Source organism: Paenibacillus sp. FSL H3-0286 (assembly GCF_045040705.1).
In the GTDB taxonomy this organism is placed as follows: Bacteria; Bacillota; Bacilli; order Paenibacillales; family Paenibacillaceae; genus Paenibacillus_AQ; species Paenibacillus_AQ odorifer.
The window spans coordinates 6564071-6621741 of record NZ_CP150285.1 but is presented as its reverse complement, the minus strand read 5'-3'; the positions used below and the strand labels follow the sequence as shown (position 1 = coordinate 6621741).

The window sequence follows — 57671 nt, the reverse complement described above, 5'->3', positions numbered from 1 at the left end:
TGCTGGTACTTATGTAAATATTAGTACTCTTGATGAGAAGGGTAATGTAACAACTAGCTCTTCCAGTCCGAAATATGCTCGTGCAACAATCAATATCCCTAGCTCTTCAATCACTGAAACTAAATCTGACTACAAATTTGTAGTTAACGGTGTTACTGATGTATCTGGTAACACTATCGAAGCAGTTTCCAAGACAGGTAAACTTACTAGCAGAACTAGCCCAGTGTTCGAATCTGCAGTGGTTTCCAGCGGCAACTCTTATGAATTGATTCTTGGATTCTCTAAAGAAATAACAAATCTAGACGAACAACATCTGGCAATCTACATCAACAATGATACCGTTGGAACTCGTCTTGATCAAAAGTATTACAAAGTAACTAAGATTGCTAATGGATCGGATAAAGGCAAATGGTCTGTTACTTTCTCGAAGCAAATCATTGATTCCAAAGCAAATATCAATGACGAATTGGATCTGAACTCCAATGAAGTTAACAGAATCATCGTTAAGATCGTTAAAGATGCAGACGCTCACGATGAAGTTGGTAACAAAATTACTGGCGAAACAGAAATCTCCGCTAAGTAATCTCCGATTACCGAAGCACAGAATAGCCTCTTCGGAGGCTATTCTTTTTTTATAGGTTTTTATCCCCAATAATGAGGAGGAACTTCTTTGAAACCGGTATGGAAAGTAACAACCGCAGCCGTATTGCTGGCTGGTGGTGTATGGGCTGGATCTCTGCTAAATATTACTGCTGAAGGTGCAGGTGTTGGTTCTCAGCCTGGCACAACGGATGATCCTGTAGTTACGAAAAGCTACGTAGATCAGCAAATTCAGAAAGCACTTTCAGGTGGTACAGTGACGACTCCGGTAGCGACTGCTACACCTGCGCCTAGTGCAACCACAGCACCAGTAGCTACACCTGGTCAAAATAGCAGTAATGAATCTGTGATTGTTGATGTGAAGCCTGGCCAAACTTTAATTGCTTCTGCAGGTGCTGAGTTTATCGTTCGCGCGGGTAAAGCAGTAATCGTTTCGCAGGATGCGAATGGTGTGGCGGATTTAACAGACGGTAAAGATCTTACAAACGGACTAGCTGCACCATCTAACCACTTATTGTCCTTCCCTCGTGATGGTCGTGGAATAACTGTTCAAGAGGGTCAAACACTTGGTCTTGTTGTGATGGTTCGTGGTGGATATACCTTGAAATAATGTGTAATGATATATATTCATAATGCCCGTAAACAGACGTAATCATACCTTCAAACTGTTTTCCAAAGTTACAAATCATTGGCGTGATTGAAGATTAAGTGATGGACGCACAATATTCCTGTAATCTTACAAATTCACAGGAGGTGCTGTAACATGGCACGTAATAATCGTACAGTCGTACCTGAAAGTCGGACAATGCTGAAACAAATGCAATATGAAATTGCAGCTGAATTTGGTTTATATGGGGCTCATTATGGAGGCGGGGCAGACACGGAGTTTGCTTCTGAGTTAGGAGCAGTCGGAGGTAGTAGTTCTGGCCGTAGTCAGTACCTTGGGCATCTAAGTTCAAGGGATAATGGGTCTGTTGGAGGAGAAATTACGAAGAGACTCATTAAGCAAGCTGAACAGTCTCTTTTTCAATAATATCAGGGGTTAGGATGCCCTTATTCCTTATCTGATATTGCTTTTTTATAGCGTGAAATCAATATTCATACTCTCACGGGGGGTTCTGTGTTTAATTGACACCACCCCCTAAATAAGATAATATGACTTTTGAGGAAAGCCTTAAACCTTTTCCATATGGAAAAGGTTCATTTTTTGAAGAGTTTAGTGAATGTAGGCATCAAATTTTGCGAAAATCCTTCATAAAAAGAAATCAGGCAAACCTGAATTATTTATATTATTTAGTTTTATTATTTGGCCTGTTATCATTAAGGAATCCCTTATACAGTGTCAGACTAACCATATGGGAGGTTGTTATACTTGTCTATTAAAGGGCGTCATTTGTTTACTTCTGAGTCCGTTACGGAAGGGCATCCGGATAAAATCTGTGACCAGATTTCCGACGCGGTATTGGATGCATTTTTAGTTAATGATCCTAATGCACGTGTAGCCTGCGAAGTAGCAGTAGCAACAGGTCTTGTACTGGTGATCGGGGAAATCAGTACCAAATCAGAGTATGTTGATATTCCTGCCATCGTACGCAATACCATCAAAGAAATTGGATACACACGTGCAAAATATGGTTTCGACTATAATACATGTGCTGTGTTGAGTTCTCTTAACGAGCAGTCCGCTGATATTGCCCAAGGTGTTAACTCTGCTTTAGAACACCGTGATCCTGCTCAAGTAGCTGAAGAAACAGCTAATATTGGTGCGGGCGATCAAGGACTCATGTTTGGTTTTGCTACGAATGAGACACCTGAACTGATGCCACTGCCGATTGCCTTATCACATCGTATTGCACGTCGTTTATCTGAAGTTCGTAAAAATGGAACTTTGGACTATCTTCGTCCAGACGGCAAAACACAAGTTACGATTGAGTATCAAGATGAAAAACCTGTACGCGTAGACGCTATCGTAGTATCTACACAACATGCAGAGGAAATTTCTCTTGAACAAATTCAGGCGGATATTAAAGAACATGTTATTTTGCCTGTTGTTCCTGCGGAACTGCTTGATGCAGAAACCAAATACTTTATTAACCCAACCGGACGTTTTGTTATTGGGGGTCCTCAAGGGGATGCTGGTCTAACTGGCCGTAAGATTATCGTCGATACATACGGCGGTTATGCTCGTCATGGCGGCGGAGCATTCTCAGGTAAGGATCCAACTAAAGTGGACCGTTCTGCGGCTTACGCGGCTCGTTATGTAGCTAAGAATCTTGTAGCTGCTGGTTTGGCCGACAAATGTGAGATCCAACTTGCCTATGCCATCGGTGTAGCTACTCCTGTCTCGATAAATGTGGATACATACGGAACAGGTAAAATCAGTGAAGAGAAAATGGTTCAACTGATCAGCAACAACTTTGATCTTCGCCCTGCGGGCATCATTTCTATGCTTGATTTGCGTAAACCGATTTATAGACAAACTGCAGCTTACGGTCATTTCGGACGTACTGATGTTGATCTTCCATGGGAACGCGTAGATAAAGCAGAATTGCTAAGAGATCAAGCAGGGTTGTAATTTATCATACGGTCTTATAATATGTTAGCCCGCAAGTTGGCCATGGTGTCAACTCTGCGGGTTATTTTGCGTGCGAAAACGAGCAAGGCTAGTGAATCTAACCATAGAGAAGTAGACTACTAAACTTTGCCAGCCTTTTAGCCGAAATATAAGAATATACATAAAGACGATAGTATGGCTTGAGAGGAGTCTATCACGGAATGAAAAGAAAAATTTCAATATGGACGGCACTTATTCTAGCGGGAGAGTTAGTACTTGGTTCGGGTTATCCTGCTATTGGAATAGGGAATTCAGCAGTGTACGCTGCATCAGAGTTTGGTATAACAGTCTCACCAGCGCCTGGAGCAAGTTATGTAAATATCGGATCATCCCTTAGACTGAGCTTTGATCGTCAAGTAAACCCGCAGTCAGGTGAAATTACTATTACGGGTCAAGGTGATAGCTCACCTTTTTTAACGATTCCTATTGGTAGCTATGGTCTAATTGGTAGTTCAAAAGATTACGAGCTTAAGCTAAATCAACAGTTTACTTCAAACAAGACTTATACAGTGACAATTCCTAAGGGGTTGTTCAAGGATAATGATGGTAATGAGTCAGGTGTTACTTCATGGGCATTTACTACTGCGCCTGAGAGTAATACAGCGATTACGGCAGGCAACTTTTCACCTGCTAATAATACAAGAGTGGATGCAGGAGCCCTTAAGGAGCTAAGTCTAACCTTAAATAAAAACCTGATAAAAGGTGGAGGTTCCATTCGAATTTTGTCGTCTGCAGATAATGCAACCGTTCAAGAGTTCAAAATTAAGGATGATGATACTAGAGTCAACGTTCAGACTGATGCTAACTCTACTACAGTTAAACTAACATTGGATAAAACATTGGCCTCCGGAAGTAACTATTATGTTCTTATAGATTCTTATGCTTTTAAGGATGTTGATAATCGAACGTATTCCGGGATTTCAAGCGGTGATGTATGGAGCTTCTCTACTAAAGGTGTGGCAGAGATTCCAGTGACTCCTGCACCGGCAAACGGATCAGGTGGGGTATCTACCACTGGAGCCCTACAACTTACATTTGATCGTCCTATGATGCCTGCAGCTGGAACCATAACAGTATCTCCAGGTGCAGCTAACGATGCTAGAACGAGATGGCTTAATGTAAACTCCCCAGCCGTTACAGGAGGAAGCAGCAGAACTATAACATTGCTTCCAGCATCAGCAGCATCACCCTTGCTAAACAGTACGCAGTATACGGTGACGATACCGCAGGGAGCTTTTTACGATCAAGACGGAAATGTATTTCCGGCTTCGGGTGCGTATACCTGGACATTTACAACGGCTTCTTTGACAGGACTTAACGTAAGCGCGCTAAATCCGGCTGACCGGAGTGAATCCATAGCTAACAACAGATCATTTTCTGTCACATTCAATCGTAATGTGAATTATAACAGTGCTGTGGAAAATGGCGTAGCACTTTATAAAAGTGGCGGTGCACAGGTTCCGGTTACTGTTAACCGGAGTACAACTGCTGCAAACGAATATGTAATTACACCTAAAACAGCTTTAGATAGCGACTCAACCTATTATATTGATATTGCTAAAGGAGCTTTTGTAGACGCTATTGATGCTAATGTTATCTATGATGGACTAAGCGGAAAAAATTCATGGAGCTTCCGGACCTTGTCTCAGGACAAAACAGCTCCACAGCTCACATCTGCATCACTCGAGAACAATCGGACCATTCGTTTAAAATACAATGAGAGCCTCAACTCTTCCATTGCACTGTTGATCTCCAGCTTTGGTGCTACGGTGAATGATGAGAATCGTACAATTGAAAGTGTCTATATCCAGGGAGACAGCGCCTATGTGGTACTCAGTACAGGGGTAGCGGTTGGACAGAACGTGAAGGTTAGCTATACAGGTGGCCTGCGGACCATTCAAGATCCAAGCGGAAATGCAGCCAGCACCTTTAGCTCAAAGCAGGTTACTAACACTATCGAGTCCTCCATGCCTACACCCAAAGATGGACGGATCACGGGTAGAACTGTAGCGTTGAATTTCAATGACTCCTTAAAGGCAGTTTCCTCTTACGCACATAGTCAGTTTCTAGTGACTTCAGATGGGGGATCCCTAGGGGTCAACTCCATAAGCTCCAGCGGGAACACTGTATATTTAGGGTTAAATAGCGATGCTTCTAATGGCCAGACCGTTCGTGTCTCCTATTATGCAGGCTCTTATCCTTTGCAGAATTCTTTTGGACAAAATATTGCGGATTTCACAGATTTCTACATTCGCAACAGCAACGATACAATTCCACCCGTGTTCCAAAGTGCAACCGGAGGTGGCAATAAAATCCTTCTGAATTACAATGAAGGCTTGTCAACGACAAACCTCCCGATGAACAGCCAGTTCTCTGTGCTTGTTGGCAGCACTCCTAACTATGTTACGAATGTATCAGTCAGTGGCTCACAGGTCACGCTAACGCTCCAGAGTGCTTTGACGGTGAATCAGAATGTTACTGTATCCTATGTTCCGGGGACTACCGGAATAAGCGATTTAAATGGAAACCGTGCAGCTTATATTAACCTGCAGCCTGTGTCCATCTCGGAAAATAGCGGCACTAGCATACCTGAGATTAGTTCTGCCACCATCAATGGCGACGAGCTTACGGTTACATTCAGTAAAAACATGCAGGCATCTGGTTCCCTCTATGCTAATCAGTTCGGAGTTAGAGCAGATGGAAGCAGTATGGGTGTGCAAAACTACACTTTGTCAGGGGATATTTTGAAAATAACAACATCCTCAGTAGTAAAGACCGGGCAAACTATCGATTTGTCCTATATGTCAGGTTCAGGTACGATCAAGGATCTGACCGGTAATGTACTGTCCTCATTCTCTTCTCTCTCTGTTAAGAACCTAACCGGCGTGAGCACCGGAACGGGAAATCGTCCATCCTATCTAGGGACGCTTGCAACAAGTGAGTTTGGAAAAGAATACGCGCTGCTGAAGAGTGACTCTTCACAAATCGTGGATGACCGTTCGTTATACAATCAATCTGTAAAAAGATATACCTTAAACACAGATCGCCTGACGGCCAGTTATGAATATCTGTATAAGGCAAGTAGTGATACATTAGCTTTTGAGGTGCCTGCTACAGAACAATCGGCCTATGTGACTGTTCCTTTAAAGCCTTTGCTTGATGCTGTAAATCGCAGTAAAACCACAAAATTTATGATACGTTATGGCGATCACTTATATAGCGTAGGACTAGACGATATCGATATGAACGGATTAGCGACTAGCTTGATTGCAGACAGTAAAAATATCTCGCTGGTGTTCCGCTTAGAAAAGGTTCCGGCAGGTACGTTCTCCCCATTTGAGCAAAAGCTAAAAACTATGGGGATGCAGAGCGTTACTAGTCTTATGGATGTCCGGGTGACTGCGATAGTAAGCAGCAATTATTCTAATGCTAAGGCATTATCGGTACCTGGAGAATACACTGTGCGTACAACTTCTTCATTGAACAATGCGCAGACATCTGCTGCTAGACTGGATCTTTCCTATTACGATGCAGCTTATCTGCCAACAAAAGTAAGTACGGTAGGTAGCTATACGATTATTCGTGCTCGTACGGAGGGTAATCAGGTGTTAGGAACCTTTATATCAACCCGGGCCTTCTCAGATATGAGTAAGCATTGGAGTAATTCGATCGTAGCTGAGCTTAGTGCAAAGACTATCATCGATAGCAGTTACGGGACTACATTTAGTCCAGAAAAAAAGATTACCCGTGCAGAGTTTGCAGTAATGCTTAGCCGGGGACTTGGTTTGCTAGGCGATCGCGAGACCGCACAGCGCTTCCGGGATGTGCAGCCTTCCACACAAACTGGAGACTATATTGGTGCAGCAGCCAAGGCTGGTATTATTACAGGGAACACGGATGGCTCCTTCCGGCCTAATGATAATATCACTCGAGAGCAGATGGCAATCATGATGATTCGGGCAATGGAATACACCAAACATCCTATTACTTTAAGCGGCACTTCTGCCTCAACACTGGCTCGCTTTAAGGATAAGTCTAAAATTCAGAATCAAAGTGCAGAATTCGTAGCTAAAGCTGTGCAATCTGGGATTATTTTGGGAATGACCACAAGTGAGTTCCAACCTCAGGGTAATGCCACTCGTGCACAAGCTGCTGTGATGTTGCATCGGATGCTGAAGCAAACAGATTATTTGTAGAATAAATAGATTGGTAAAGCCTGGCATTCTGCTGGGCTTTTTTTTATGTTAATAGTTTGTGTTACGAGACTCTATAAAGCTTGAAATCTCTCAATTTCGCAACTTTTTCGCTTATTTTCAGTCTATTAAAAGAGTACTAGAAAAATAGGAACCAGTTTCCAGACTTTTGATAACGGACTTGAAGAGTAAAAAAGAGATGGGAGAGTTACGTCGAAATGAATGAAGTTTTCATGGAGAAGAAGAGTAGAGAAGTTGTTCGGGGAATGAAATTATCATCTACTAAAAAATGGGTTGCCGCTTCATTAGCAGGTGTGTTGTGGATTATGCCGGTAATTGGCAGTGAAGGCTTAGCTATGTTTGGTCATAGTTCCACACCAATTGCTGCCGCAGCCACATCTAATTTTAAAGTAAGCAAGCTGGGTGAAGAAGTAATTACTTCGGGCGCCATTATGATGAAATACAAATATACGGCTACACGTTCAGGAGCGAGCGCTTCTGGCTTGGCGGATGTTATTCGCGTTGACCTCAACAATCCATATGTTTCTTTAGATGTTATGACAGGTAAGGGTGGAAACCTGACAACACGTCAAAGTACTGGCGGGATGGCTAAGGAAACTGGAGCCGTGGCTGCAGTAAACGGAGATTATTTTAATACAGGCGGGGAAGGCGCTCCGATTGGTGGACAAGTATCCAGTGGAGTCTTGGTTTCCACCCCTTCGCAATTGGATGGCATGTATGCCTTTGCAGTGACTAAGGATCGCAAGCCTCTTATTGATGAGTTCAGCTTTGAAGGAATGGTAACCGCACCTGACGGCGCACAGTTTGAGATATCCGGTATCAATAAAGGTGCTTATAGTCCTGAAGGTGGAAGCTCTACTTATAGCCATGCTAATGCAATGTATATCTATACGGATGTATGGACCGCACTCGATCGTCCCAAAAACAGCTCAACCACACCGACAGAGGTGCTCGTTGAGAACGGCGTAGTTACTCAAATATCTGAAAATGCTGCGCTTCCTACAGCGGTTCCAAAGGGAGCTTATATTTTGCGGGCCCATGGCTTAGCCGCACGGTATGTTACTGCCCATCTGACGGTAGGGCAACCGGTAACAAGTGTGTACTCCCTGAAATCCAAGACTACGCAGCAATCGCTAGATCCTGCTAATCTGCAAACAATGATTGGTGGACATACGATTCTTGTAAATAACGGAAAAGCTGCAACGTTCTCTCGCTCGACTAGCAGCATTGGCGGTTATCGTGCACGTACGGCTTTAGGATACTCTCAGGATGGACGTTATGTTTATATTATAGCTACTGAAAAAAATGGCAACAGCTCAGGAATGTCATTGACCGAGCTGCAATCTTTTATGACCAATATTGGAGTCTGGAAAGGGCTTAACTTAGACGGAGGCGGCTCTACAACGATGGTAGACCGGCCTCTCGGTGAAAGCTCAGCTACTCTAACCTTTAATACAGAGTATGGCACAGAGCAGCGCAGCATTGTTAACGCGCTTGGTGTTTATACTAACGCACCACAAGGTGAAGTAAAAGGAATTAAAATTAGCGGAAGCACTTCGCTATTAGTTGGACAAAAGGCTACTTATTCGTTAAAAGGTTATGACACTTACTATAACCCTATAGATGTAGCAGCAGGCAATCCTACTTGGACATCAAGCGGAGGAAGCGCAACTGTAAGTGCAGGAGAAGTAACGGCAGTGAAGCCAGGCACCGTTACCTTAACGGCTAAAAGCGGCGTAGCAAGCGCTTCTACAACCCTTACAGTCTTGGGTGGAGATGATCTATCCAGCATGAGTGTAGGCACTGCTACAGCGCCACTGACAGCTGGGACAACTGTATCTGTCCCTGTAAAGGCCTCTACGAAGAGTGGAGCAACCATAAGCGTTCCAGATTCAGCGCTGAAGTGGGAGTTTGTAGGCTTTAAGGGAGTCGTTCAAAATGGCAAGCTTACTGTAAACTCTGTGGATGCAGGGGTTACTACAGGTTACGCTATTGCTCGTTATGATGGATTTAGCACAGCGGTTGTATTATCGACAGCAGCAGCTACAACATGGGAAGATTTCGAGAAGGTAAGTTATCCAGTTAACTTTACTACCAATGTGCCAGCGGTACAGGGGACTGCAACAATAGTAGACGGATCGGCTGAAAGAGTAGGCTCCAAGGTGCTGTCACTCAGTTATGATATGACGGCTGGCAGCGGTAAAATGTACGCTTATGCTCAACTTAACGGCACAAGTGGAAAAGCCGTTCCAGCGCTTGCAACTTCGATGTCAGTTGATGTGATGGGCGATATGAGCTTAAATTGGCTGCGTGCTGAGTTTGTAGACAATAGTGGAGCTACAGCCTATGTAGATCTTGCGAAGATTATCGATTGGAACGGTTGGAAGAACATAAACATCGACTTGTCAGGATCAGGGATTAAATTCCCGGCTACGCTGAAGAGACTTTATGTAGTGAATGTAGAGGAAGGCCAAGATGAACGGGCGAAGACAGGTACGGTTGCTTTTGATAATATCACCTTCACAATGCCTTCACTTTCCAGTGATGCAGGGTTACCAAAGGGTACAGCTTCGATGAGCATCGGCTCCAAAGCAATGACCGTAAACGGAAATAAGAAGGCTATTGATGTAGCTCCAATTGTGAAAGACGGCAGTACTTATGTGCCGATCCGTTATGTGCTGGATGCTTTTGGAGGGAATGCTACCTGGGATCAGGTGAATAAGAAGATCATGGTGTTGCGGGGAGCCAAGGCACTGGATCTGACGGTAAATAAAAAGGAATACCTGTTAAATGGTAAGCGACAAAGTGCTGAAGTAGCACCTATTATTTTACAGGGTAGGACTTTAGTACCTCTGAGACTGGTTTCTGAACAGTTAGGATTAACTGTAAAATGGGAACAGAAAACGAAGACCGTAACTATCGAATCGTGATATGTTAATATATAAGGAAAACCTTAATACGATCCGATAGAAAAGGGGCAAGCATCCGTGGAATTTCAAGCCGATGCGATTGATCGCGTTATTAAAAATACCATCGACGTGATGGAGAGCAGCAAGTATCAGATTTTTGAAATATTGCAGGTTGCACGTGATGAACTTGCTGCACTCAACAAGGAACTGCAGCGGGTCATGGACGAAACGGATGAAACGTTGAAAAAGGTAGACAAGCTGGAGCTACAGTATCACCGCTCCAGAATCCGGCTGACAGAGGTCAGCCGGGACTTTGTCCGCTACTCAGAGAAGGATATCCGTATTGCTTATGAGAAGGCTACAGAGCTTCAGCTCGAACTCATGATGACGCGTGAGCGAGAGGTCTATCTTCGAAGCAGACGTGATGAATTACAAATGCGAGTGCGCAGTGTCGAAAATTCTGTAGAGCGTGCAGAGTCAATTGGTTCGCAAATGAGCGTAGTGCTCGAATATTTGTCGGGAGAACTAGGCCAAGTGACGAGAATTGTCGAATCTGCGAAGAACAGACAGATGATCGGACTCAAAATTATCCTGGCTCAAGAAGAAGAACGGAAGAGAATTGCCCGGGAAATTCATGATGGTCCCGCTCAAATGCTGGCAAATCTAGTCCTTAGGACGGAAATTGTAGAAAGAATGCTGGTAAAGCAGGAATTTGGGCTGGTGCAGGACGAAGTAGTAGATTTAAAAGGGCAGGTTCGTAACAGCCTGGAAGAAATGCGTAAGGTTATTTTTAATTTACGACCGATGGCTCTCGATGATTTGGGCTTGATTCCGACTTTGCGGAAATATGTGCATGATTTTGAAGAGAAGACGAAACTGCGGACGACTTTGGAAACCCGGGGACAGGAACACCGACTATCTTCAGCGATGGAGGCGGCGGTATACCGTCTTGTTCAGGAAGCATTGTCTAATGCAGCAAAACATGCCTACCCAAGCTTCGTATTGGTGGAGATTACATACCAAGCGCAGTTAATTAAGATTGTGATTAAAGATAACGGATTAGGCTTTAATGTACAAAAGTTAAAAAATCAGCAAGGTAATCGGGAAAGCTTCGGGCTAGTAGGTATGCGGGAACGTGTAGAACTGCTTGAAGGAAGAATGGAAATTGTATCAGCCGAGAATCAGGGGACAACAATCGTGATCCATATTCCGACGAATGTGGAGAAGGGGAAGGAGTAGTGTGATGGAGAACTTAAACTCTAGTAAAACGCCCATTAAGGTTCTTTTGGCGGATGATCATCAGCTTTTTCGTGAAGGGCTGAAACGCATTTTGAATATGGAGGAGGATATCGAGGTCATAGGGGAGTGCGGCGACGGTATTCAGGTATTAGAGTTTTGTAACGGTACTAAACCGGACATCGTATTGATGGACATCAATATGCCTGTTGAGAACGGCGTAGAAGCCACTCAAAAACTTCGGGAAATGTTCCCGGAGGTTAAGGTAATTATTTTATCCATTCATGATGATGAGAGTTATGTATTTGAGACCCTTCGTAAGGGCGCCAATGGTTATTTATTGAAGGATATGGAGGCCGAATCCCTTATTAATGCCATTCGTTCGGTCTGTGAAGGACATGCTTTTATCCATCCAAAGGTTACTGGAAAGCTTATCAATCAATTGCGGCGTATGACTTACCTTAACGAGACTGGCGTAACTACAGATACAGTGGTGAAGGAAGCTGGTGTTAAATTTATTGCTGGTGACAACAATCCTCTAACCCGTCGTGAAGCAGAAGTGCTGCGTCTAATGGCTGAAGGTAAGAGCAACAAAATGATTGGTGAATATTTATTCATTAGTGAAAAAACAGTTAAAAACCATGTTAGCAGTATTTTGCAAAAAATGGAAGTGGATGATCGGACTCAAGCCGTTATTAATTCGATTAAATATGGCTGGGTAACCTTGTAGAAGCTTCACAGTAATACGTTACATATAGGAAAGAAATTAAGTAGACACAGCTTGCTTCCCTGATGGGTGTTCTGGGCAGTCACCGACCTTTTAATGCCGGCATATAGTGTTGGTATACAGAGGAGGTGCATCTCCATGGTAGCCCAGTTGATATGGATTGCGGTTGTTTATGTATCCGCTGCAGTGATGATTCATATGTTGCATAACCGGCAGAAGGTGCGTAAAACACCGCAGTCCGGAAAATGGATTCATTATATTTTTATTACCCGCAATCATGAATCTGTTGTGGAATGGTACATTCGGGCACTGACATTTCAAGCTCTTCTAACCGGAAAACGATTGCGAGTAACGTTCATGGATGATGGTTCGAGCGATGGAACACTTGGGATTGTTTCCAAAATGGCCGCTAGCGGCTGCTCTATCGATCTTGCAACATCTATGTACTCTCTTCAGATGAGTGAAGAATTGCAGCATGAAGGAATTGTAGTAGACTTGCGGCTGTCAGGGCAGTCTGTATCGCTGCCTTTTATGGGGATGGCAGGAAGTAGGGGATGCGAATCAAAGCGCAACAGATCTTAAGTAAATATGTAAGTAACGGGTGAAGCACACTCTCCAAGAACTGGGGGAGTGTGCTTTTTGCGTTTGGGGAGACGGAGTCGTGAATTTGGGATCAAATATGGAGTTGCTAAGTACAAGCGAAAGGTAGGAGGGATTATTATACAAGTCGCTGTATATGCTGTGGAATGCAAGGGGAGCTGGAGGGTTGGAATTTCATTAGATCTTAGCGTGGATAGATGGTGGTGGTCTGTAGCTAGACCGGAGAAGAAAGCTGGGAGTTCCTTAGCGGCGAATAGTTTGGTTCTGCTTTCTTCTGCGTTGCCGCTAGGTTGGGCTGTGAAGCTCCGGGACAACTTTAAACAAAGAAGCGTAATGGGCACCTGGGCGATTAAGGAATGGGGGCAATATATTAATAGTATGCTCGAGGCTGAGTTGAGAGAGGAGAAAGAGGCAGGGGGACTGTGGGAGGCACAGTGGTTAAATGATGGAATATTCATATGGAAGCCTAATAAATCGAGTTTCGGAATAGAACAGGACAATAAGAAGAATGAAAGGTATTGCGGGAGTGAAAAAAAGGGTTTTGATTCTGGATTGCTAGAATTGGATTCAGAGCAATTATTGCGGGCTGTGGCCGGACGCTCTTTATTGGAGCCGGAAGTAGAAGCGCTGCTGGCAGAAGAATTGCCAGAGCTAGGGGGTTGCTGGCGCCAGGCGGCACAACTGGCGCATCTGCAGGGGCGGCTGTTGCTTACAGCCGCCGTAGGCAATGCGCCCCCGGCTGCGCACGGGGCGCGGGCCCGCCAGCTCCCTGCGGGTGCTGGCGTTATGATGCGTGCGGCGGCTAGGCTGCCGCACTTATTGTGGCGCGGCGCTGTCGCTCGCCGCGCGGTTTCGCGCTGCCTGCGTTGCGGCAGCGTGCCCACCGGCCGCACGGCATGCGCCGCGTGCGGGCTTATGGGCTGCGCCTATTGCGAGGCCTGCCTCGCGCTTGGGCGCAGCCGGGCTTGTGCGCTGCTGCTGCGCAGCGCAGCACTTCCGGCCGTGCGATGCACGGCCGCCCTTGACCCCTCCGTGGCCGCAGGCCGGTGGGGGCTGAGCCCAGCGCAGGCGGGAGCCGCTGGCGCTGCGCTGGGTTTTCTGGCGGAGGCGCGCAAGCGCTCCGCCAGTACATGCCCAGAGCGGTTTCTGCTCTGGGCGGTAACGGGAGCGGGGAAAACGGAGATGATCTTCCCGCTCCTAGAGGCTGTGCTCGCCGCCGGAGGGCGGGCGCTGGTAGCGACGCCGCGCCGCGACGTCGTACTTGAGCTCGCGCCGCGGCTCGCCCGGGCTTTTCCGGCGGAGGTTCTCGCCGTACTTTATGGCGGCAGCGCAGATCGCTGGGTGAGTGGTCGCTTAACGCTCGCAACCACCCATCAGCTCCTGCGCTTCCATCAAGGTTATGATCTCGTAATCATCGACGAGCTGGATGCGTATCCTTACCACAATGATCCTATGTTGGCCTATGCCGCTGAACAAGCCTGTAAAGTGGACGGCTCTTTCATCTATTTATCAGCTACGCCACCACAAGAAATGCAGCGTTTGGTCCGGTTAGGCAAGCTTCCACATGCCAGAGTGCCTGTCCGCTTCCATGGTCATCCCTTGCCTATCCCGCAGCATTTGAGTATACCCTCGGTTCTGACCTGTCTAAAGCGTGGAAGTTTGCCAAGATCGCTTATACAAAATCTTCAAAAGTCACTGGAGCGAAAAGCACAAATTTTTCTATTTGTGTCTCGAATAGCTCATATCGAAGGATTGCTGATACTACTTCGTCGTAGCTTTCCCGGCGTGGTTATTGAAGGCACCTCGTCCAAGGATTCATTTCGGGCAGAAAAGGTAACTGCTTTTCGCAACCGTATCATCTCTTTGTTAGTGACTACTACGATCCTGGAACGGGGAGTTACCGTGCCACGCAGTGACGTATTTATTTTGGATGCAGACAGTGGTCTTTTTGACGAAGCCTCTTTGGTACAGATGGCAGGCCGTGCTGGTCGTTCTAAAGATGATCCTGATGGCCATGTTGTATTTGCCTCCCCTCAGTGGAGCCGATCCCAGCGTGGAGCGATTGCTCAGATTCGTACTATGAATATCATTGCTCGCCGCCAAGGATATATTCGTAAAGGTGGGGCTATATGAATACCAAGCTTACAAGGTTCCGAAAATCTCTGTCTTTCCTCCTTACCCCCTCCGTGCCTCAATGTCTAACCTGCGGGAAGCACAGCCCACAGTCCTCACAGCTGCCTGGTATCTGTAAGAATTGTGCGGAATCCATTCCTTGGATACGCGCTCCACGTTGCTTGATATGTGGGCGGCATGTAGGCTGTCCAGACTGCACTCGCAGCGCTGAGCCCTCACCCATTGTATGTAACCGGAGTGCGGTAGCCTACACTAATGAGATGAGAGAATGGCTCGGTCAATATAAATATCGCGGGAATGAACGATATGCCCCTCTGCTTGGACTCATGCTGGATAGGGCATATTTAACCCTAAAGGAGGAAAAGCAGCAGGGGGCTCTTTTATCTCAGAAAGCATCTTTTTTTCATCTTATTCAACATAAAAGGTACATAAAAAACAGCCTTTGGTCAGCTGATTTATTAGTTCCGGTACCTGTCAGTGATACCAGGCTTCTAGAACGGGGCTTTAATCAAGCGGAAAGATTGGCCGATGTCCTATCTCGGCATAGAAAGATTCCACAGCTACCGCTACTAATTCGTACACATCATACAGGTAAGCAGAGCTTTAAAGGACGTGCGGAGAGACTGGCAGATATGAAGAATGCTTTTGGAGCAAATCCGGCAGTCTCCACACTATTTAAGGATTGGCTGAAAGATAACTCACCTATAAGCCGTCCTATTCGAATTATTATTGTTGATGATATCTATACAACCGGAAGCACGATTCGTGCTTGTGCCGAAATTCTAAAACAAATGGTTTCTAACTATGATTATGCTGCAGAAATCTATAGCCTAACCTGGGCGCGTTCCTAAAACGCGAAAAATGCATGATTGTGAACAGCTATATCCATTCCATTAAGGATTAGTTGCGGTTGGTAGCGTTTCTTCTGTCCCATAGACGAATTCCTTGCAATCATGTAATCTAGGAGCATAAGAATATTATGCATTGCACAGAATGTACGGAGAGGAGCGGCTGCTTGTTATGAATCTAGACAATTGTCCAAGGTGCGGCCGGTTGTTTGTCAAGAATCTTATGGGGTTGTGCTCGGCCTGTATCAAAGAGCTGGAGCATGAATATGAGATCTGCGTGAATTATTTACGGGAAAACAAAGGAACCAACATTCAGGAGCTCTCCGATGCTACGGGGATTTCTATTAAAGAGATTACCCGCTTTATTCGAGAAGGCCGGATTTCTATAGCTAATGCACCCAATATGATGTACCCTTGCGAAGTGTGTGGTACACTGATTCGGGATGGCCATATGTGTGACAGCTGTCGTAGCCGGCTCAGGAAAGATCTCACGAATGCTGTCAAGGAAAATTCTGCTGAGGATACTACTAAAAAGACATCTGATGGTGCATATCGTGCCATAGATAAGCTGCGTGACCTATAAAATCTGCAAAAAAACGTTTGCAGCTATAAAGAATGTTTCAGTCTACGCCGATAAACTTAGTAAAGATTATCGGCTTTTTTATATTAGAAGGAAGGTGGAAGTTATGAAAATTAACGAGACCGGACGAATTAACGCGATTAATCCGTATCAACGCAGCGCGGAAGCGCAAAGGCAGGAACAAATGAAGAAAAGCACACGCAAGGATGAGGTTTCGATCTCTGATGAAGCGATTCAACTCTTGCAAGCACAAAACACTGGCAAGAATGATCCAGAACGCGCACTTAAGATCGACAATCTAAAGCAGCAGGTCTCCGCAGGTACCTATCAAGTTGATGCATCTAAGCTAGCAGAGAAACTCGCCCCTTACTTTAAGCAATCCTCCGAGAATTAGGTGAAAACATCCATGGCATTGACGACATTAATAGAACTATTGGAGCGGCTAGATGGAGTGCATGTTCAAATGCTGGATCTGGCCGCTGAGAAGAAACAGACAATTATGGATAACAAGGTGGATGCGTTAATCGACATCCTTAACCGTGAATCCAAGCTAATGAAGGTAATTGGGCAGCTCGAGGAAGAGCGAATATTAGCCGCATATACCGTTTTGCAAGGTGTGGGTATTCGTTCCAACCTGAACCTGAACCTAACGGAGCTGTCCAGGCTTATATTTGACCCTGAAGACAAGGCACGACTGCTGCATATTCAGCAGAAGCTTTCGGGCACTTTGCATCGCCTGAAAGAAGCCAATGACCTAAATCAGAAGCTGATAGAGCAGTCGCTTACATTTATAGATTATTCTTTGGATCTGTTGGTCGGAAGACCAAATCAGGATATCACTTATCATCGTCCGTCCGACAAAGGCAACAACGTAAATCGGTCGGGGATTTTTGATGCACGAGGTTAGAATTGTACTGATGAAGTGTTCTGCCGGAGCAGAACATAAGGAGGAGTAAGAAGCATGACATCCACATTTCACTCGATAGAGACGGCGAGACGCAGCCTTTTTACTCAGACCGCAGCTCTTAATACAACTGGACACAATATCGCTAATGCGAATACCGAAGGTTATACTCGTCAACGTGTTAATATGCAAGCCTCTTTACCTATTGAAGCTTACGGATTGTTAAAATCTACTGTTCCAGGTCAAATGGGTACAGGGGTGGAATTCTCATCTATCGATCGGATTCGAGAAATGTTTCTGGATGATCAGTACCGTGGTGAGAACGCTGCTTTCGGCAACTGGAGTCTACAAGCAGATACGCTCTCTAAGCTGGAAGCTATCGTTAATGAGCCATCCGATACAGGCATTCGTACAGTTCTGGATAACTTCTGGAAATCTTGGTCGGATCTAAGTAAGAACCCTGAAGATCCAACAGCCCGTAAGATTGTAGTGCAAACTGCACAATCTTTGACGGATGCTATGAACTATATGAGCACGCAACTGAATAATCTGGAGCGGGATCTAACCACTAATATAGATGTTAAAGCAAAAGAAGCTCAGGGTTACCTGACCGCGATCGCAGATCTAAATAAATCCATCTATAAGATTGAGGGTATGGGGGATCATGCGAACGATCTACGTGATCAACGAGACCTGATGGCGGACAAGCTCTCCAAAATTGCTAATATTACTGTTGTAGAGACGGAAGCGGGTTATAACATTTCTTTGGGTGGACAACCTCTCGTAGAGGGTGGAGAAGTAACTGCAACCGTAGATGGCGCGTTTCTTAATAATGCTTATGCCTCCGGAACTTTGAAGGGCGGCGAGGCTTACGGAATGATTTTTTCCAATAATACCTATGTTGCCGATTACAAGAAACAGCTCAATGATTTGGCGAGCACTATTGCTACAGGTGACGTTGAAATTACAGTGCCAGCTGGCTCCAATCTTCCTGAGGGCACAGTGTTGACAAGTGATGCCAAGATTACACAAGCTGACGGTACCGTAGTTACTTTGACCGCTGGTCAGGCCATGCCTAAGGGCGCAACAATGTATGAGGACGTCAAGACCATTGTCAAAGGGTTTAACGGACTTCACAAGTTAGGTTACGCGATGGATGGAAGCGCCGGACGCGATTTCTTTGTAACATCAGGCGAGGCTGGAACGATTAAGCTAAATCCGGAAATTGCTGCGGATGTGAATTTATTCGCAACTTCGTTACGTACAACTGTTGATGCGAATGGAAATACGCAAGTCGTTAAAGGAAATAATACGTTGGCACTCTTATTGACTAGCCTGAAGGATAGTAAATTTACTACACCGGATGGTAGTGTGAGCAACACTGTTGGCGGACTTTTTGGCTCTATGGTTGGCCAACTTGGTATTCAATCCCAAGAGGCTGCACGTCAGACGGATAACTCAGATTATCTGGTAGAGCAGGTTAACTCCCGGCGTCAATCAGTCAGTGGCGTTTCACTGGATGAAGAAATGTCGAATATGCTAGTGTTCCAGCATGCTTATAGTGCGGCAGCACGTTTTATGACTACTTTTGATGAACTGCTCGACAAATTGATTAATTCCACCGGCACAGTCGGCAGATAAAAGGAGATATAGCGTATGTTGAGAGTAACCTCTAACATGATGAATTCACAGCTTCTGCTTAACTTAAACCGCAATGCACGTACAATGAACGATACACAATTACAGCTTTCCAGCGGACGCAAGATCAACAAGCCTTCCGATGATCCGGTAGGGATTACCTATTCCCTGCGCTACCGTGCGGAGCTCTCCTCTAATGAACAATATACTAAGAATGTTGATAGCGCACTTTCATGGCTTGATTTCAATGATACAGTTCTAGGACAGGCTGGAGATGTCGTTCAAAAGATTCGTGAACTGACTGTACAAGCTTCGACAGGTACTAATCCGCAATCCGCACTGGACAGTATCAATGCAGAAGTGATGCAACTAAAAGAGCAGCTTGTGGATATCGCTAACAGTACACTAAATGGTAAATATATCTTTAATGGTGAGCAATACACCACCAAACCATATGATTTTGCTAAGGGTGCAGATGGAACTTACGATGTATCTAAAGCAATTACTACGGATACTGGGCAGATTCAGTTCATTGTAGGTGAAGGTGTCCGTTTGCCAATAAGTACAACTGGCAATGATGTGTTCGGGAATACCGGGGATGCGGACAATTTGTTTGCAATCATTAATAATCTTTCTGCAGGATTAAAGGCTGGCGATCTCACGGCTATTTCGGGTCAACTTGATGTAATTGATACGCGTATGGAATCCATTCTGACTGCCCGTTCTGAGATAGGAGCCAAAACCAATCGTGTAGAACTAATGCAGGAACGTCTGAGTGACTTAAATGTAAACCTGACTGATTTACAGGCAAAGACAGAAGATGCCGACTACGAGGGTTTGATTATGGAGTCAAAGATTCAGGAGAATATTTATAATGCTTCCTTGTCTGTGGGCGCGAAAATTATTTCCACAACTCTCGTAGACTTTATCAGATAACGGAGGTGGTTTTTGTGCTTCAGCCGATATTGCAAATACGTCAGTCTCCTGCAGTAATTGGTATTGATGCTGATCTAGGCACATACTCGATTACTCAGCCTAAGGCTGAGGTCGATATAACAACCACTCCGGGGAAACTTACGGTCCAATCTTTTAGGCCAGAGCTTACTATAGATCAGTCCCGAGCTTGGGCAGCCTATAATGGTGGCTATATGCTCGATATGAACAAAAGAATATACTCAGGTATTCAACATTTGTATCTTCAGGGTATTGCAAAAAAGGTCGAGCAAGGTAATCGAATGGCTCAATTTTTCAAGCCTGGAAATACTATTGCAGAAGTATATGGAACAGATACCGAACCAAATTCTTTTCCAGAGATTCGCGGACCGGCATCATTTGACAATGTAGATATTCATATAGAAACGAGAGCACCACAAATTGATTTTCAAGCCGCAAAAGTGAATATTCAAGTAGAAAGACATGATCCCGAAATTGAATATACTCGTGGCAAGTTAAATATTTATATGCAGCAATATGCTTCTATTCAGTTTATTCCACCTGAATTGAATGTCCAATTGTAGCTTCTTAAGCTATAGATGTGCCATTAAGCGCTTCTATAGCTTTTGTGTTTTGTATAATTTATTAGGATTTTGTAAGAGGTTTTTTTTTCCAGCATAACTTTTGAGGAGTGAACAACTTGATTATAGAAACGCTGTCTTGGGGGAAACTTGAAGTAGATGAAGAGCAGATATATTATTTTTCTAAAGGAATTCCTGGGTTTGAGGACGAAAAGAGCTTTGCGTTGATTGCAATGTCAGAGGCTCCTTTTTGGTACTTACAGTCAATTAAGGATCAAGGAGTGTCCTTTCTATTGGGAGATCCATTTGTTTTTCATCCATCATATGAATTTGAGCTGCCTGATAATGAAGCAGAAGAATTGGAAATTGATTCGGAGATTGTAGTTCGCTGTATTATTTCAATTAAGGAGAATACAGCACAATCAACAATTAATCTGTTGGCACCCATTGTATTAAACCCGGTGAAACAAGCGGGGAAACAAATCGTTTTACACAAATCGCCTTATCATACCAAACATAGCTTGTTTCATGAGAGTTCAGATACTGATGGAAAGGATTGTGGCTGAAGTGCTCGTATTATCTCGTAAAAAAGGTGAATCTATTGTAATTCAAGATCAAATTGAGTTGACTGTGCTAAGTGTGGAGGGAGATACGGTTAAAATAGGTATTTCAGCCCCAAAACATGTGGATATTTTTCGTAAAGAGGTATTTCTCACAATTCAGGAATCTAATCATGAATCCGCAGCTCCATTACACTCAGATATGAATGCATTAATTGATCGGCTTCGAAGTCCCAATAATGATTTATGATGTAATATTACAGGTCTAGAACAGTATATTATTATGTAAAAAGAAGCCCCTCAATCAATTAATTGATTGAGGGGCTTCTTTTTACATAAAGGTGACATTATAGTTTCACCATAAAATTTCTGTATCCAATAGTCTTGTGAATTTTTCGGCTCCTTTTATATTTAAATGTGAAGCGTCCATAAAATCTGATTCATTAAAAAAATCAGATTCGAAATAATCCAAATATTGAAACTGATATTTATTTTGAAAATAATTAATGGCATTTTCAAAATCATTGATTACTTTTGTACCATTTATATGTTCTTTGTAGAAGTTTGTTACAGGACATACAACTACAGTGGCTTTAATTTTATACTTCTTTAATAGTATGAGAATTTCTTCGAATATTCGATGATTTTCTTGTACTGTTAATGGGTAGTTTTTGTCAAAGTCCTTTTCGATTTCAGTAATCAAATTCTTTCTTGAATTGTCATCCAGAAAATTACTATCAAACAACTGATTATTATAATTATATAACTGCTGATCACACAAAGCTCTAAAGTTGGATGCGAAACGCACGGTATGATCTTCTAGGAAGACAATATCATTTAACATATTAATTTGGTTAATTTGATCTTTAAGCGCAGTATCCTTATTATTGTGAGTACTCTGCGTTCGATAATAATAATAGCCTAAAAGCCAGTTTTGGGAGCTTAAGGAAAGATCATATTCAAAACTGTATTTAGCTAACCCTATTACACAATGTTGTAATTTACCGTTGTCTTTTAATAAAACCTCTTTCAATAGCATCAAATCATAAAATAGATCTTGGCTAGAAGCGGAAATATTACACATTTTTCTGGTAAAGTATTTTGTGTTAATAGCTCGGAGAGTGTAGGAAATACCTAATACAATACCATCGCTTACGCTAATACGTTCTATCGAATTGAGGTAAACTGCCCAACTATGTGAATGAGTAAAAATAAGATTCCAATATGACTCATAGTTAATTAGTTTATTTAAGTCATGAATGAATAGATTTTTCACATCATCAGATTCGATGAGAATGAAATAGTCATAATCATTTTGGACTACATCGGTTGAGCAAATTAACGGAGTATTTGCATATGAATTCATTTGGGGATTATCCGATATATAGGCCTTAATACAAGTGTTATCTAAAGACAAGATATTACGAACTGCAAAGGTCTTTTCTCCCATACCACAAATTGCGACATTTATTTTAAATAATCTACGAAGGTTATCCTTCAGTTCAACAAGAAGATCAATCAATTTTATTGAAATTGTTTTTTTTAGATTATGTTCCAATTCAACTGCATATTGATTTTTAAAACAATATAGGACATAATTCATCACACTCTGTTTGATTTCCCGAGGGACAAAAATGCATTTGTAAGATACGAGTACTAGTTCGTAAACATTGTCGATATATTCATCTGTATTATAATTAACATTTTCAATACTTATTTTATTCTCGGCATTCCAAATTCTATAAAATAATTTAGCATCTATTTTTGACATATTAGAGTATTGAGTTTGTTCACATATATCAGACAAGTTTGATAAATAATTAGTTGTGTTATAATACGTAGAATTATCTTCAGAAATACTATCTGTAAGACAAAAAAATATAAAGGCAGCTTTGTATTTTTTTTTGACATAAAAGATGCACCCTAAATTATAGAGTAAATCGGAGATATCAGTAAACAAAACTAATCCTTTTTTTAGGGATTGTAGAGAATTATCATAGTCTCCAATTGAATCATAAAATACGGATTTAATAGAATAATACTCTGAAGTTTCTCCAAAGTTATTTAAATACAACTCAACTAAAGAGTAAGCTTTTTCTGTATCTGCATTATTTATAGCAGATTCAAAATTCTCTATTAAACACTTGATGTTACTGGATACAGTATCCCCGGTTTCCATATATAAAAATCCTTTCTATGTATAAATGTACACATCATATGTTTTACTTAAACTTTATGTAATCATAATTGTAGTACTTATATATAATATCGGTGAAATAATAGCAAATAATAAATTGTAAAAAAAGTAAATTATTATTTCCTTTTTAATGCCTGATTTATTGCCGATATATAGGGTTTTTAGAGAATAATTCAAATTATAAAAAACTCTATCATTTATTAATGAGGTGTTGTAAATACGCTAGAATACCCGGATTATGAAAGACGATTAATGTGCAACTCTCGATGAGGATTTTTTTGAAAAGTGATCATGGTTCTATTTTTAAAGCACCGAGAAGCAAAAAAGATGCAATCTCGAGTGATTAGAATACTTGCAAGAAAAGATCATAAATAAACTTGGATTTTCAAATGATTTAGTTCCATATAACTGGAGTTTTAAAAGATGCAAAAAAAGTTCGAAAAAAAACTAAACACTTGAGTACATTTAGTCGATATATATATTAGACGCTGTCCGGCAGGGCGGCCGACCTTAATGGTTCAGCGTTTACCACATGGATGTGGAACTAATTTATTTTCAGGGAGGAAATATTATTATGATTATCAATCACAATATTGCAGCAATGAACACTCACCGCCAACTGGGTACTAACACCACGAATACTAACAAAGCTATTGAAAAATTGTCTTCGGGTCTTCGTATCAACCGTGCAGGCGACGATGCTGCAGGTTTGGCTATTTCCGAAAAAATGCGTGGTCAAATCCGTGGTTTGGATATGGCTACTAAAAATGCTCAAGATGGTATTTCTTTGATTCAAACTGCTGAAGGTGCATTGAACGAAACACACAGCATTCTACAACGTATTCGTGAATTGGCTGTTCAATCTGCGAATGATACAAATACTAATGAAGACCGTGCTGAGCTTCAAAAAGAAGTAACTGAGTTGACTACTGAAATTACCCGTATCTCGACTGACACTGAATTTAATACTAAGAAATTGCTTAATGGGTCTGGCGTAAGCAATGCTGTATTCCAAATTGGAGCTAATACAGGTCAAGCTATTAAATTGTCAATCGGCGACATGAGTGCTGGAAAATCAGGACTTGGCTTGCAGTCCGTTGCTATCGGAACTCAAGTAGGTGCTAACTCAGCATTGGCTATTCTTGATAGTGCTATTACAAAAGTTTCTGCTGAACGTGCAAAATTGGGCGCTAATCAAAACCGTTTGGAACACACTATTAATAACTTGGGAACTACTTCTGAAAACTTGTCTGCAGCTGAATCCCGTATTCGTGATGTTGACATGGCTAAAGAAATGATGAATCAAACGAAGAACAACATTCTTGCTCAAGCTGCACAAGCAATGTTGGCACAAGCGAACCAACAACCACAAGCTGTGCTTCAATTGCTTCGTTAATAGTAATACAAAAAAAAGGAAGCCTCAGGGCTTCTTTTTTTTGTATTACTATTGCTAATCAGTAGGGTATGGAACTCCGATATATATAGTAAAACAACAAGTGACTTATGAGAGGATAACCATATGATCAAGACAGTTTCTTTATGCATGATCGTTAAAAATGAGGAAAAGTATTTGTCTAGATGTTTAGAAAGTGTACGTAATAAAGTTGATGAGATAATTATAATCGACACCGGATCGACTGATAGTACTCTTGAAATTGCGAAGCAATATACAAATAAAATATATCATTTCACTTGGGTTAATGATTTTGCAGCAGCAAGGAATGAATCGTTAAAATATGCAACTTCTCAGTATGTTCTTATATTAGATGCTGATGAATACTTGGATCCTGCAGCAGATCTCCAAAAGGATATCTCTAGTAACTTTGATTATTACTATGTAAAGATTATTAATGATATGTCGTACGGGACTATACTCAAACATACGGCTATACGGTTGTTTGCCAATCATAAAAAACTTATCTATCATAATCGTTTACATGAACATCTAAATGTTATGGATAATCAAGGGGATTATAAAGGTTCAGCGGGAGAATTAATTATTCACCACTCGGGTTACACGAATGAAGTTATACAAGATAAGGATAAGCAAAGACGTAATTTATCTCTAATGCTACAGGAAGTTAAGGAGAGTCCAACAGGATATAATTTCTTTAATATGGGTAAAACCTATATGTGGTTAGGAGAACATGAAAAAGCAATACCTTATTTGCAAAAGGCATACTCATTAAGCAAAGAAATGATAATTATACCAGAGATAATAGTTTCCCTTTGTTCGTGTTTAAAAGATTTACACAGATATGAAGAGGGTTTGATGATTCTAAAAGATGCTATTCCTATTTATCCAAATGAAACTGATATGAAATATATGCAAGGATGCTTGTTTATGGAAGCTGGATATACAAAAGATGCAATGAAGGCGTTCGAAAAATGTATAGAACTTGGAGATCAAGGTATAACTGTTACAGAAGGAAATGGAGGCTATTGGGCTCGGTATAAGTTGGCTGAAATTCATGAGGGAGCATATCAATTATTTGAAGGCTACGATCAAATTACGCAGGTTTTAAAAGAAAAGAAAACATTAGGTGTTGGGTTAGAAAAGTACTTTCAAATTGTATCAAAAGCAAACATTCCTCATGATGAGGTTTATGAAAATTTCAAGCAAATATATACGATAAGTGATGAGGAAGATTTAAAGCTAATACTTGAGGTGCTTTATAAATTACGACATCCACTACTATACAAATATGTTGACCTTTATAATGTCAGTCTTCAGGATAATATTATTGCGGTGGCAAAGCAATATAATAAGATGTATGAAGAAGCAAGAGCTAATTGGATGGTAATGGATGAAATACCGAAACAAAATGTTGAAGATGTTTTATTATTGGCACTGATTTTTAAAGATATGAAGCTTTTATTACTGGTAAGAGATGAATTGAATTTGAGTATTAAGGAATCAAAAGTATTGAATGCAATTATAAATCAGGATGCACTGGTATCTATGAAAATTACTACACCTATTGAAGGTTTACTTTATAGGATGTTAGAGCATTTGATTATTCTGAAAGAGTTTGATCATTTTCAATTATTATCGGAGTATTTTTTACAAGGATCAGTGGAGAATTCCTATAAATTAGGGGAATTGTTATCAGGTTATTCTTTCAAGGAACTTGCTATAGATATTCTAATACAATCATTCAGAAAAAGTCCGAATAATGTTAATGTTGTACGTTTACTTGGAGATATTTGTTTTGATTTAAATTATTTAGAAGACTCTCAGTTGTTTTATACTAAATTACTAGATATATGTCCAGAGTATAGTTCCTATGAAAGAATCTATAATTTATACGAAAAGTTGGATGACAAAAACGGAATGAGTGAAACAAAAAAAACCATGAGAAATAAATTCAAACTTTCTATTTCTGGTTAGTAATTAGACATTATGAGAAGGGTTGGGGGAAGTTTGAGTTTAGATAATTTGGAGAATTATTCAAGAGATTTTAAGGATAATATACAGAATTTGATTGAGAACGGTTATTTAGAAGAAGTTAAAGTAATGATACTAGAATATGAGAAAATTGTGGAAAAAGATTTTGAATTATATTCAATAAAAGGGACTATTGCTTTACTGGAGGGCGATCTAAAAAAGGCGGAAAAGTATTTTTTAGAGGGCTTAACTGAAAAACCATATGATAGCGATTTGATATATAATCTGGCTTATTTATACGAGATGAGAAAAGAAAATATTAGTGCTTATAGACAATATAAAAAGTTATTCCCTTTAGCATTGGGTGATCTAAAAGAAATTGTGTCATTAAAGATTACTGAACTTGAGAAATTAACTCAAGTAAATGATTATATTGAGAGAAAAAAAGTGCTTATTATAGCGTATATTTTTCCACCTCTCGGGGGATCCGGAGTACAGAGAACATTGAAGTTTGTGAAATATCTAAGGGATTTTGGATGGGAACCAGTTGTTCTCACAGTGGATGAAGGTGACTTTCCATTTACGGATAGTACATTAGAAAAAGAGATCCCGCAAGAGGTTGAAGTTATTAGAATTAGAGAGAACAAAGACTTAGATATTTATTATGTTAATAAGCTAATAGAAATGTACCAGACTGTTGTGGGAAATGATGTAATACTGAAGGAATATATTGAATTATTAGAAAGTAATCCAGATAAATTGAATGATTTTGCTTTTCTGCCGGATCATGCAATTGTTTTTGCTAAAGAAGTGCTGGACAAAATAAATGATCTTCTTAATTTTGATGAAATTGATCTTATTTATTCTACTTCAGGTCCATATTCAGATCATCTGATAGGATATTTTTTGAAGAATAAATATGAAAAAAAATGGATTTGTGATTTTAGAGATGAATGGACTAATAACCCATATGCAGATTTTGATAGAAAAAGCATTTTATTTAAAATGATAGAAAGCATGGAAATTAATATTTTGGAGAGCTGTGATAAAATTTTAACCACTACCCCGTTGGCAATGCAAAATTATATTAGAAGTTTTGATCTTGAAACTAATAAAATTGAGACAATAACTAATGGATATGATGAACAAGATTTCTCTGAATTATTAACTAGTAATGAACAGGGCGGGGATAAGAAATTCCGGATTATGCATAACGGAATTATATATATGATAAGAACCCCGGAAACCTTCATGAAGGCTGTCCATAATTTAGTGCTCTATGATCTAATTCCTAGAGAGAAAATAGAGATTATTTTTACATTAACGGAAAATGATGATCATTGGAGAGATATAGCAGAACAATTAGGAATAGACGATCTTGTGGATTTTTTGGGCTATCTAAATCATCAAGAAAGCTTATTGTATGCGTCTAATGCTGATCTTTTGTTACTGATAGTTGGACCTGGGGAAAAAAATAAATCTGTATATACAGGGAAAGTATTTGAATACCTAAGATTAGGAAAACGAATACTAGCACTTTCTCCTTCTGAAAGTCTTGTTGAAGCATTAATTAATAAGACTAGTAGAGGGGCGAATTATGAGTTTGAAGATGTTCAGGGTATGCAAGAATATATTTTAAGCTTGTACAAAGAATGGGAGACTAAAGAATTTTTGGATCTAGTTATTAATGAGGATATAAGAGGATTTGAGAGAAGACAGTTAACCCAAAAGTTAAGTGATGTATTTACTGAGGTTATTAAAGAAAATAATTAAATCTAGTGTACATTCTAGAGGGATACGAGGCTTGGAAACAAGCCTATATTAAACATTATAGCGAAGAAAATTTTCGGATTTACTATTAGATAATAGATTAACGAATTATATAGATATTGAATTGATAATTGAAAGGAGAATGGCAATATGAAAATATTAACTATAATTGGTGCACGACCCCAGTTTATTAAGGCAGCGCCATTCTCAGCATTATTTAGAGAAGAGAATGAGGAAATATTAGTTCATACAGGACAACACTATGATGCGAATATGTCTAATGTTTTTTTTGATGAACTCGGTATTCCAATACCTAATTATTATTTGGGTGTGGGTTCTGGGAGCCATGGTTTACAAACAGGACGAATGCTCGAAAAAATCGAAGAGATAATTAAAATAGAAAAACCTGATGGAACACTTGTATATGGCGATACAAATTCCACATTGGCAGGTGCGTTAGCCTCGAGTAAATTGCATATTCCAGTATTTCATGTCGAAGCAGGATTACGTAGTTATAATAAGGCTATGCCTGAAGAACAAAATAGAATATTAACTGACCATATTTCAAAACTATTATTATGTCCAACCGCAAACGCAGTCGAGAACCTAAAGCAAGAAGGTATAATTTCAGATGTGTTTAATACTGGAGATATTATGTATGATGCAGTACTTAGGAATATAGATATGTCTATAAACCAATATTCTAATGGAATTTGGCTATCTGAGATACATGGAGAAAATGGAATGATTCCTAAGTTACAGGAAAATGAATACTATTTAGCAACCATTCATCGTGCTGAAAATACTGATGATTGTGAAAAATTAGCCTATATCTTTGCAGCCTTAAGAGAGATGGATAAACCTGTAATTATGCCACTTCACCCAAGAACTCGTAAAATGATAGAAATGCAAAAAATTACAACTCACAATGTAATAATTATCGAACCAGTGGGTTATTTATTGATGTTATATTTGACAGCCCATGCCTATATGGTGTTGACAGACTCTGGTGGTCTGCAGAAAGAGGCATATTTTTTGAAGACTCCCTGTGTAACACTTAGGAACCAGACAGAATGGGTAGAAACCTTAGAGAATGATTGGAATGTTTTAAGTTCAATTGATAGTGAAAGTATTTTAACCGCAGCAAGTAGAAAGCTTGATTGTATGAATTATACACAACCTATGTTATTTGGTGATGGATATGCTGCTGACCGTATATACCAAGCTATAGTAAATGGAAGGATAACATAATGGATCTTTTAAAACAAAAATTAATGAATAAAACAGCAACACTGGGTGTTATTGGTTTGGGATATGTAGGTCTGCCTCTTGCTGTTGAAAAAGCAAAAGCTGGATATAAAACTATAGGATTTGATATTCAAAATTCTAAGGTTGATTTGGTTAATACAGGAGTGAACTATATTGGAGATGTCGTTAACGAAGATCTACAAGCTATCGTGCGTTCAGGCATGCTCTCGGCCACTACTGATTTTGCACAGGTTGCTAAAGCTGATTGTGTATGTATTTGTGTACCAACACCTCTAGATGAACATCAGCAGCCAGATATAAGTTATGTCAAGGCTTCTGCAGAGAGTATTGTTCCTTATATGCATAAAGATATGCTGATAGTGTTGGAATCAACAACATATCCAGGTACAACTGAAGAACTACTAAAACCTATTTTTGAAACCTCAGGATTAAAGTGCGGTGTTGAGTTTTATCTAGCATTTTCACCTGAACGAGTTGATCCGGGTAACCTTATTTACAAGACTAAAAATACACCAAAGGTAGTGGGTGGTGTTACACCAAATTGCACAGAAATCGCAGCGATTTTATACGAAAGTGTTTTGGAGGCACCTATTCACAGAGTATCTTCTCCGGCAATTGCAGAAATGGAAAAGATTCTTGAGAACACGTACCGAAATGTTAATATTGGCTTGGTCAATGAACTTGCAATTCTAAGTAACAAAATGGGTATTAACTTTTGGGAAGTTATTGAAGCTGCGAAATCAAAACCATATGGTTTTCAAGCATTCTATCCTGGACCGGGATTAGGTGGCCATTGTATACCGCTTGACCCTTATTACTTGTCATGGAAAGCACGTGAATATGGATTTCATACTTCAATGATTGAATCTTCAATGATGGTGAATGACCGAATGCCAGAATACTGTGTTGAGAGATCAAGTAAAATATTGAATAGATATAAAAAGGCTTTGAATGGATCGAAAATATTAGTTTTAGGAGTAACTTATAAGCAAGATATTAATGACTACAGGGAAAGTCCAGCGATTAGAGTGATTAATGAGTTTGAAAGGCAGAATGCTGAGGTTATTTTCTATGATCCTTATGTGTCTGAGTATCAGGAGCATGGGAAAATAAAAAAAGGCGAAACTGAATTGACAGCTCAACTCATTGAAAATGTTGATCTGGTAGTTGTTGCAACAGCACATACAACAGTAGACTACAGTCTCATACAGGAGTACGCTAAAGTGATTTTTGATACTAAGAATGCTATGAAAGATATTCAAAGTAGATGGAATATAGAATTGTTATAGGAGGCAATAACTTGAGCCTTAGATATGCACTAATTGGGTGTGGGAGAATATCACCAAATCATATAGCCGCAGCGATTGAAAATGATTTGCAGATAATTGCTCTATGTGATGTAGCGACCGAAAAAATGGACGAAGTGATTACTGTATTCAATCTAAAAAATGTTGCTCGGAAATATACTGATTATAAAGAGATGTTAGAAAAAGAGAGGCCCGAATTAGTAGCTATTTGTACTGAAAGTGGCAGCCATGGGCAAATTGCAATAGATGCTCTTAATGCGGGGTGTAATCTTATTATTGAGAAACCCATTGCATTATCATTAGTAGAAGCCGATAAAATTATTCAATTAGCAGCAGAAAAAAACCTCAAGGTAAGCGCATGTCATCAAAATCGTTTTAATAAGTCTATTCAAAAAATCAGAGAAGCTGTCGAGCAAGGAAGATTCGGAAAGTTGTTTCATGCAACTGCTCATGTTCGTTGGAATAGGGAAGAGAATTACTATAAACATTCTCCTTGGAGGGGGACATGGGAGCAAGACGGTGGTGCCCTAATGAACCAATGTATTCATAATATTGATTTATTGAGATGGATGATGAAAGACGAAATTGTTGAAGTTGTAGGAATGACAGATAATTTAAATCATGACTACATAGATGCTGAGGATCTTGGTATGGCAATTATAAAATTTAGAAATGGTAGTTATGGAGTTATCGAAGGAACTGTTAATGTTTTTCAGACAAATCTTGAAGAGACCTTGTACATTTTCGGAGAAAAGGGGACAGTAAAAGCAGGTGGGAAATCTGTGAATCTTATTGAAGAATGGCGTTTTGCGGACAATAGAGATAATCCGGATGAAGTTAAAGAAATGTATAATGAAGACCCACCAAATGTATATGGTTTTGGCCATAGACCACTATATGCAGATGTAATCGAAGCAGTTGAAAATGATAGGCAGCCGTATGTTACGGCTGAAGATGGTAGAAGAGCTTTAGAGCTTGTACTTGCTATATACAAGTCAGCATATGAAGGTAAAAGTATACAGTTACCCCTAGAAAAGGGGAGCACTATGGAGTTTAAAGGTAGGTTTAATAAATGAGTCACTTTGTGCATGAAAGTAGTTATGTTGATGATGATGTAAGCATTGGTGATGGAACGAAGGTGTGGCATTTTAGTCATATTCAAAGTGGGGTTCAAATTGGATCTAATTGCTCTCTTGGACAAAATGTCAATATATCAAATAATGTAAAAATTGGTAATGGGGTCAAAATCCAAAATAACGTATCAGTTTTTGAAGGAGTAGAATTGGAGGATTACGTTTTTTGTGGACCTTCTATGGTATTTACGAATGATTTAACGCCAAGAAGTAAATATCCTAAAGGAAGAAAAGGATATGAAAAGACAATAGTGAGATATGGTGCCACTATTGGAGCTAATGCAACTATTGTTTGTGGGAATACTATCGGTAAATGGGCGATGATAGCTTCAGGTGCTGTTGTAACTGAAGATGTCCCTGATTTTTCTTTGTGGGCAGGTGTACCTGCAAAACAGATTGGTTGGGTCTGTAAATGTGGCAAGTCACTTAAGGATAGAACGAACTGTATATATTGTGGAGAAAAATATATTGTTATTTCTGGTTTGCTTCAAGAAAATCGAATAGAAAAAGGGTAATTTTGAAGAGGTGGATGTATGCAATTTAGGGATCTGCAAGCCCAATATCAAAAATATAAGCAAGAGATAGATTCGGCTGTTCAAGAAGTATTACTTAATGGGGATTTCATTGATGGTAAAGTAATAAGTAAACTTGAAGAGCAACTGGCTGAGTATGTAGGCGTGGAACAATGTATTTCCTGTGCTAACGGCACTGAAGCTATGACATTGGTGTTGATGGCATATGGAATAAAAGAAGGGGATGCTGTATTCGTTCCTGACTTTACATTTTTCTCAACTGGAGAGGTTGTTTCCTTTAGAGGTGCAACTCCTGTATTTATAGACGTAGAGAGAGATACTTTTAATATTGATCCTTTAAAATTAGAAAAAACTATTCAAAGAACTATACAAGAAGGAAATTTAATACCAAAAGTTATTATTTCAGTAGACTTATTTGGTCTTCCTGCTAACTATTGTAAGATCGAGGAAATTGCAGATAGGTATAATCTGTTAGTGCTAGAGGATGGTGCTCAGGGGTTTGGAGGTAATATTAATGGAAGAAAAAATTGTAGTTTCGGTAATGCAGCAACTACTTCATTTTTTCCATCAAAACCTTTGGGATGTTACGGGGATGGAGGAGCGATTTTTACAAATGATAGTGGTTTAGCTGGAAAAATAAGATCTTTAAAGGTTCATGGTAAGGGAGAAAATAAATATGATAATGTTAGGGTAGGTGTCAATTCTAGACTGGATACGATTCAAGCTGCGGTACTAATTATAAAATTAAAAGCTTTTATTGAACACGAACTTGAAGATGTTAATAAATTTTCTCAGCAATACAATAATGAACTGAGTGGTATTGTAGAAACCCCTATTGTTCCAGAAGGTTTTTATTCCAGTTTTGCTCAATATACTATAAAGTTGAAAAGTAAAAAGCAAAGGGATGAATTGCAAGCAAGGTTAAGAGAAAATGATATCCCTAGTATGATCTACTACGTCAAACCAATGCATAAACAGAGAGCATTTTCATATTTAGAAGTAGACGATGAGAACTATACTGTAACTAATGAACTATGTGATGTCGTGTTGTCATTACCAATGCACCCATACCTGACAGAGGAAGATGTTCATAATGTGTGTGTGGTAATTAAAACTTGCATAGCTCCGTAATTTGAAGGGTTCAAAAACATTTTAAAAAATAAGAACTTCAGTCCCCTCTGTACTAAGATGTGGGACATTTGACGATTGATTTCTGTATGACGGTTGAGTGGAGTCCTTCGCTTTAATTGAAATGATTTTTATAGTATTTATCTGTACTATTTCTAAATTATCCCTTCCTGCAACCGATATATATATTATAAACTAAGTGTCGTTGGAGGTCGGGCTCATGAATGTACAGTTCTCCGTATCTGCTAATCCATCAACTGGTGGACAGAGCAGGTCTGAGTCAATACCTGGTAATGGAAAAGTCGGGTCAGTGAACGAATTGACTTCAGTTAAAGATATCAAGGATTTAAGTAGCAAAGAGCGTGAAGGCATTTCAGTCTCGGTTGCAGAGGAGCAGTTGATCAGGAATATTGAGCGCGCAGTGAAGACTTTACAAGGACCGAAAACTATTTTAGAAATCAGTGTACACGAGAAGACACATGACATTATGGTTAAGGTACTAAATGAAGACACTGGTGAATTGATTCGTGAAATACCGCCTGAAAAAACATTAGATCTAGTAGCGAAAATGATGGAAATTGCAGGAATTTTAATCGATCAACGTGTATAGGGAGGAGTGAACAAATGGTTCTTAGGGTTAATGGTTTTTCATCAGGAATGGACATTGATAGCATTGTTAAACAAATGATGTCGGCAAAAAGGCAGCCCCTGGATAAGCTTAATCAACAGAAAACTCTATTAGAGTGGCAGAGGGACAGTTATCGTGAGCTTAACAGTAAACTTGTAGATTTCAAAGCCAATAAGTTAAGTAGTTGGAACAAACAATCTCAAATGAATGCACAAAAGGCAGTAGTGAGTGGAAATACTCTTGCGGTAAAGGCAGAGGCAAATGCTGATGCTAATGGAGTAGAAATGAGTGTTCGGGTAACGAAACTGGCTACAAAATCTTCTTTAGAGTCAACAACACAGCTTACTACCAGTTCATCCGAAAAAGCAACGATTAGAACAAAATTGAGCGATATGCTAGGTGCGACTACTCCATTAGAATTTAAAGTTGATGGAGGGGTCACTCTTACTTTTACTGATGAAGACACCATATCCTCAGCGATTAGTAAAATTAATAGTAGTTCAGCAGGTGTGACGGCAAGTTTTGATGAGGTGAGTGGACGATTTACTATTTCGGCAAAAGAATACGGGGCTGACAATGTATTAGAGAAGAATAAGTTGAGCGGTTCTTTTTTAAGTCTAATGAATGTTGGTGCCGTGAAAAATGCGGAGAACGCTGAAGTTTATATTTCCAGTGGTAAGCAAGGAAGTACGGAAACTCCTGTTAAATATACTCCATCTTCCAACAATTTCACGGTTAATGGCATTCAATTAACTTTGCAAGGCTTGTCTGGAACAGCAGGTACTACAACAATTAATACACAGACAGATCCTACTAAAGCTATTGAAACCATTAAATCTTTCGTGGAAGCATATAATGAACTTATTAGCTTATTCACTAAAAAGACAGATGAGAACAAGTATCGTGATTTCGCGCCATTGACATCAGAGCAAAAGGAAGCGATGAAAGAGAGTGAAATCACAACATGGGAGGAAAAGGCGAAAAGCGGATTACTGAAGAATGATGCAATACTGAAGTCTACAGTTTCTGACTTTCGGTCCGTTATAACTTCTAAGCTTGGAGATCTTAGTTCATTTGGGATTACTACAGGACAATACTATGAGAACGGTAAATTATATATAAATGAAGAAAAATTAAAACAAGCCTTGACTGATAATCCGGAAAAGGTTACATCCTTGTTTCAGACTCCTTCGGGAGGTTCAGGTATATTTACAAGTCTTTCAACCTTAGCTGATAAAGCTCTGGATAAAATTGTATTGAAGGCGGGCACATCTAAATTCTCTGCGGATATAAATAGCACATACAAAACTGAGAGTGTTATGGGAAGACTTCTGAAGGATTATAATTCCCGAATTGATGCGTGGGCTGACAGATTGACTGATATGGAAACCAGATATTATAAGCAGTTTACTGCTATGGAAACTGCAATGAGTAAGTACAATTCCCAATCAAGTAGCTTATCAAGTTTTATGTCTAGCTAGTAAGAGAAAAGGGTGACACAAATGATAAATTCTCCTTATGAAAAATACCGTCAGTCATCGGTAAAAACATCGACCCCCTCACAGTTACTGATTATGTTATTTGATGGAGCGATTAGATTTGTAAGGGCGGGTATGGAAGGAATCGATTCAGTTGACTATCAAAAGACAAACATTAACCTGGGTAAAGCGCAGACAATTGTTAGTGAATTGATGTCAACACTGGATCCTACCTATGACATATCTAAAAGTTTGAATGATCTATACGAATATATAAATCATTTGTTGATTCAGGCGAATGTGAAGAAAGACAAGGTTCCTGCAGAAGAGGCGTTACAGTATTTAACTGAGTTCCGCTTAACTTGGTTGGAGGCGTCAAAGCTGGCACCAGCACACGAGAAGGCCCATGGATAATTGTATCTTAGAGTTAAATAAGATTACTCAAGATATTATTAATAGACTAGATAATTGTTCATATGAAGAATTAAATGATTTCGTCGAACAACGTCAAAATTTGATAGATCAACTCGAACAGCATGTGAAAAAACAGTCGATCGGTGTAAACCAGCAGCATCAGTTACGAGAGTTGTTGGAAGCCGATCCTATGATAATTGCAAGAATGCAACAACTTAAAAGTGAGGCAGCTAAGTGGCTTCAACAGAGAGAACAGGCCAAAACACAACGCAACGCCTATGAGGCCGCCTACACCCCAGACAGTTTTCTTATGGATCGCAAAAAATAGTTTTATCGGTGTTTCACTATAGGAGTAGACGGGTATTAAATACCGTCTGCTCCTTTTTTTGATCATTGTACCGAATCTATTTCTTGTTTATGGAAAATTTAATAGTTTATTTTACGTGGTAAATTATTGAATGTAAACATTTTCTTTTCCAATTGACAATAAAGAAGTTACGGTGGTATAGTCGAATTGTGAGCAAGACTCACGTTCATCTGATGACGAAGGGAATGTTTAATCAATGGAAGGTAAAGTAAAATGGTTTAACGCAGAAAAAGGTTATGGTTTTATCGAGACTGCAGACGGTGGCGACGTATTCGTACACTTTTCCGCGATTCAAACTGATGGTTTCAAGACATTGGATGAAGGTCAATCCGTAGAATTCGATATCGTTGAAGGTGCACGTGGACCACAAGCAGCTAACGTAATCAAATTATAATCATCCGGCGAAGCCGAACTACATATAAGTAGATGGTTAGCAATTTAGACAGCGCTAGCAGGGATCTTGGAATCTTCCAAGATCCTTTTTTTGTGCGTTCATATGTGTCTAGTATAGCCAATCCTAGTAAAGAAAATAGCCTATTTTGTAAATTCATTTTATGGAAAATGTTAGAACTCTGCAAAAGGTGGGTAATAGATATACGTTGAGCTGTTTATCTTACCTCGACACACACTATGTTAGCCTAGGTTACTACATTCACGAAGAAATTCAATATAGCCTAAGCTATCAAAACAATTAGGAGGGTGATTAGCAGGATGAAGAAGATGTGGCGCGGTCTTATGACCGGAATATTAGGTACTAGTATGTTATTGGGGTCTCTCGGCAGCGTATCTGCTGCAACTGTACCTAAGGATATTCAAGGCCACTGGGCACAAGGTCAGCTGCAGGAATGGCTAGATAGAGGTTACCTTGGAGGCTACCCAGATGGAACGGTGAAACCAAACAAAGCAATTACGCGTGGTGAGTATGTGACTATGGTAAATCGCCTGTTAGGGTTTACAACTAAAGCAACAGTAACTTTCAAAGATATGAAAAGCACAAACTGGAATTACAGTGAAGTGGCTAAAGCTGTGGAAGCTGGATATATCGGAGGATACGAGGATAATACGTTCCGTCCTAATAATCCGCTTACAAGAGAAGAAGCAGCTGTAATTACTGCAAAATTACTTAAATTGAGCACCAATACAACTTCGAACAAATTTAAAGACAATGCACAAATTGCAGCATGGGCAAAAGGTGCTGTAGCAGCCGCAGTGGAAAAGAAGATTGTTAACGGTTATCCAGATGGAACCTTTGGTCCTAAGAGATCGTTAACACGTGCCGAGGCTGTAGGTATTATCAATACTTCAGCTATTTATTATCCTGGTAGTGGCACAGGTGGTGGTGTAACACCTACACCAACTCCAACGGCTACTCCGACACCAACAGCTACACCAACCCCAACTGCTGCTCCAGGTGGCAGTACTGGCGGAGGTTCTGGTGGTGGTAACGGTGGCGGCGAAAGTAGCACAGCGCCAACAGTAAGTGGGGCAACCTACGGTAATGTTGGTTCGGTCACAGCGGATGTATACCTGACACCTTCCGTAACTGGTGCAGTATACTATGTTGTAGCTCCTTATAATGCTGATGTAACTGCTCCAACTGCATTGCAGGTGGAAAAAGGACAAATTAGTAACGGGACTGCAAGTGGTATCCATGGTAGTGTTGCGACTGTAGCTGAAACAACGGTTACATTCTCTGTTTACGGATTGAATCCTGGTACAGAATATGCAACATATATCACGCTGGCGGATGCAGCTGGTAACTTGTCTACTGTAACGACAGTTCGGTTGACTACTGCTCAAGCTACTGCTAGCTCGATTTCGCTTTTTGAGCCGGGACAAGTTAGTACAGTTACAGCAGATGTATATGTTAAATATGGTGTGACAGGTGGCACTACAACCCCAGTTAGATATGTAGTATTGCCAGCAAATGATAAGGCACCTACTGCAGCGCAGATTGCTTTAGGTCAAAATGGTAGCGGTACTGCACTGGCTGCTCCATGGACTGACACACTTACGTTTGCTCCTGGTGTAAAACGTACACAGACCCTAACTGGTTTAGCAGCAAATACTGCCTATAAGGTATATGTTATTGCAGGATCGGGTTCTCAATGGTCCCCTGTAGAAATCATTCAAATTCATACCAAATAGCCTGACCTTATGTGATTTCATTCGGAGAATATAAGAGTGGAATCCGTACTATAATAACGACAGGTTTACTTTTGGTCCGGTAGGGCGATTGGTTGCTCTTACCGGACTTGTTTTATTTGTGAACGCTATGACAACATTTGTTATCTAAATGTAAGGGCTGTAAGGAATTGCTTTTTACTTAGCGCTTACAATTTGGTATAATGAAGGTGTAACTAAAGGAGGAGTGGCCATGCAATTCACCATTCGAGGTCAACAAATTGACGTGACCGACGCTTTGAGAGAGTATGTTGATAAGAAGCTCAGCAAACTTGAGAAGTATTTCGAAGCACCCCCTACCTCTGAAGGGTCTGTGACGCTTGGCGTAGTTCGCGGCCTTCATACGGTGGAAGTAACCATTCCGCTTGCTGGCGTGACGCTTCGTGCGGAAGATCGCAGCGATGACATGTATGCTTCCATAGACGCCGTTGTGGACAAGCTGGAACGCCAAATTCGCAAACACAAAACGAAGCTGAACCGTAAGTTCCGTCAAGAGGGACTCAAGACGCTGTTTGTGGATGGAGCTAGTGCCGCTGTTGCTGTAGAAGAACAAGATTATGATGATTTAGAAGTGGTTAGGAACAAACGCTTTACGATGAAGCCGATGGATGTGGAAGAAGCAATTCTGCAAATGAACATGGTAGGACATAATTTCTTTGTGTTTTCCAATATCGACACCTCGGAAGTTAGCGTAGTTTACAAACGTGATGATGGTAAATATGGACTGATTGAACAGGGCTAAGATACAATGATGCCAGTTATGCTCTAAGTATAAAGGGCCTCGAGAGTTAGTCAGAACCTAGGAAATTTAAACCGAGCCCCTATTCGCTTATAGCGAATAGGGCTCTTGTGCGTATATATGAAAAATGTGGCTGTTACACCTTGTATTGCGGCATCTCTTACAAACTGTTACAATTTATGAAGCAGCGGAATCGAATTTATAAATGGCCCTTTCAATTTTGTGAGGATGGGCTCGGTTCCACCATCTGTGTTGCATGAAAGGGGTTAACCATGCTAGGACTTGTAAAGAAAATATTCGGAGACACAAACGATCGTGACGTTAAACGTCTCATGAAGACAGTCGATGTAATTAATGGATTGGAGCCGGAATTTGTAGCACTATCCGATGAAGCTTTAAAAGCTAAGACGGAAGAGTTCCGCGCCCGTATTGAGAAAGGCGAAACCTTGGAAGAAATTCTTCCTGAGGCGTTTGCAACCGTACGTGAAGCTTCCAAACGGACGCTTGGCATGCGGCATTTTGATGTACAGTTAATTGGTGGTATGGCCCTGCATGAAGGCCGAATCTCCGAGATGAAGACTGGTGAAGGTAAGACTCTAGTAGGAACATTGCCAGTGTACTTAAATGCTTTGCTTGGTAAAGGCGTACACGTAGTAACGGTCAATGACTATTTGGCTCAGCGCGACAGCGCACAAATGGCACAAATCTATAACTTCCTGGGCATGACGGTTGGGGTTAACCTAAGCGGTATGGACCATGCTGATAAACAAGATGCTTACGCCTGCGATATTACGTATGGCACGAACAACGAATTTGGTTTCGATTATTTGCGTGACAACATGGTGCTTTATAAAGAACAAATGGTTCAGCGCCCTCTTTATTTCTGTATTATTGATGAAGTGGACTCCATTCTTATTGATGAAGCACGTACACCTCTTATCATTTCCGGACAAGCTGAGAAGTCTACTGAATTGTACTTTGCAGCAGACCGCTTTGTGAAAAAGCTTAAAGCTGAAGAAGACTACACAGTTGATATCAAAGTGAAGTCTGTAGCCTTGACTGAAAAAGGTGTAGCTACTGCTGAACGTGCTTTTGGTATTGAGAACTTGTATGATCACAGTCATGTAACCTTGAATCACCATATCGTCCAAGCCCTGAAAGCAAACGTAATTATGCGTCGTGACGTAGACTACGTTGTTAACGAGGGTGAGGTCGTTATTGTTGATGAATTTACAGGACGTTTAATGTCAGGCCGTCGTTATAGTGACGGTTTGCACCAAGCGATTGAAGCGAAGGAAGAAATCGAAGTACAGAATGAGAGCATGACGCTTGCTACGATTACTTTCCAGAACTATTTCCGTATGTATCGCAAATTGGGCGGTATGACAGGTACAGCTAAAACTGAGGAAGAAGAGTTCAAGAAGATTTATGGTCTTGAAGTTCTTCAAGTCCCTACGAATAAACCGAATCAGCGCATAGATATGCCGGATGTTGTCTACAAGAGTGAGAACGGTAAGTTCAACGCTGTAGTGGCAGAAATTGTAGAACGTCACAAAAAGAACCAACCTGTACTTGTGGGTACAGTGTCGATTGAGAATTCAGAGCTCGTATCTGAAATGCTGAAGCGCAAAGGCGTTAGACACCAAGTGCTTAACGCGAAGCATCATGCTGCGGAAGCTGAAATCATTACACACGCAGGTCAGCCAGGTACAGTTACGATTGCTACCAACATGGCTGGTCGGGGTACAGATATCGTTCTAGGTGAAGGTGTGACAGATCTTGGAGGTCTGCATATCATTGGTACAGAGCGTCATGAATCGCGCCGGATTGATAACCAGCTGCGTGGTCGTGCGGGTCGTCAAGGAGACCCAGGTTCTACACAATTCTACTTGTCCCTTGGGGATGAGTTGATGAAGCGTTTCGGCGCTGACAACGTTTTGAGTATGATGGATCGCCTTGGCTTTGAGGAAGATCAGCCGATTGAGAGCCGCATGATTACGCGTGCTGTGGAATCTGCTCAGAAACGTGTTGAAGGTAATAACTTTGATATTCGTAAAGTCGTATTGCAATATGATGACGTGATGAATCAACAGCGTGAAATTATTTATAAACAACGCCGTGAGATTCTGGAGTCTGAAAATATTAAAGATATCGTACTTGAAATGATTAAGCCGGTTATTGAACGTATTGTTCACGCACACTGCAGTGACGATATTCCTGAGAACTGGGAGCTGCAAGAAGTTGCTGATTACGTAAACAGCAAGCTGCTTGAAGAAGGTGCTTTGACTCGCGATATTCTGTGGGGCAAGGAAGCAGAAGAGATCATTGAGTACATCTTTGAACGTGTACTTGAGAAATATGCTGCTCGTGAAGAACGCCTAGGTTCAGAATTGGTACGTGAATTCGAGAAGGTAATCGTGCTGCGCTCCGTGGACAGCAAGTGGATGGATCATATCGATGCGATGGATCAATTGCGTCAAGGGATTCACCTGCGTGCTTACGGTGGTACAGATCCACTTCGCGAGTATCAATTCGAAGGATTCGAAATGTTTAATACTATGACGGCTACGATTCAAGAAGAAGTAGCTACTTATATTATGAAGGCTCACATCGAGACAAATCAGGAGCGTCAATCCGTTGTAGAGGAAAATAAAATTTCCACTAACAGCGAACCTGCTGAGAAACGTCCGGTACATGTTGAGGCGGCAGCTGGTCGTAATGATCTTTGCCCTTGCGGAAGCGGCAAGAAGTACAAGAACTGCCACGGTCAAAACGCATAAGACAAACGTTTAGTAGCGCTCATATTCAGGTGTTGAAGATGTAAGTCTTTAACCCTGATCTCTATGGGTATACTAACCATAAAGAGCGGCTGGGCCCGGGGGTATCCCCCGTTTACGGCCCAGTCGCTTTTTTTGGATATTTAGCACTTTGAGTGAATGTGGAATGGAGAGAAGGTTTGGAACTGGAGAAACGGAGTGTTCGCCTTTGTTTCGGGATTCCAACCGCTATGCGGTTATCAATTCAAGGAATCTGGAAACAACAGCGATCGGAAGTCCAATCCTTCTCGGAATGGCTGAACATTCACTCATTACTAACTTTCCAATAACGACGACCGTAACAACCTATTTTGAAAGGTGAAGTGACCATATGATTGAAGCTAATGTAAAGCAGGATCTGCGTGAAATAGGCAAGAAACTAACTGACCTTAGGGGGTCTCTTTGACTTAGATCTTAAGCAAGAGATGATCTCGAACTTTGAAGAAAAAATGGCTGCTCCAGGCTTCTGGGATAATCCAGAGCAGGCACAGAGCGTGATCGGCGAGATGAATGCCGTGAAATCGTCCGTGGATCAATACGAGAAGCTGCAACAAGAATACGACGATGCTGCGATGATGGCAGAGCTTGCGGATGAAGAGGGCGATGAAGATCTTGCGGCAGAGATTGGGGAGACGATCAGCAGTTTAGGCAGCAAAGTGGATGAATTCGAGCTGCAATTGCTACTTAACCAGCCGTATGACAAGCTGAATGCTATTCTTGAGCTCCATCCAGGTGCGGGCGGTACGGAATCCCAAGACTGGGGCCAGATGCTACTGCGGATGTATACCCGTTGGGCTGAAAAACGTGGATTCAAGGTTGAGGTGCTGGACTACTTACCGGGTGATGAAGCGGGAATCAAGAGTGTCACATTACTTATTAAAGGCTTCAACGCCTACGGATATCTGAAAGCTGAAAAAGGTGTACATCGGCTAGTACGGATTTCTCCGTTTGACTCTTCGGGCAGACGGCATACCTCTTTTGTATCCTGTGATGTCGTTCCGGAAATTGCCGATGATGTAGAAGTTGAAATTCGTACTGAGGATTTGAAGATCGATACGTATCGGGCGAGCGGCGCCGGTGGACAGCATATCAATACCACAGACTCTGCGGTGCGGATTACTCACTTACCTACGGGTGTGGTGGTAACCTGTCAGAACGAACGTTCACAGATCAAAAACCGCGAGCAAGCAATGAAGATGCTGCGTTCCAAGTTGTATGAGCGTAAACTGCAAGAACAGCAACAGCATTTGGATGAGATTCGCGGTGAGCAATCCGATATTGCTTGGGGCAGTCAGATCCGTTCCTATGTATTCCATCCGTATAACATGGTTAAGGATCACCGTACTTCCGTGGAAACGGGGAATGTGGGTTCTGTTATGGACGGAGATATTGATGTATTCATTGATGGTTACCTGCGTAGCCAGATCAAGATTGAGGCAGAATAAAAGAGAAAGTTTCGGGGGAAACGGATACCATTCATGGATTAGGATGGGATGGCCGTTTCTTCTTTCGTAGAGCAAGATGACACTTTAAGGAGAGCCTTTGAAATGCAAAAAGTCAATTCACGTAATAAACCCCCACTGATTCCTCTGAATGGCCCACTCCGACATGTGGTGGATACGATGTTAATTTTGCTCGGATCGCTAGTTACAGCGCTGGGGTTTAATCTTTTTTTTCTGCCTAATCATATTGCTTCTGGTGGTGTATCCGGTCTGTCGGTATTGGCTGAAGCTTGGTTTGGGGCTGAGCCGGCATTTACGCAATGGGCGCTTAATATTCCGTTGTTTGTACTCGGGGTAATCTTCTTGGGTAAACAATACGGAGTTCGCTCGCTCCTTGGGAGCTTTGTGTTGCCGCTCTTTATCTTGTTGACAAAAGATTTGCCTGCACCTACCACCAATCCACTCTTAGCCTCCATTTATGGCGGTATCTGTGTGGGGGTGGGGTTAGGTCTTGTGTTCCGCGGACGGGGCTCGACAGGTGGACTTACTATTTTGGCGCAGATTATTCAAAAGATATCCGGTCTCAGCTTCTCGATTTCTGTAGTGCTGCTGGACGGGACGGTCATTGTGCTGGCTGCTTTTATACTCGGTATGGAACAAGCACTGTATGCACTGATCGGTCTGTTTGTTACAGGTAAGGCCATTAATGCGATAGAGGTAGGCTTCCGTTATACAAAGGTGGCTTACATAATCTCGGACAAGACGGAAGAAATATCTGAGGCGATTTTGAATGATCTGGATCGGGGTCTGACGAAGCTGGATGCACATGGCGGTTATACTGGTGATGAGCGTACGGTGCTAATGGTTGTAGTAGGTCAGAATGAGGTTTCCAGATTAAAAGCGATTGTTCAATCGGTAGATACTAGTGCTTTTGTGATTATAACTGAGGCGCATGAGGTGCTGGGTGAAGGCTTTAAAAGAGAAGTGTAATTTCTCCGAAAGGAGAAGCTACGCTTCTCTTTTTTTGTAAATAGAATTATATTTAGGAATAAAGAAAGTTAACACTATGTGTTGTATTTATATTAATTCAGTCGTATAATAATACATATTTCTAAGACGGTATGCATTATATTATTTATTATAATTCATGATAAGCAGGAAGTGGGGATGACAGTGGAAGGCAAGCTGAGAGCGGCGATTGTTGGATCAACGGGTTATGGGGGCGTAGAGCTGATTCGGCTGCTACAAAGTCATCCTAAGGTAGAGATTACTTCGGTAATTTCCTCATCAAGTGCAGGGGATGCTATAGAGGAAGGTTTTCCGCATTTGACGGGCATCATTGATCGAAGGCTGGATGGCGTTGACCCGGCTCAGATGGCTGAGCGGGCGGATGTGGTATTTACGGCAACGCCGTCGGGTGTGAGCGCAAAGCTGGTGCCGCAGCTGCTGGAAGCTGGACTTAAGGTCGTGGATCTGTCCGGTGATTTCCGATTGAAGGATGGTGCAGAGTATGAGCACTGGTATAAACATCCCGCTCCGGCTGATGAATATCTAGAGCAGGCTGTATACGGACTTTGCGAGGTGTTTGGAGAGCGTGCGGCTGGGGTTGATTTTATATCTAATCCAGGCTGTTATCCTACAGCTACACTTCTTGGACTAATTCCTGCAATTCAGGCAGGTTGGATTAAGCACGACAGTATTATTATTGATGCGAAATCAGGAGTTACTGGAGCAGGACGCGGAACAAGCCTGATGGTACATTATGCAGAGATTAATGAGAACTTTAAAGCTTATAAAATCAATAAGCATCAACATATACCAGAAATTGAGCAGACGCTCACAGAGATTGCGGGAGAAAAGGTAACGGTAACGTTCACCACACATCTCGTGCCGATGAGCCGGGGAATTATGAGTACGATGTATGCAGGGATGATGGACAATTATACGGAGCAGGATTTTGTGAATTTATACCGTGAATATTATGCGGGCCGGCCATATGTGCGGGTGCGTGATGTAGGTGTGATTCCGGCGACAAAAGAAGTTAGCGGCTCTAATTATTGTGATATTGGATTTGCAACAGATGCTCGTACAGGGCGGGTGACCATAGTCTCCGTCATTGATAATGTTGTAAAAGGTGCGGCAGGGCAGGCAATACAGAACCTTAATTTGATGATGGGATGGGAGGAAACCCTTGGCCTCGGCTACACACCTGTGTATCCATAAGGATCAGCGGTACAAATAATATGAGCGAGATTGAGTTATTTACCACCTTGGAGGGTGGAAGCATCACTTCACCTAACGGTTTTAGGTCCGGAGGATTGCATTGTGGATTGAAAAAAACAGATCGCAACGATCTCGGAGTGATTCTGTGTGAAGTTCCGGCAACGGCTGCGGCCGTGTATACTACGAATGTTTTTCAGGCGGCCCCGCTGAAAGTGACTCGGGAAAGCCTTTCGAACGGAGTATTGCAGGCGGTTATCGTGAACAGCGGGAATGCCAATGCCTGCACAGGCGAACAAGGTGAAGCAGATGCTTATGAGATGCGCGCTGCTGCGGCTCAGCATTTAGGTGTGGCCGTTAATGATGTGGCTGTTGCTTCGACTGGAGTTATCGGTGAACTGTTGAAGATGGACTGCGTACGTACCGGAATTACTGCAATACCAGAGAAGCTGGACGGAGGAGCTATTGGCGCGGAGGAATTCTGCCAAGCTATACTTACCACTGATTTAGTTAAAAAAGAGATCGCCGTGAAGGTGCTCATTGGCGGTGTAGAAGTTACAATTGCCGGAGCTGCAAAGGGCTCAGGGATGATCCATCCTAACATGGCTACCATGCTTGGCTTTATGACCACGGATGCTGATATTGCAGCGGAGGATTTACTTAGTCTTTTACGTTCAGCTACGAATGTTACTTTTAATATGATTACAGTCGATGGAGATACTAGCACCAATGATATGTTAGTGTCGATGGCGAGTGGGCTTGCCGGTAATGAGAAGCTGACACGGCTGCATCCGGATTGGGACGCTTTTGCTGCTGGATTCACTTATGTGTGCCAGACGCTTGCCAAAGCGATTGCTCGAGATGGCGAAGGTGCAACTCACCTGATTGAGGTTCAAGTGAATGGTGCTGTTCATGATGAGGCGGCGGCAGCGATTGCCAAGACAGTGGTTGGTTCTAGTCTAGTGAAATCTGCTATTTTTGGAGCGGATGCGAACTGGGGGCGGATTATTGCTGCGGTTGGACGCGCGGGTGTTCCGGTATCGCCGGAGCATGTGAACATCTCGTTAGGGGATATTGAGGTGCTTTTGCACTCGAAGCCAGTCGCTTTTGACGAGGAAAAGGCTTTGGCCTATTTGCAAAAAAGTGAAACTGTGCTGATCACTGTAGATCTGCATGATGGAAGTGGAAAAGCAACGGCTTGGGGCTGTGACCTAACTTACGATTATGTGCGTATTAACGCCGCATATCGCACTTGATTTATGGCGTGTTAAGCCCATAAGGGAAGGATATCGATTATATGACGCTAAATAGCGAGCTTGAACTTATAGATGCTTTAGATGGTAGTGGATTGTTTGTAATGAAATGCGGCGGCAGTACGCTTGCGGCTCTACCTGATTCTTTTTTTGAGGATTTGCGAGATTTGCAGGAGGAGGGCATTCAGCCAGTAATTGTTCATGGTGGAGGGCCAGCCATTTCCGAGAATCTAGCGAAACTGGGCATTGAAAGCAGCTTTGTGAATGGCCTGCGAGTAACCACCGAGGAAGTACTAGATGTTGTAGAGATGACGCTGGCAGGGAGTATAAACAAGGCGATTGTCCGGCGAATTCAAGGGAGTGGCGGTCTAGCTCTGGGGCTTTCGGGCATCGATGGCAATATGATTATTGCTAAACCAGTGGCGAACAGCGCCGAAGTAGGTTTGGTAGGAGAAGTAACGGAAGTTAAGGCTGAGATCGTAACTGGTATTGTTGGGATGGGTTATATTCCTGTCATTGCACCTATCGGAGTAGATGCAGCAGGTCAGCGCTACAATATTAACGCAGATACGGCAGCAGGGGCAGTTGCTTCCTATGTGGAGTCTCCCAAAATGATCGTCGTCACAGATGTGCCAGGCATCTTGAGTACAGTGGAAGGTGAAAAGATTGTGCTTCCCTCCGTTACTGTACAGGAAATCGAAGCCTTGATCAAAAGTGGGGAAATCTACGGTGGCATGATCCCCAAAGTTCGGGCAGCTATCGATTGCATTCAGGGCAGCGTATCAGAGGTTATCATTGTGGATGGAAAAGAACCACGGGTGCTTAGTCGAGTACTGCAAGGTGAAGCGATAGGTACACGTATTATTCGTTCGTAGAATCATAGATGAATACAAATTAGAGGCGCAGCCTGTTCACAGGAGCAGCCGATGGGAGAGTGACTTAGAATGAGCAAGCTTACACAAGCGGAGTTGGATTCGCAAGCAGGGGCACAGCAGACCGATACAGTAGGATCAGGTACATCGGATGTTGCAGCAGGCAAGCTGAGTGCAGTGTTCCCTTCTTACGCCAGATATGATATCAGCTTAGTTAAAGGCAAGGGCACCTGGGTATGGGATGATAAAGGCAATAAGTATCTGGATTTCACCAGTGGATTGGCTGTGACCAGTCTAGGTCATGCTCCTGAAAAAGTCGGCGCTAAGCTGAAGGATCAGATTGATACGCTCTGGCATGTCTCGAATCTGTTCCATATTCCGGGACAAGATAAAGTTGCCAACCTTCTGACAGAGAATAGCTGCGCTGATCAAGTATTTTTCTGCAATAGCGGGGCAGAAGCGAATGAGGCTGCTATTAAGCTGGCCCGCCGTTACCATCAGAAGATTAAAGGTGTCGACCGTTATGAGGTTATCACATTCGAACAATCCTTCCATGGACGTACACTGGCAACACTAACAGCTACAGGCCAGCAAAAGGTAAAAGAAGGCTTCCTGCCGCTTCCAGCAGGTTTCAAGACCGTACCCTTGCATGATCTCCCAGCGTTAGAAGCTGCTATCGGAGATCATACAGCTGCTATCATGCTGGAGATGGTACTTGCAGAGGGTGGCGTGCTTGAGGTAGAACCTGAGTTCTTGAACGCTGTAGTGGCCTTGTGTAAGAAACACGGATTGCTTCTGATTGTAGATGAAGTACAGACAGGTATGGGACGTACAGGCAAGCTGTTCGCTCATCAGCATTATGGAATTGAACCGGATATTTTCACCTTGGCAAAGGGGATTGCTAGTGGGTTCCCGGCAGGTTTAATGCTTGGCAAAGGATATTTGCGTGAAGCCTTCTCAGCGGGCAGCCATGCGTCCACCTTCGGGGGAACACCGCTAGCAACAGCTGTTATGGCAGCGACGATTGAGACGATGCTGGAAGATGAGCTTCCACAGCGCGCCGAAGAAATGGGTAAATACCTGACAGGTCTTTTGAAAGAGAAGCTGGCGGACTGTTCTTTTGTGAAGGATATCCGTGGTAAAGGGCTGTTGATCGGGATTGAATGTCAATCCCCAGTAGGCGATATTGTACTGGCTGGACAAAAGAAAGGCCTGTTGTTCGTGACAGCCGGTCCTAATGTTCTTCGTCTGCTGCCTAATCTATATGTAAGCAAAGAGGAGATCGACCAAGCGGTGGACATCCTATGCGAACTCATTCATACTTATGCTAAACAAGCAAACGGGGAGGTAAGCTCATGAGTCAGGGCGTACAGAGTAATAAACACACCATTGCGCAGCAACTGAAAGGCCGTGATTTACTGGAGCTGAACGACTACAGCCCGGAGGAAATTACGTATCTGATTGATTCGGCGATTGAGCTGAAGAAGAAACAGAAAAATGGCGAAGAATTTCAGCCGCTGAAGGGAAAGACGATTGGTCTTATTTTTGAAAAATCCTCTACACGTACGCGTGTGTCGTTTGAAGTTGGAATGTATCAGCTGGGAGGGCATGCCCTTTTCTTGAGCAAAAATGATATCCAGCTGGGACGCGGAGAAACTGTTGGAGATACAGCGCAAGTAATGTCGCGTTATCTCGACGGGATTATGATCCGTACCTTCGGTCATGACAAGGTTGAGGATCTCGCTCGTTATGCCTCTATTCCCGTAATCAACGGTCTTAGTGACCTGGCACATCCTTGCCAAGTGCTGGCCGATTATCAAACGATTTATGAGCACAAAGGAAAGCTCAAGGGCCTGAAGCTGGCTTACATCGGCGATGGCAACAATATGGCGCATTCCTTAATGATTGGCGGAGCTAAGCTGGGCGTGGACGTATCTATCGCCGGACCGGAAGGTTATGAGCCAGATGCAGCGGTTGTCGCAGAAGCTCGTGAGATCGCTAAAGAAACCGGAGCGAAGATTGTGGTCACTCGCAGCCCGCAAGAAGCTGTACAAGACGCTGACGTCATCTATACAGATGTATGGGCGAGTATGGGCTTCGAGGAGGAGCAAAAGGCACGTGAAGCGGCATTCAAGGACTATCAGGTCAATGAGGAGCTTGTAAAAGGCGCTAAGAGCGACTATCTCTTCCTGCACTGCCTGCCAGCCCACCGTGAGGAAGAGGTCAGCACAGGCGTGATTGACGGCCCTAACTCGGTGATCTTTGATCAGGCTGAGAACCGCCTGCATGCGCAAAAAGCTTTAATGGCTGCGTTGATGAGTTAAGGAATTTAAAAAATATAAAATATAAATCACTATATAAATTGAATTAATGTTGGGCGAAGTTAGACTTTGGACGATGGAGTAATGGAGCGGAATTTTTGGAACTGTAGGAGCGTAGCGTTCGCCTTTATCATCAGATTTTATCCGCACAATGCGGTTTGAAATAAAAGAAATCTGATGATAACAGCGACCGGAAGTCCAAATATTCAGTGTAATTGCGATTTATCGTCAGAGTGCTGGCAAAGGCACGTTTATTTTAATTTATATAGCCCACACGAAAGGAAGTTGCCACACCATGGCTAAAGAAAAAATTGTACTCGCCTATTCCGGCGGATTGGATACATCTGTTATTTTAAAATGGCTTAAAGAGACTTATGACGCGGAGATCATCGCCTTCACAGCCGATATCGGCCAAAAGGAAGAGCTCGACGGTTTGGAGGAAAAAGCACTCGCTACTGGCGCATCGAAAGTATACATCGACGACCTGCGCGATGAGTTCGCTAGCGATTTCATCTATCCAATGTTCCAATCTGGTGCCCTTTATGAAGGCCAATACTTGCTCGGAACTAGTATTGCTCGTCCATTGATCGCCAAGCGCATGGTAGATATCGCCATCGCTGAAGGCGCAACGGCTATCGCGCACGGCGCGACAGGAAAAGGGAACGACCAAGTCCGTTTCGAGCTTGGCGTAGCTGCATTGGCTCCGAACATCAAGGTGATTGCACCTTGGCGTCTGGAAGAGTTCCGCAATCAATTCCCAGGTCGTGCGGAAATGATCGCTTATGCGGAAGCTAATGATATTCCGGTACAAGCCTCTGCGGCGAAGCCGTATTCGATGGACCGTAACCTGCTGCACATCAGCTATGAGAGCGGCGTACTGGAAGATCCTTGGTTCGATCCAAGTGCACCAGAGAACAAAGGAATGTTCCTGCTGAGCAACGCTCCTGAGGATGCTCCGGATGAAGCGGAATATTTGGAGCTCGAATTCGTTAAGGGAGACTGTGTAGCCCTGAATGGTGAATCCTTATCCCCACTTCAAGTTATGGAGACACTGAATGAGCTAGGTGGTAAACACGGTATCGGGCGTGTGGATATGGTTGAGAACCGCTTTGTCGGCATGAAGAGCCGCGGCGTGTATGAGACTCCAGGTGGAACAATCCTGTTCGTCGCTCATCGCAAAATGGAATCCATCACGATGGACCGTGAAGTGATGAACCTGCGTGACAGCCTGATCACTCGTTACAGCACTTTGGTGTATAACGGTTTCTGGTTCGCTCCAGAGCGTATCGCACTGCAAGCTCTTGTAACACAGAGCCAACAAAATGTAACGGGTACTGTTCGTCTTAAACTGTACAAAGGCAACATCATTGGCGCTGGAGTGAAGAGCCCAGTCAGCCTGTACAATCCTGAGATTGCAACGATGGAAGCTGATCCTACACAAGCTTATGATCAAGGGGATGCCACTGGTTTTATCCACTTGAACGCATTGCGCCTTAAAGTTTCTACAGGTGTAAATGGAGCTTCTAAATAGTACGATAACATAAACTTAAACGGGCAACCCCGAAGGCCGTTCCTCCCGTCAGGATAGGAGCGGCCCTCTGGCGTCCAAGAGGAGGAAACTACAGGTGAGCAAGCTTTGGGGCGGACGGTTTACTAAAGGAACAAACAAGCTGGTGGAGGAATATACGGCTTCCATTGGCTTTGATAAGGCTTTGGCCAAAGAGGATGTGCAAGGCAGTCTGGCACATGTCACGATGCTGGGCAAATGCGGAATCCTTCCACAAGAAGACGTGGAAACAATCAAACAAGGTCTGAACAAAGTGCTGGACAAGGTCAATGCTGGAGAGGTTGTTTTCTCAGTATCGGATGAAGACATCCATATGAATATTGAAAAACATCTGATCGAGGAAATCGGTCCAGTTGGTGGTAAGCTGCACACAGGACGTAGTCGTAACGATCAAGTGGCGACGGACATGCACCTTTATTTACGTGGACGTGTAGTTGAGCTAGTTAGTTTGCTGCATGAGCTGCAGGAAGCTTTGATCGAACAAGCAAAAGACAATGTGGAGACTATCATCCCTGGTTATACGCATTTGCAACGGGCACAGCCGATCCTGTTTGCTCATCACTTGCTGGCTTACGTATCGATGTTCCGCCGCGATGCAGAACGTCTGACGGACAGCTACAAACGGATCAACGTGCTGCCACTCGGAGCAGGAGCCCTTGCGGGAACGACCTTCCCGATTGACCGTCACTTTGTAGCGGAACAACTGGGTTTTGACAGTGTGTATGAGAACAGTCTGGATGCTGTCAGCGACCGCGATTTCATCGTGGAGTTCTTGGCGAATGCTTCCCTTATCATGACACATCTATCCAGACTCAGTGAGGAACTGGTGCTGTGGAGCAGCACGGAGTTCAGCTTTGTAGAACTGGATGATGCTTTCTGCACAGGCAGCAGCATTATGCCGCAGAAGAAGAACCCTGACGTACCAGAACTGGTACGGGGCAAAACAGGCCGCGTTTACGGCAACCTGATTGGCTTGCTGACGGTGCTGAAATCATTGCCACTGGCTTACAACAAGGATATGCAGGAAGACAAAGAAGGCATGTTCGATACGGTTACTACGCTGACTGGTGCACTGCAATTGTTCGCGCCGATGATCTCCACTATGAAGGTGAACAAAGGTCGTATGCGTGAAGCTGTGAACACGGATTTCTCGAATGCAACGGATATCGCCGACTTCTTGGTAGGCAAGGGGCTTCCTTTCCGCCAAGCGCATGAAGTAATCGGGAAAACGGTACTCTACTGTATCAATGAAGGCAAGTTCCTGTTGGATTTGACGCTGGAAGAGTTCAAGCAATTCTCACCGCTGTTCGACGAGAATATCTATGCTGTTCTTCAACCGGAAGCTGTAGTTAACGCTCGTAACGTTTATGGCGGCACAGCCACCGTTCAGGTGAAGGCTGCAATTGAACGGGCAGAGCTGGCATTGCACGAAGCTAATGAATGGGTTGTACAACACGGAGACGCTATATTGTAAACCGTATCAATATCAAATCTCGCCTCAGACCTTTATAGGTGGCAGGCGGGATTTTTTTATTATCTAAATGAACTATGACTGGATTAGCAGTGATCTTTACGGTTATCCTTAGGCTAGGGATAGGAGGGTTCGTAGGTATGAACAGAGAGCAAATCCTAGACGAGCTTAGATCGGAATTAAAAGTAGGCAATCATATTATTGGAGTAGCCACCGGTGCTGGTATAACGGCAAAGTATGCGAAGCAGGGTGGAGCTGATTTCATTCTGATGTTAAACTCGGGTAAATATCGCCAGATGGGGAGGAGCTCTCTCGCTGGTATTTTACCATTTTGTAATAGCAATGATATGGTGATGGACTTTGCATCTAGAGAGATCATACCGTTGGTCAGAGATATCCCTATTATTTTTGGCCTCAATGCAACTGATCCGACAAAAGATATGGAATCCTATATAAGTGAAATAAAGAATAGAGGCTTTGCCGGCATTAATAATTACCCCACGGTGGGTTTAATAGATGGTCAATTTGGAGAAGCGCTCGAAGAAGAGGGGAATGGTTATCTACTTGAAGTAGAAGCCATAAGAATAGCTCATGAGAAGGATTTGTTTACCATTGCTTTTGTATTTGACGAAATCCAGGCAGCACAGATGATTGAGGCTGGAGCGGATATTATTTGTGCACATCTAGGTCTAACAGAAGGCGGGTTATTAGGCGCTAAAAAAGTATTCTCTCTGGAAGCTGCCAAGGTTAAAGCGGACAAGATATTTAATACATGCAATGAGCTAAAGCCTGATTTAATTAAGCTGGTTTACGGTGGTCCGGTGAAAACGCCAATTGATGTGCAATATATGTACAGCAATAATCAAAACTTGATGGGATATATCGGAGGCTCTGCTTTTGAAAGAATTCCCTCGGAGAAGTCCATTACGAATATAACCAAAGCTTTTAAAGTGTCGGGGACGCTGGATGAAGATGATTTTATGGTCAAAATGTTAGACGGCATCACAAAGCACTATGATTATGTTGAATTTGTAAAAGAATACGTAGCTCAAAATTATAGGAATGAGATCTTATTTGCAGATTTAGCTAAGGTGGCGCATGTATCCCGAAGTTATTTGAGTAGTTTGTTCACCAAAAAAGTAGGCTGCAGCTTCCAAACGTATCTCGTGCAATTTCGGATGGATAAGGCAGCGGAAATATTACATAGAGACCCTATCCAGTTATCTGAGCTAGCGCCATTAGTTGGATACCAGGATTATGCGCAGTTTAGCAAAATGTTTAAGAAGTATAAAGGGTTCTCTCCAAAACAATATAAATCTAACATAAACACAAAAACATAAGACATAAAAGCGTTTTCATCGATAAATCAAAGAAGTATGATTAACTCATAAGTTGATCATGCTTTTTTTGTTGTAGATATTTGAAGAGGAGGTTGAAGAAATGAAGACGATTGCTATTGCCGGAACTTTTGACACCAAGGGTGAAGAATATCTCTACATTAAAAATTTACTGGAAAGCTTGGAGCTGGGTACATTTACAATTCATACAGGTGTGTTTGAGCCCACTTTTACACCGGATATCTCTAATAGAGAAGTAGCAGCAGCCGCGGGTGTAAGTATAGATGAGCTCGTTGCCAAAAAAGATAGAGCACTAGCAACAGAATTATTAGCCAAAGGTATGGAAAAATTAGTACCTGAATTATATAAGCAAGGCAAATTTGATGGAATTATCTCCTTTGGGGGCACTGGAGGCACTTCACTTGTAACACCGGGTATGCGGGCATTACCTATTGGTGTACCTAAAGTGATGGTTTCGACCGTAGCTTCAGGGAATACTGCTCCATATGTAGGCACTAGTGATATTGTCATGATGCCATCCGTAGTGGATGTTGCCGGACTGAACTCTATTTCAACAAAGATTTTTACTAACGCAGCTTTCGCCATCGCCGGTATGCTTAAATTTGAGAATAAACAAGTGATAGAGAAAAAACCATTAATAGCTACAACAATGTTTGGGGTAACAACCCCCTGTGTGACGGCAGCCCGTAACTATCTTGAGGCTAGAGGATATGAAGTGCTTGTATTCCATGCAACAGGTGTAGGCGGCCAGTCCATGGAAGCGCTAATCGAGGCTGGTTTTATTGAAGGTGTATTGGATCTGACCACAACAGAATGGGCGGACGAAATTATTGGTGGTGTGCTAAATGCTGGACCTCATCGGTTAGAAGCTGCTGGAAAACATCATATTCCACAGGTTGTCTCGGTAGGCGCGCTTGATATGTGCAACTTTGGCCCTTATGATACGGTACCAGCGAAATTTGCTGGGCATAAGTTTTATAAACACAATCCAACAGTTACTCTGATGAGAACAACAGTAGAAGAAAATGAAGCCATCGGCAAAATGCTTGTCGAGAAATTAAATATGGCCAAAGAGAAAACGGTGTTAATGCTGCCGCTTAAAGGGATATCCGGCATTGATGTTGCAGGGGAAGCTTTTTATGGGGTAGAGGAAGATCAAATGTTATTTGATACCTTAAGAAATGGTGTAAACAGAAATGTTGTCGAGGTTATCGAAATGGATTGTGCCATTAATGATGTGGAGTTTGCAGAAGCAGCAGCGCAGAAGCTAATAGATCTCATGAGCAAATAAGGCTTTTATAAGATAAATAAATATTTAAATGGAGGCGTTACACATGAACAAAAATACAAGAACTGAAATCATGGCGAAGTTTAGAGAAGAAGTGGCAAATGGAAAGATTCTTTTAGGCGTGGGAGCCGGCACAGGGATTACTGCAAAAAGCAGTGAAGCTGGCGGAGCAGATATGCTGATTGTTTATAATTCAGGAAGATACAGAATGGCAGGCCGTGGATCACTGGCAGGGTTATTATCTTATGGGGATGCCAACCAAATTGTGGTCGAAATGGGCTCGGAGGTATTGCCTGTTGTAAAAAACACCCCTGTATTAGCAGGCGTATGCGGAACGGACCCTTTTAGAGTAATGGAAGTTTATTTAAAACAACTTAAGGAACAAGGTTTTAGCGGCGTGCAAAACTTCCCAACCGTAGGTTTGATCGATGGCGTGTTCAGACAGAATCTAGAAGAGACCGGCATGGGATATGGTTTAGAAGTAGATATGATTAGAGCTGCGCATGAATTGGATATGCTCACCACTCCTTATGTATTTGATCCTGAGCAAGCAAAAGCCATGGCAGAAGCAGGCGCAGATATTTTGGTGGCACATATGGGCTTGACTACCAAAGGTACAATTGGAGCTAAGACCGCTCTGACATTGGATGATTGTGTAGAAAGAATCGAAGCGATTATTAAAGCAGGGAAAGCAGTAAATCCAGATATTATGGTGATTTGTCACGGTGGACCGATTGCAGAGCCGGAAGATGCGGCGTACGTAATTGAACGGACAGAAGGCATAGACGGATTCTTTGGTGCATCGAGTATTGAAAGATTTGCTGCTGAAAAAGGAATCACAGAACAGACTGGATTATTTAAAAATATCACCAAACAAGCATAATTGCCTTCGGCGTCCTTATAATTAAAAAGAACCCTCCGAAGAGGGCAATCTGAGTAGAACAGATATTAAGATGCAGCTTATGGCTGCATCTTTTTGTTGTCTATTAAGTACAGCTAGTTACTTTTTAAAGGTAGCCATGCCAGCACATCGCGGATTTTGGCATCCCAGTATCCCCATTCATGTGTCCCCGGACCTTCTTCATAGGTTAAAGAAAGTGAGGTTGCCTGGCAAGCATCGCGGAATCTCAAGTTATCGGTGTATAGGAAATCTTCTGTGCCACAGCATTGATACAACGCTGGTTTTGGTCCCGTGGAGCGGTTCACTTCCTCAAGCAGCCAAAGAAGGTCTTCCGGCGTTCCGGCGGTATCTTCTTTTCCGAAGATCATTTCGTATTCTTTGCTTTTAGTGGTAGCACCTTCCCCGTTCAAGAAATTATGCGCCATATCAAGTGCTCCAGACAAACTCGCTGCCGCTGCAAAAGACTCGGGTTTACGCAGTCCCAGCTTAATTGCTCCATAACCACCCATCGACAACCCGGCTACAAAGTTCTCCTCGCGTTTATCGGAAA

At 42.2% G+C, this 57671-nt stretch carries 49 protein-coding genes (2 of these 49 running past the window's edge); 47 read left to right on the top strand and 2 right to left on the bottom strand.

Annotated elements, in window-relative coordinates; translation table 11 throughout:
- The 19 genes from MHB37_RS29575 to csrA all read left to right on the top strand — a co-directional run.
- Positions 1–583, top strand: the 3' portion of a protein-coding gene (locus MHB37_RS29575; protein ID WP_179088736.1) for an Ig-like domain-containing protein. It extends 2159 nt beyond the left edge of the window; only the last 583 of its 2742 coding nucleotides appear in the window; the start codon falls outside the window, past its left edge; it ends in the stop codon at positions 581–583.
- An 87-nt stretch (positions 584–670) separates the two neighbouring features.
- Entirely contained in the window at positions 671–1210 is a 540-nt protein-coding gene (locus tag MHB37_RS29570; RefSeq protein ID WP_076192374.1) for a hypothetical protein, read from the top strand.
- A 153-nt stretch (positions 1211–1363) separates the two neighbouring features.
- Complete coding sequence (locus MHB37_RS29565; RefSeq protein ID WP_076192376.1) at positions 1364–1633, top strand: alpha/beta-type small acid-soluble spore protein; 270 nt, start codon at positions 1364–1366, stop codon at positions 1631–1633.
- 339 nt (positions 1634–1972) lie between these two features.
- On the top strand, positions 1973–3175 hold the full coding sequence (gene metK, locus MHB37_RS29560) for a methionine adenosyltransferase (protein ID WP_036681514.1): 1203 nt from the start codon (positions 1973–1975) through the stop codon (positions 3173–3175).
- A gap of 200 nt (positions 3176–3375) precedes the next feature.
- Positions 3376–7410 (top strand): Ig-like domain-containing protein, encoded by a 4035-nt coding sequence (locus MHB37_RS29555; RefSeq protein WP_076192379.1) that lies wholly within the window; start codon positions 3376–3378, stop codon positions 7408–7410.
- A gap of 215 nt (positions 7411–7625) precedes the next feature.
- Positions 7626–10358: a stalk domain-containing protein gene (locus MHB37_RS29550; RefSeq protein ID WP_081387847.1), complete on the top strand. Its 2733-nt coding sequence runs from the start codon at positions 7626–7628 to the stop codon at positions 10356–10358.
- Between the two features lie 57 nt (positions 10359–10415).
- Positions 10416–11576 (top strand): sensor histidine kinase, encoded by a 1161-nt coding sequence (locus tag MHB37_RS29545; RefSeq protein WP_036681511.1) that lies wholly within the window; start codon positions 10416–10418, stop codon positions 11574–11576.
- 4 nt (positions 11577–11580) lie between these two features.
- Positions 11581–12303 (top strand): response regulator transcription factor, encoded by a 723-nt coding sequence (locus tag MHB37_RS29540; protein WP_036681509.1) that lies wholly within the window; start codon positions 11581–11583, stop codon positions 12301–12303.
- A gap of 135 nt (positions 12304–12438) precedes the next feature.
- The gene (locus tag MHB37_RS29535) at positions 12439–12882 is read left to right on the top strand and encodes a glycosyltransferase family A protein (protein WP_076123908.1); all 444 of its coding nucleotides are present in this window, start codon (positions 12439–12441) and stop codon (positions 12880–12882) included.
- Positions 12883–12939: 57 nt separating this feature from the next.
- Positions 12940–15033 (top strand): DEAD/DEAH box helicase, encoded by a 2094-nt coding sequence (locus MHB37_RS29530; protein WP_405132544.1) that lies wholly within the window; start codon positions 12940–12942, stop codon positions 15031–15033.
- Complete coding sequence (locus tag MHB37_RS29525; protein WP_256716465.1) at positions 15030–15884, top strand: ComF family protein; 855 nt, start codon at positions 15030–15032, stop codon at positions 15882–15884. Before MHB37_RS29530 ends, MHB37_RS29525 begins: the two co-directional genes overlap by 4 nt.
- Before the next feature lie 169 nt (positions 15885–16053).
- Positions 16054–16464 carry a TIGR03826 family flagellar region protein gene (locus MHB37_RS29520; protein ID WP_076124340.1) on the top strand — a complete coding sequence of 137 codons (411 nt, stop codon included), beginning with the start codon at positions 16054–16056 and terminating at the stop codon, positions 16462–16464.
- Positions 16465–16567: 103 nt separating this feature from the next.
- Entirely contained in the window at positions 16568–16855 is a 288-nt protein-coding gene (gene flgM, locus MHB37_RS29515; RefSeq protein ID WP_036678454.1) for a flagellar biosynthesis anti-sigma factor FlgM, read from the top strand.
- A gap of 12 nt (positions 16856–16867) precedes the next feature.
- A complete protein-coding gene (locus MHB37_RS29510) occupies positions 16868–17368 on the top strand; it encodes a flagellar protein FlgN (protein WP_036678457.1) in 501 nt (166 codons plus the stop codon).
- A 54-nt stretch (positions 17369–17422) separates the two neighbouring features.
- Entirely contained in the window at positions 17423–19006 is a 1584-nt protein-coding gene (flgK, locus tag MHB37_RS29505; protein ID WP_038573615.1) for a flagellar hook-associated protein FlgK, read from the top strand.
- A gap of 15 nt (positions 19007–19021) precedes the next feature.
- On the top strand, positions 19022–19939 hold the full coding sequence (gene flgL, locus MHB37_RS29500) for a flagellar hook-associated protein FlgL (RefSeq protein ID WP_036678463.1): 918 nt from the start codon (positions 19022–19024) through the stop codon (positions 19937–19939).
- A 14-nt stretch (positions 19940–19953) separates the two neighbouring features.
- The gene (locus MHB37_RS29495; protein WP_405168781.1) at positions 19954–20520 is read left to right on the top strand and encodes a DUF6470 family protein; all 567 of its coding nucleotides are present in this window, start codon (positions 19954–19956) and stop codon (positions 20518–20520) included.
- 116 nt (positions 20521–20636) lie between these two features.
- Positions 20637–21083 carry a flagellar assembly protein FliW gene (gene fliW, locus MHB37_RS29490; protein ID WP_076192384.1) on the top strand — a complete coding sequence of 149 codons (447 nt, stop codon included), beginning with the start codon at positions 20637–20639 and terminating at the stop codon, positions 21081–21083.
- 1 nt (position 21084) lies between these two features.
- Complete coding sequence (gene csrA, locus MHB37_RS29485; protein WP_038574930.1) at positions 21085–21327, top strand: carbon storage regulator CsrA; 243 nt, start codon at positions 21085–21087, stop codon at positions 21325–21327.
- Between the two features lie 105 nt (positions 21328–21432).
- Here the strand turns inward: csrA and MHB37_RS29480 are convergent, their stop codons facing one another.
- Positions 21433–23256, bottom strand: coding sequence for a hypothetical protein (locus MHB37_RS29480; protein ID WP_076192387.1), 1824 nt, complete (start codon positions 23254–23256; stop codon positions 21433–21435).
- 592 nt (positions 23257–23848) lie between these two features.
- On the opposite strand from MHB37_RS29480, the gene MHB37_RS29475 reads away from it, so the two are divergent.
- The 28 genes from MHB37_RS29475 to MHB37_RS29340 all read left to right on the top strand — a co-directional run bounded on the left by MHB37_RS29475 (position 23849) and on the right by MHB37_RS29340 (position 57103).
- On the top strand, positions 23849–24670 hold the full coding sequence (locus tag MHB37_RS29475) for a flagellin (RefSeq protein ID WP_038573606.1): 822 nt from the start codon (positions 23849–23851) through the stop codon (positions 24668–24670).
- Positions 24671–24793: 123 nt separating this feature from the next.
- Positions 24794–26665, top strand: a complete 1872-nt coding sequence (locus MHB37_RS29470) for a glycosyltransferase (RefSeq protein WP_076192389.1) — start codon at positions 24794–24796, stop codon at positions 26663–26665.
- Positions 26666–26698: 33 nt separating this feature from the next.
- Positions 26699–28435: a hypothetical protein gene (locus tag MHB37_RS29465; RefSeq protein ID WP_076192392.1), complete on the top strand. Its 1737-nt coding sequence runs from the start codon at positions 26699–26701 to the stop codon at positions 28433–28435.
- Between the two features lie 147 nt (positions 28436–28582).
- Positions 28583–29683, top strand: a complete 1101-nt coding sequence (wecB, locus tag MHB37_RS29460) for a non-hydrolyzing UDP-N-acetylglucosamine 2-epimerase (protein ID WP_076192395.1) — start codon at positions 28583–28585, stop codon at positions 29681–29683.
- Positions 29683–30990, top strand: a complete 1308-nt coding sequence (locus tag MHB37_RS29455; protein ID WP_076192397.1) for a nucleotide sugar dehydrogenase — start codon at positions 29683–29685, stop codon at positions 30988–30990. The genes wecB and MHB37_RS29455 overlap by 1 nt, the downstream gene beginning before the upstream one ends.
- 11 nt (positions 30991–31001) lie before the next feature.
- A complete protein-coding gene (locus tag MHB37_RS29450) occupies positions 31002–32084 on the top strand; it encodes a Gfo/Idh/MocA family protein (protein WP_038573598.1) in 1083 nt (360 codons plus the stop codon).
- A complete protein-coding gene (locus tag MHB37_RS29445; RefSeq protein ID WP_038573596.1) occupies positions 32081–32656 on the top strand; it encodes an N-acetyltransferase in 576 nt (191 codons plus the stop codon). The genes MHB37_RS29450 and MHB37_RS29445 overlap by 4 nt, the downstream gene beginning before the upstream one ends.
- A gap of 18 nt (positions 32657–32674) precedes the next feature.
- Positions 32675–33805 (top strand): DegT/DnrJ/EryC1/StrS aminotransferase family protein, encoded by a 1131-nt coding sequence (locus tag MHB37_RS29440; protein ID WP_076192400.1) that lies wholly within the window; start codon positions 32675–32677, stop codon positions 33803–33805.
- Between the two features lie 217 nt (positions 33806–34022).
- The gene (locus MHB37_RS29435; RefSeq protein WP_038573590.1) at positions 34023–34412 is read left to right on the top strand and encodes a flagellar protein FlaG; all 390 of its coding nucleotides are present in this window, start codon (positions 34023–34025) and stop codon (positions 34410–34412) included.
- Positions 34413–34426: 14 nt separating this feature from the next.
- On the top strand, positions 34427–35911 hold the full coding sequence (gene fliD, locus MHB37_RS29430) for a flagellar filament capping protein FliD (protein WP_076192403.1): 1485 nt from the start codon (positions 34427–34429) through the stop codon (positions 35909–35911).
- 21 nt (positions 35912–35932) lie between these two features.
- Positions 35933–36322, top strand: coding sequence for a flagellar export chaperone FliS (gene fliS, locus MHB37_RS29425; RefSeq protein WP_076192405.1), 390 nt, complete (start codon positions 35933–35935; stop codon positions 36320–36322).
- Complete coding sequence (locus MHB37_RS29420) at positions 36315–36650, top strand: hypothetical protein (RefSeq protein WP_076192408.1); 336 nt, start codon at positions 36315–36317, stop codon at positions 36648–36650. The genes fliS and MHB37_RS29420 overlap by 8 nt, the downstream gene beginning before the upstream one ends.
- Positions 36651–36885: 235 nt before the next feature.
- Positions 36886–37083, top strand: coding sequence for a cold shock domain-containing protein (locus MHB37_RS29415; protein WP_019915069.1), 198 nt, complete (start codon positions 36886–36888; stop codon positions 37081–37083).
- Between the two features lie 317 nt (positions 37084–37400).
- Positions 37401–38837, top strand: a complete 1437-nt coding sequence (locus MHB37_RS29410; RefSeq protein ID WP_076192410.1) for an S-layer homology domain-containing protein — start codon at positions 37401–37403, stop codon at positions 38835–38837.
- Positions 38838–39066: 229 nt separating this feature from the next.
- The gene (gene hpf, locus MHB37_RS29405) at positions 39067–39615 is read left to right on the top strand and encodes a ribosome hibernation-promoting factor, HPF/YfiA family (protein ID WP_036678506.1); all 549 of its coding nucleotides are present in this window, start codon (positions 39067–39069) and stop codon (positions 39613–39615) included.
- 269 nt (positions 39616–39884) lie between these two features.
- Positions 39885–42392, top strand: coding sequence for a preprotein translocase subunit SecA (secA, locus tag MHB37_RS29400; protein WP_036678509.1), 2508 nt, complete (start codon positions 39885–39887; stop codon positions 42390–42392).
- A 367-nt stretch (positions 42393–42759) separates the two neighbouring features.
- Positions 42760–43873 (top strand): peptide chain release factor 2 gene (gene prfB, locus MHB37_RS29395; RefSeq protein WP_139329815.1). Its coding sequence is split into 2 segments (ribosomal slippage): positions 42760–42831 and positions 42833–43873, totalling 1113 coding nucleotides; the frame shifts between segments, so codons are not numbered across the junction.
- Between the two features lie 102 nt (positions 43874–43975).
- A complete protein-coding gene (locus tag MHB37_RS29390) occupies positions 43976–44860 on the top strand; it encodes a YitT family protein (RefSeq protein ID WP_036678511.1) in 885 nt (294 codons plus the stop codon).
- Positions 44861–45037: 177 nt separating this feature from the next.
- Complete coding sequence (gene argC, locus MHB37_RS29385; RefSeq protein WP_076192412.1) at positions 45038–46093, top strand: N-acetyl-gamma-glutamyl-phosphate reductase; 1056 nt, start codon at positions 45038–45040, stop codon at positions 46091–46093.
- 20 nt (positions 46094–46113) lie between these two features.
- Complete coding sequence (gene argJ / locus MHB37_RS29380; protein WP_076192414.1) at positions 46114–47346, top strand: bifunctional ornithine acetyltransferase/N-acetylglutamate synthase; 1233 nt, start codon at positions 46114–46116, stop codon at positions 47344–47346.
- 41 nt (positions 47347–47387) lie between these two features.
- The gene (gene argB / locus MHB37_RS29375; protein ID WP_076192417.1) at positions 47388–48218 is read left to right on the top strand and encodes an acetylglutamate kinase; all 831 of its coding nucleotides are present in this window, start codon (positions 47388–47390) and stop codon (positions 48216–48218) included.
- Between the two features lie 69 nt (positions 48219–48287).
- Positions 48288–49574 (top strand): acetylornithine transaminase, encoded by a 1287-nt coding sequence (locus tag MHB37_RS29370; RefSeq protein WP_405168780.1) that lies wholly within the window; start codon positions 48288–48290, stop codon positions 49572–49574.
- Positions 49571–50539 carry an ornithine carbamoyltransferase gene (gene argF / locus MHB37_RS29365; protein ID WP_036678521.1) on the top strand — a complete coding sequence of 323 codons (969 nt, stop codon included), beginning with the start codon at positions 49571–49573 and terminating at the stop codon, positions 50537–50539. The genes MHB37_RS29370 and argF overlap by 4 nt, the downstream gene beginning before the upstream one ends.
- Positions 50540–50831: 292 nt before the next feature.
- The gene (locus MHB37_RS29360) at positions 50832–52067 is read left to right on the top strand and encodes an argininosuccinate synthase (protein ID WP_076123861.1); all 1236 of its coding nucleotides are present in this window, start codon (positions 50832–50834) and stop codon (positions 52065–52067) included.
- A 94-nt stretch (positions 52068–52161) separates the two neighbouring features.
- On the top strand, positions 52162–53577 hold the full coding sequence (gene argH / locus MHB37_RS29355) for an argininosuccinate lyase (protein WP_036678523.1): 1416 nt from the start codon (positions 52162–52164) through the stop codon (positions 53575–53577).
- A gap of 137 nt (positions 53578–53714) precedes the next feature.
- The gene (locus MHB37_RS29350) at positions 53715–54914 is read left to right on the top strand and encodes a phosphoenolpyruvate hydrolase family protein (protein WP_405168779.1); all 1200 of its coding nucleotides are present in this window, start codon (positions 53715–53717) and stop codon (positions 54912–54914) included.
- Between the two features lie 100 nt (positions 54915–55014).
- Positions 55015–56223, top strand: a complete 1209-nt coding sequence (locus MHB37_RS29345; RefSeq protein ID WP_405168778.1) for a Tm-1-like ATP-binding domain-containing protein — start codon at positions 55015–55017, stop codon at positions 56221–56223.
- Between the two features lie 43 nt (positions 56224–56266).
- Complete coding sequence (locus MHB37_RS29340) at positions 56267–57103, top strand: phosphoenolpyruvate hydrolase family protein (RefSeq protein ID WP_038573568.1); 837 nt, start codon at positions 56267–56269, stop codon at positions 57101–57103.
- Between the two features lie 113 nt (positions 57104–57216).
- On the opposite strand, the gene MHB37_RS29335 is transcribed toward MHB37_RS29340, so the two are convergent.
- On the bottom strand, positions 57217–57671 hold the 3' portion of the coding sequence (locus tag MHB37_RS29335) for an alpha/beta hydrolase family protein (RefSeq protein WP_076123851.1). It continues 334 nt past the right edge of the window; only the last 455 of its 789 coding nucleotides appear in the window; the start codon falls outside the window, past its right edge; it ends in the stop codon at positions 57217–57219.

Bases quoted from the DNA above. Each gene is read 5' to 3' on its own strand.
- MHB37_RS29565 (WP_076192376.1), top strand. From the start codon at position 1,364: ATGGCACGTAATAATCGTACAGTCGTACCTGAAAGTCGGACAATGCTG.
- MHB37_RS29555 (WP_076192379.1), top strand. From the start codon at position 3,376: ATGAAAAGAAAAATTTCAATATGGACGGCACTTATTCTAGCGGGAGAG.
- MHB37_RS29550 (WP_081387847.1), top strand. From the start codon at position 7,626: ATGAATGAAGTTTTCATGGAGAAGAAGAGTAGAGAAGTTGTTCGGGGA.
- MHB37_RS29540 (WP_036681509.1), top strand. From the start codon at position 11,581: ATGGAGAACTTAAACTCTAGTAAAACGCCCATTAAGGTTCTTTTGGCG.
- MHB37_RS29535 (WP_076123908.1), top strand. From the start codon at position 12,439: ATGGTAGCCCAGTTGATATGGATTGCGGTTGTTTATGTATCCGCTGCA.
- MHB37_RS29525 (WP_256716465.1), top strand. From the start codon at position 15,030: ATGAATACCAAGCTTACAAGGTTCCGAAAATCTCTGTCTTTCCTCCTT.
- MHB37_RS29520 (WP_076124340.1), top strand. From the start codon at position 16,054: ATGAATCTAGACAATTGTCCAAGGTGCGGCCGGTTGTTTGTCAAGAAT.
- flgM (WP_036678454.1), top strand. From the start codon at position 16,568: ATGAAAATTAACGAGACCGGACGAATTAACGCGATTAATCCGTATCAA.
- MHB37_RS29510 (WP_036678457.1), top strand. From the start codon at position 16,868: ATGGCATTGACGACATTAATAGAACTATTGGAGCGGCTAGATGGAGTG.
- flgK (WP_038573615.1), top strand. From the start codon at position 17,423: ATGACATCCACATTTCACTCGATAGAGACGGCGAGACGCAGCCTTTTT.
- flgL (WP_036678463.1), top strand. From the start codon at position 19,022: ATGTTGAGAGTAACCTCTAACATGATGAATTCACAGCTTCTGCTTAAC.
- MHB37_RS29480 (WP_076192387.1), bottom strand. From the start codon at position 23,256: ATGGAAACCGGGGATACTGTATCCAGTAACATCAAGTGTTTAATAGAG.
- MHB37_RS29475 (WP_038573606.1), top strand. From the start codon at position 23,849: ATGATTATCAATCACAATATTGCAGCAATGAACACTCACCGCCAACTG.
- MHB37_RS29470 (WP_076192389.1), top strand. From the start codon at position 24,794: ATGATCAAGACAGTTTCTTTATGCATGATCGTTAAAAATGAGGAAAAG.
- wecB (WP_076192395.1), top strand. From the start codon at position 28,583: ATGAAAATATTAACTATAATTGGTGCACGACCCCAGTTTATTAAGGCA.
- MHB37_RS29455 (WP_076192397.1), top strand. From the start codon at position 29,683: ATGGATCTTTTAAAACAAAAATTAATGAATAAAACAGCAACACTGGGT.
- MHB37_RS29445 (WP_038573596.1), top strand. From the start codon at position 32,081: ATGAGTCACTTTGTGCATGAAAGTAGTTATGTTGATGATGATGTAAGC.
- MHB37_RS29440 (WP_076192400.1), top strand. From the start codon at position 32,675: ATGCAATTTAGGGATCTGCAAGCCCAATATCAAAAATATAAGCAAGAG.
- MHB37_RS29435 (WP_038573590.1), top strand. From the start codon at position 34,023: ATGAATGTACAGTTCTCCGTATCTGCTAATCCATCAACTGGTGGACAG.
- fliD (WP_076192403.1), top strand. From the start codon at position 34,427: ATGGTTCTTAGGGTTAATGGTTTTTCATCAGGAATGGACATTGATAGC.
- fliS (WP_076192405.1), top strand. From the start codon at position 35,933: ATGATAAATTCTCCTTATGAAAAATACCGTCAGTCATCGGTAAAAACA.
- MHB37_RS29420 (WP_076192408.1), top strand. From the start codon at position 36,315: ATGGATAATTGTATCTTAGAGTTAAATAAGATTACTCAAGATATTATT.
- MHB37_RS29415 (WP_019915069.1), top strand. From the start codon at position 36,886: ATGGAAGGTAAAGTAAAATGGTTTAACGCAGAAAAAGGTTATGGTTTT.
- MHB37_RS29410 (WP_076192410.1), top strand. From the start codon at position 37,401: ATGAAGAAGATGTGGCGCGGTCTTATGACCGGAATATTAGGTACTAGT.
- hpf (WP_036678506.1), top strand. From the start codon at position 39,067: ATGCAATTCACCATTCGAGGTCAACAAATTGACGTGACCGACGCTTTG.
- secA (WP_036678509.1), top strand. From the start codon at position 39,885: ATGCTAGGACTTGTAAAGAAAATATTCGGAGACACAAACGATCGTGAC.
- MHB37_RS29390 (WP_036678511.1), top strand. From the start codon at position 43,976: ATGCAAAAAGTCAATTCACGTAATAAACCCCCACTGATTCCTCTGAAT.
- argC (WP_076192412.1), top strand. From the start codon at position 45,038: ATGACAGTGGAAGGCAAGCTGAGAGCGGCGATTGTTGGATCAACGGGT.
- argJ (WP_076192414.1), top strand. From the start codon at position 46,114: ATGAGCGAGATTGAGTTATTTACCACCTTGGAGGGTGGAAGCATCACT.
- argB (WP_076192417.1), top strand. From the start codon at position 47,388: ATGACGCTAAATAGCGAGCTTGAACTTATAGATGCTTTAGATGGTAGT.
- MHB37_RS29370 (WP_405168780.1), top strand. From the start codon at position 48,288: ATGAGCAAGCTTACACAAGCGGAGTTGGATTCGCAAGCAGGGGCACAG.
- argF (WP_036678521.1), top strand. From the start codon at position 49,571: ATGAGTCAGGGCGTACAGAGTAATAAACACACCATTGCGCAGCAACTG.
- MHB37_RS29360 (WP_076123861.1), top strand. From the start codon at position 50,832: ATGGCTAAAGAAAAAATTGTACTCGCCTATTCCGGCGGATTGGATACA.
- MHB37_RS29350 (WP_405168779.1), top strand. From the start codon at position 53,715: ATGAACAGAGAGCAAATCCTAGACGAGCTTAGATCGGAATTAAAAGTA.
- MHB37_RS29345 (WP_405168778.1), top strand. From the start codon at position 55,015: ATGAAGACGATTGCTATTGCCGGAACTTTTGACACCAAGGGTGAAGAA.
- MHB37_RS29340 (WP_038573568.1), top strand. From the start codon at position 56,267: ATGAACAAAAATACAAGAACTGAAATCATGGCGAAGTTTAGAGAAGAA.